61 protein-coding genes and 1 pseudogene (2 of these 62 only partly in view) are annotated in these 56506 nt (G+C 58.9%); 34 read left to right on the forward strand and 28 right to left on the reverse strand.

Annotation, left to right across the window (positions count from 1 at the left end; genetic code table 11):
* Positions 1-514: the final stretch of a metallophosphoesterase family protein gene (locus tag BM074_RS20935; RefSeq protein WP_091925034.1), read on the forward strand. The gene continues 1259 nt to the left of window position 1, outside the view; the window shows 514 of its 1773 coding nt (coding positions 1260-1773); the start codon falls outside the window, past its left edge; its stop codon occupies positions 512-514.
* Positions 515-529: 15 nt separating this feature from the next.
* Here BM074_RS20935 and BM074_RS20940 read toward each other — a convergent pair whose 3' ends face one another.
* From BM074_RS20940 to BM074_RS20980, 9 genes are all read right to left on the reverse strand, one after another.
* On the reverse strand, positions 530-994 hold the full coding sequence (locus BM074_RS20940) for a cyclic nucleotide-binding domain-containing protein (protein ID WP_091925037.1): 465 nt from the start codon (positions 992-994) through the stop codon (positions 530-532).
* A 57-nt stretch (positions 995-1051) separates the two neighbouring features.
* Positions 1052-3766, reverse strand: coding sequence for an ABC transporter transmembrane domain-containing protein (locus tag BM074_RS20945; protein ID WP_027233113.1), 2715 nt, complete (start codon positions 3764-3766; stop codon positions 1052-1054).
* 144 nt (positions 3767-3910) lie between these two features.
* A complete protein-coding gene (locus tag BM074_RS20950; protein ID WP_091925041.1) occupies positions 3911-5056 on the reverse strand; it encodes a glycosyltransferase family protein in 1146 nt (381 codons plus the stop codon).
* On the reverse strand, positions 5053-6306 hold the full coding sequence (locus tag BM074_RS20955) for a glycosyltransferase family 4 protein (protein ID WP_036815173.1): 1254 nt from the start codon (positions 6304-6306) through the stop codon (positions 5053-5055). The genes BM074_RS20950 and BM074_RS20955 overlap by 4 nt, the downstream gene beginning before the upstream one ends.
* A gap of 7 nt (positions 6307-6313) precedes the next feature.
* Positions 6314-7519: a glycosyltransferase family protein gene (locus BM074_RS20960; protein WP_091925044.1), complete on the reverse strand. Its 1206-nt coding sequence runs from the start codon at positions 7517-7519 to the stop codon at positions 6314-6316.
* 59 nt (positions 7520-7578) lie between these two features.
* The gene (locus tag BM074_RS20965) at positions 7579-8754 is read right to left on the reverse strand and encodes an ABC transporter permease (RefSeq protein ID WP_027233109.1); all 1176 of its coding nucleotides are present in this window, start codon (positions 8752-8754) and stop codon (positions 7579-7581) included.
* Positions 8751-9749 carry an ABC transporter permease gene (locus BM074_RS20970; RefSeq protein ID WP_027233108.1) on the reverse strand — a complete coding sequence of 333 codons (999 nt, stop codon included), beginning with the start codon at positions 9747-9749 and terminating at the stop codon, positions 8751-8753. Before BM074_RS20970 ends, BM074_RS20965 begins: the two co-directional genes overlap by 4 nt.
* A 4-nt stretch (positions 9750-9753) precedes the next feature.
* On the reverse strand, positions 9754-11670 hold the full coding sequence (locus BM074_RS20975; RefSeq protein ID WP_091925047.1) for an ABC transporter substrate-binding protein: 1917 nt from the start codon (positions 11668-11670) through the stop codon (positions 9754-9756).
* Positions 11664-13553, reverse strand: coding sequence for an ABC transporter ATP-binding protein (locus BM074_RS20980; protein ID WP_091925050.1), 1890 nt, complete (start codon positions 13551-13553; stop codon positions 11664-11666). Before BM074_RS20980 ends, BM074_RS20975 begins: the two co-directional genes overlap by 7 nt.
* Positions 13554-13741: 188 nt before the next feature.
* On the opposite strand from BM074_RS20980, the gene BM074_RS20985 reads away from it, so the two are divergent.
* On the forward strand, positions 13742-14026 hold the full coding sequence (locus BM074_RS20985; RefSeq protein WP_091925053.1) for an AbrB/MazE/SpoVT family DNA-binding domain-containing protein: 285 nt from the start codon (positions 13742-13744) through the stop codon (positions 14024-14026).
* Between the two features lie 179 nt (positions 14027-14205).
* Here BM074_RS20985 and BM074_RS20990 read toward each other — a convergent pair whose 3' ends face one another.
* Together BM074_RS20990 and BM074_RS20995 are read right to left on the reverse strand one after the other, a co-directional pair.
* Entirely contained in the window at positions 14206-15162 is a 957-nt protein-coding gene (locus BM074_RS20990) for a polysaccharide lyase (protein WP_244533029.1), read from the reverse strand.
* The gene (locus BM074_RS20995; RefSeq protein WP_027233103.1) at positions 15159-16496 is read right to left on the reverse strand and encodes an adenylate/guanylate cyclase domain-containing protein; all 1338 of its coding nucleotides are present in this window, start codon (positions 16494-16496) and stop codon (positions 15159-15161) included. Before BM074_RS20995 ends, BM074_RS20990 begins: the two co-directional genes overlap by 4 nt.
* A gap of 359 nt (positions 16497-16855) precedes the next feature.
* Between BM074_RS20995 and BM074_RS21000 the strand changes: the two genes are divergently transcribed.
* Positions 16856-18193 (forward strand): nucleotide sugar dehydrogenase, encoded by a 1338-nt coding sequence (locus BM074_RS21000; protein ID WP_091925055.1) that lies wholly within the window; start codon positions 16856-16858, stop codon positions 18191-18193.
* Between the two features lie 5 nt (positions 18194-18198).
* On the opposite strand, the gene BM074_RS21005 is transcribed toward BM074_RS21000, so the two are convergent.
* Complete coding sequence (locus BM074_RS21005; RefSeq protein ID WP_091925057.1) at positions 18199-19353, reverse strand: DUF3095 domain-containing protein; 1155 nt, start codon at positions 19351-19353, stop codon at positions 18199-18201.
* A 331-nt stretch (positions 19354-19684) separates the two neighbouring features.
* Between BM074_RS21005 and BM074_RS21010 the strand changes: the two genes are divergently transcribed.
* Entirely contained in the window at positions 19685-20476 is a 792-nt protein-coding gene (locus BM074_RS21010; RefSeq protein WP_091925058.1) for a helix-turn-helix transcriptional regulator, read from the forward strand.
* Here BM074_RS21010 and BM074_RS21015 read toward each other — a convergent pair.
* Genes BM074_RS21015 through motA form a run of 7 tightly spaced genes read right to left on the reverse strand, consistent with a single transcriptional unit; the run spans position 20473 to position 25678 of the window.
* Positions 20473-20913, reverse strand: coding sequence for a hypothetical protein (locus BM074_RS21015; RefSeq protein WP_091925061.1), 441 nt, complete (start codon positions 20911-20913; stop codon positions 20473-20475). The genes BM074_RS21010 and BM074_RS21015 overlap by 4 nt on opposite strands.
* A gap of 27 nt (positions 20914-20940) precedes the next feature.
* Positions 20941-22005 carry a flagellar biosynthesis protein FlhB gene (flhB, locus tag BM074_RS21020; RefSeq protein WP_027233098.1) on the reverse strand — a complete coding sequence of 355 codons (1065 nt, stop codon included), beginning with the start codon at positions 22003-22005 and terminating at the stop codon, positions 20941-20943.
* A gap of 14 nt (positions 22006-22019) precedes the next feature.
* Positions 22020-23048 carry a flagellar motor switch protein FliG gene (locus BM074_RS21025; protein ID WP_091925064.1) on the reverse strand — a complete coding sequence of 343 codons (1029 nt, stop codon included), beginning with the start codon at positions 23046-23048 and terminating at the stop codon, positions 22020-22022.
* A gap of 5 nt (positions 23049-23053) precedes the next feature.
* The gene (gene fliN, locus BM074_RS21030) at positions 23054-23404 is read right to left on the reverse strand and encodes a flagellar motor switch protein FliN (protein WP_036815168.1); all 351 of its coding nucleotides are present in this window, start codon (positions 23402-23404) and stop codon (positions 23054-23056) included.
* Positions 23405-23426: 22 nt separating this feature from the next.
* Positions 23427-23879: a BAB2_0123 family type IV secretion system effector gene (locus BM074_RS21035; RefSeq protein WP_091925067.1), complete on the reverse strand. Its 453-nt coding sequence runs from the start codon at positions 23877-23879 to the stop codon at positions 23427-23429.
* Positions 23860-24798 (reverse strand): FliM/FliN family flagellar motor switch protein, encoded by a 939-nt coding sequence (locus BM074_RS21040; RefSeq protein WP_175499089.1) that lies wholly within the window; start codon positions 24796-24798, stop codon positions 23860-23862. Before BM074_RS21040 ends, BM074_RS21035 begins: the two co-directional genes overlap by 20 nt.
* 7 nt (positions 24799-24805) lie before the next feature.
* Positions 24806-25678 carry a flagellar motor stator protein MotA gene (gene motA, locus BM074_RS21045; protein ID WP_027233093.1) on the reverse strand — a complete coding sequence of 291 codons (873 nt, stop codon included), beginning with the start codon at positions 25676-25678 and terminating at the stop codon, positions 24806-24808.
* Positions 25679-25814: 136 nt separating this feature from the next.
* Here motA and BM074_RS21050 point away from each other — a divergent pair, with 136 nt between their 5' ends.
* The 15 genes from BM074_RS21050 (at position 25815) to BM074_RS21120 (ending at position 36551) form a co-directional block, all read left to right on the forward strand.
* Positions 25815-26597: a DUF1217 domain-containing protein gene (locus BM074_RS21050; RefSeq protein WP_091925293.1), complete on the forward strand. Its 783-nt coding sequence runs from the start codon at positions 25815-25817 to the stop codon at positions 26595-26597.
* Entirely contained in the window at positions 26594-27319 is a 726-nt protein-coding gene (gene flgF, locus BM074_RS21055; protein ID WP_091925073.1) for a flagellar basal-body rod protein FlgF, read from the forward strand. The genes BM074_RS21050 and flgF overlap by 4 nt, the downstream gene beginning before the upstream one ends.
* 30 nt (positions 27320-27349) lie before the next feature.
* Positions 27350-28723 carry a flagellar protein export ATPase FliI gene (gene fliI / locus BM074_RS21060; RefSeq protein WP_091925076.1) on the forward strand — a complete coding sequence of 458 codons (1374 nt, stop codon included), beginning with the start codon at positions 27350-27352 and terminating at the stop codon, positions 28721-28723.
* The gene (locus BM074_RS21065; RefSeq protein ID WP_244533031.1) at positions 28720-29295 is read left to right on the forward strand and encodes a hypothetical protein; all 576 of its coding nucleotides are present in this window, start codon (positions 28720-28722) and stop codon (positions 29293-29295) included. The genes fliI and BM074_RS21065 overlap by 4 nt, the downstream gene beginning before the upstream one ends.
* Positions 29296-29403: 108 nt before the next feature.
* Positions 29404-29784 (forward strand): flagellar basal body rod protein FlgB, encoded by a 381-nt coding sequence (gene flgB / locus BM074_RS21070; protein ID WP_091925079.1) that lies wholly within the window; start codon positions 29404-29406, stop codon positions 29782-29784.
* A 4-nt stretch (positions 29785-29788) separates the two neighbouring features.
* Positions 29789-30208, forward strand: a complete 420-nt coding sequence (gene flgC / locus BM074_RS21075; RefSeq protein ID WP_027233087.1) for a flagellar basal body rod protein FlgC — start codon at positions 29789-29791, stop codon at positions 30206-30208.
* Positions 30208-30540 carry a flagellar hook-basal body complex protein FliE gene (locus BM074_RS21080; protein WP_027233086.1) on the forward strand — a complete coding sequence of 111 codons (333 nt, stop codon included), beginning with the start codon at positions 30208-30210 and terminating at the stop codon, positions 30538-30540. Before flgC ends, BM074_RS21080 begins: the two co-directional genes overlap by 1 nt.
* A gap of 50 nt (positions 30541-30590) precedes the next feature.
* Entirely contained in the window at positions 30591-31382 is a 792-nt protein-coding gene (gene flgG, locus BM074_RS21085) for a flagellar basal-body rod protein FlgG (protein ID WP_091925082.1), read from the forward strand.
* Between the two features lie 71 nt (positions 31383-31453).
* Positions 31454-31873 (forward strand): flagellar basal body P-ring formation chaperone FlgA, encoded by a 420-nt coding sequence (gene flgA / locus BM074_RS21090; RefSeq protein WP_244533046.1) that lies wholly within the window; start codon positions 31454-31456, stop codon positions 31871-31873.
* Positions 31873-33087 carry a flagellar basal body P-ring protein FlgI gene (locus BM074_RS21095; protein ID WP_027233083.1) on the forward strand — a complete coding sequence of 405 codons (1215 nt, stop codon included), beginning with the start codon at positions 31873-31875 and terminating at the stop codon, positions 33085-33087. Before flgA ends, BM074_RS21095 begins: the two co-directional genes overlap by 1 nt.
* Positions 33084-33611: a MotE family protein gene (locus BM074_RS21100; protein ID WP_343051287.1), complete on the forward strand. Its 528-nt coding sequence runs from the start codon at positions 33084-33086 to the stop codon at positions 33609-33611. Before BM074_RS21095 ends, BM074_RS21100 begins: the two co-directional genes overlap by 4 nt.
* Entirely contained in the window at positions 33608-34321 is a 714-nt protein-coding gene (gene flgH / locus BM074_RS21105) for a flagellar basal body L-ring protein FlgH (RefSeq protein ID WP_027233082.1), read from the forward strand. Before BM074_RS21100 ends, flgH begins: the two co-directional genes overlap by 4 nt.
* 12 nt (positions 34322-34333) lie before the next feature.
* Positions 34334-34822 carry a flagellar basal body-associated FliL family protein gene (locus BM074_RS21110; RefSeq protein ID WP_091925088.1) on the forward strand — a complete coding sequence of 163 codons (489 nt, stop codon included), beginning with the start codon at positions 34334-34336 and terminating at the stop codon, positions 34820-34822.
* The gene (gene fliP, locus BM074_RS21115; RefSeq protein WP_091925092.1) at positions 34819-35556 is read left to right on the forward strand and encodes a flagellar type III secretion system pore protein FliP; all 738 of its coding nucleotides are present in this window, start codon (positions 34819-34821) and stop codon (positions 35554-35556) included. The genes BM074_RS21110 and fliP overlap by 4 nt, the downstream gene beginning before the upstream one ends.
* Positions 35557-35768: 212 nt before the next feature.
* A complete protein-coding gene (locus tag BM074_RS21120) occupies positions 35769-36551 on the forward strand; it encodes a flagellin N-terminal helical domain-containing protein (RefSeq protein WP_027233079.1) in 783 nt (260 codons plus the stop codon).
* A 71-nt stretch (positions 36552-36622) separates the two neighbouring features.
* Here the strand turns inward: BM074_RS21120 and BM074_RS21125 are convergent, their stop codons facing one another.
* Positions 36623-36973: a ribbon-helix-helix domain-containing protein gene (locus BM074_RS21125; protein WP_027233078.1), complete on the reverse strand. Its 351-nt coding sequence runs from the start codon at positions 36971-36973 to the stop codon at positions 36623-36625.
* A 43-nt stretch (positions 36974-37016) separates the two neighbouring features.
* Positions 37017-37586: a DJ-1/PfpI family protein gene (locus BM074_RS21130; RefSeq protein WP_091925094.1), complete on the reverse strand. Its 570-nt coding sequence runs from the start codon at positions 37584-37586 to the stop codon at positions 37017-37019.
* Between the two features lie 169 nt (positions 37587-37755).
* Between BM074_RS21130 and fliF the strand changes: the two genes are divergently transcribed.
* From fliF to BM074_RS21200, 14 genes are all read left to right on the forward strand, one after another.
* The gene (fliF, locus tag BM074_RS21135; RefSeq protein WP_091925097.1) at positions 37756-39402 is read left to right on the forward strand and encodes a flagellar basal-body MS-ring/collar protein FliF; all 1647 of its coding nucleotides are present in this window, start codon (positions 37756-37758) and stop codon (positions 39400-39402) included.
* 1 nt (position 39403) lies between these two features.
* Positions 39404-40060: a hypothetical protein gene (locus BM074_RS21140; protein WP_091925100.1), complete on the forward strand. Its 657-nt coding sequence runs from the start codon at positions 39404-39406 to the stop codon at positions 40058-40060.
* The gene (locus BM074_RS21145; RefSeq protein WP_091925103.1) at positions 40057-41298 is read left to right on the forward strand and encodes a MotB family protein; all 1242 of its coding nucleotides are present in this window, start codon (positions 40057-40059) and stop codon (positions 41296-41298) included. Before BM074_RS21140 ends, BM074_RS21145 begins: the two co-directional genes overlap by 4 nt.
* Entirely contained in the window at positions 41295-42518 is a 1224-nt protein-coding gene (locus BM074_RS21150; protein ID WP_228020285.1) for a chemotaxis protein MotC, read from the forward strand. Before BM074_RS21145 ends, BM074_RS21150 begins: the two co-directional genes overlap by 4 nt.
* Positions 42515-43735 (forward strand): flagellar hook-length control protein FliK, encoded by a 1221-nt coding sequence (locus tag BM074_RS21155; protein ID WP_091925105.1) that lies wholly within the window; start codon positions 42515-42517, stop codon positions 43733-43735. The genes BM074_RS21150 and BM074_RS21155 overlap by 4 nt, the downstream gene beginning before the upstream one ends.
* The gene (locus BM074_RS21160; RefSeq protein ID WP_091925108.1) at positions 43668-44267 is read left to right on the forward strand and encodes a transglycosylase SLT domain-containing protein; all 600 of its coding nucleotides are present in this window, start codon (positions 43668-43670) and stop codon (positions 44265-44267) included. Before BM074_RS21155 ends, BM074_RS21160 begins: the two co-directional genes overlap by 68 nt.
* A gap of 231 nt (positions 44268-44498) precedes the next feature.
* Positions 44499-45170 (forward strand): flagellar transcriptional regulator FtcR, encoded by a 672-nt coding sequence (locus BM074_RS21165; RefSeq protein ID WP_027233072.1) that lies wholly within the window; start codon positions 44499-44501, stop codon positions 45168-45170.
* 125 nt (positions 45171-45295) lie between these two features.
* On the forward strand, positions 45296-46558 hold the full coding sequence (locus BM074_RS21170; RefSeq protein WP_027233071.1) for a flagellar hook protein FlgE: 1263 nt from the start codon (positions 45296-45298) through the stop codon (positions 46556-46558).
* Between the two features lie 31 nt (positions 46559-46589).
* Complete coding sequence (flgK, locus tag BM074_RS21175; protein ID WP_091925111.1) at positions 46590-48062, forward strand: flagellar hook-associated protein FlgK; 1473 nt, start codon at positions 46590-46592, stop codon at positions 48060-48062.
* 2 nt (positions 48063-48064) lie between these two features.
* Positions 48065-49114, forward strand: a complete 1050-nt coding sequence (locus BM074_RS21180) for a flagellar hook-associated family protein (RefSeq protein ID WP_091925113.1) — start codon at positions 48065-48067, stop codon at positions 49112-49114.
* Between the two features lie 43 nt (positions 49115-49157).
* Complete coding sequence (flaF, locus tag BM074_RS21185; protein WP_027233068.1) at positions 49158-49502, forward strand: flagellar biosynthesis regulator FlaF; 345 nt, start codon at positions 49158-49160, stop codon at positions 49500-49502.
* Between the two features lie 2 nt (positions 49503-49504).
* Positions 49505-49945, forward strand: a complete 441-nt coding sequence (gene flbT, locus BM074_RS21190; RefSeq protein WP_091925116.1) for a flagellar biosynthesis repressor FlbT — start codon at positions 49505-49507, stop codon at positions 49943-49945.
* The gene (flgD, locus tag BM074_RS21195; RefSeq protein ID WP_091925119.1) at positions 49942-50343 is read left to right on the forward strand and encodes a flagellar hook assembly protein FlgD; all 402 of its coding nucleotides are present in this window, start codon (positions 49942-49944) and stop codon (positions 50341-50343) included. The genes flbT and flgD overlap by 4 nt, the downstream gene beginning before the upstream one ends.
* Positions 50344-50345: 2 nt before the next feature.
* The gene (locus tag BM074_RS21200) at positions 50346-50615 is read left to right on the forward strand and encodes a flagellar biosynthetic protein FliQ (RefSeq protein ID WP_027233065.1); all 270 of its coding nucleotides are present in this window, start codon (positions 50346-50348) and stop codon (positions 50613-50615) included.
* 28 nt (positions 50616-50643) lie between these two features.
* On the opposite strand, the gene BM074_RS21205 is transcribed toward BM074_RS21200, so the two are convergent.
* Entirely contained in the window at positions 50644-51954 is a 1311-nt protein-coding gene (locus tag BM074_RS21205) for a hypothetical protein (RefSeq protein ID WP_091925121.1), read from the reverse strand.
* 32 nt (positions 51955-51986) lie between these two features.
* On the opposite strand from BM074_RS21205, the pseudogene BM074_RS23455 reads away from it, so the two are divergent.
* Positions 51987-52106 (forward strand): annotated as a pseudogene (locus BM074_RS23455) (ABC transporter ATP-binding protein); the annotation flags it as partial.
* A 658-nt stretch (positions 52107-52764) separates the two neighbouring features.
* On the opposite strand, the gene BM074_RS21210 reads toward BM074_RS23455, so the two are convergent.
* From BM074_RS21210 to BM074_RS21235, 6 genes are all read right to left on the reverse strand, one after another.
* Positions 52765-53175 (reverse strand): MarR family winged helix-turn-helix transcriptional regulator, encoded by a 411-nt coding sequence (locus tag BM074_RS21210; protein ID WP_210186491.1) that lies wholly within the window; start codon positions 53173-53175, stop codon positions 52765-52767.
* A gap of 524 nt (positions 53176-53699) precedes the next feature.
* Positions 53700-54038, reverse strand: a complete 339-nt coding sequence (locus BM074_RS22850) for a hypothetical protein (RefSeq protein ID WP_139217696.1) — start codon at positions 54036-54038, stop codon at positions 53700-53702.
* 153 nt (positions 54039-54191) lie between these two features.
* Positions 54192-54425, reverse strand: coding sequence for a hypothetical protein (locus BM074_RS21220; protein WP_091925129.1), 234 nt, complete (start codon positions 54423-54425; stop codon positions 54192-54194).
* Positions 54426-54501: 76 nt separating this feature from the next.
* Complete coding sequence (locus BM074_RS21225; RefSeq protein WP_091925132.1) at positions 54502-55119, reverse strand: flavodoxin family protein; 618 nt, start codon at positions 55117-55119, stop codon at positions 54502-54504.
* Positions 55120-55428: 309 nt separating this feature from the next.
* Complete coding sequence (locus BM074_RS21230; protein ID WP_091925135.1) at positions 55429-56487, reverse strand: response regulator; 1059 nt, start codon at positions 56485-56487, stop codon at positions 55429-55431.
* A gap of 7 nt (positions 56488-56494) precedes the next feature.
* Positions 56495-56506 carry the end of a chemotaxis protein CheB gene (locus tag BM074_RS21235; protein WP_091925138.1) on the reverse strand. The gene runs 552 nt beyond the window's last position, so the window shows 12 of its 564 coding nt (coding positions 553-564); the start codon falls outside the window, past its right edge; it ends in the stop codon at positions 56495-56497.

Here is a 56506-nt window from a genome sequence, read left to right on the forward strand (position 1 = left end):
TACCTTCATTGCGGAACACGTCGATCAACTCGTCGTCCACCGCTACCTGCGGAGGGAATGGCCGAAGGATCTAGCTAGGGTCCTTGCGCAGATTAATCTGGGGGACCTGGCCGTACTCGGCCATCACCATCAGGCGGTCGCACTTGCCGACGCCACCGTTCTGCTTCACGCCGAACGCGGCCGCGACGAGTCCATGGAGCGGATACGAAGCGCATTGCGAGCCGCGGGGCTTACTCTCGATGAACTCGACGCCATAACGTGCCTGAAACTACTCGGGGACTGGTACAAACTGCGGCTTGGCAGCGAATTGGGGCTGGATCGCATTCCAAGCGATAGGATGAGGATGTACCGCTACCTCATGGAGCTTTTTTCCGACCAAAGTTCGGTGAAATCGGGCGAGGCACAGGACACGTTTATGCGGTTGTTTCGCATGATGGGCCGATATCTATCTGGCCATCCATCACGCAATTTCACGATCGATCTCGCAACCGGAAAAATCTGCGAAATCGAATAAGCCTAAGGCCGTGGACTACTTTGCCGTTTGCTTTTGCCTGCTGCGTGCTTCGCTAAGCTCGGTCGTCGTATGGCTGAGACGGTCGGCAAGGACGCGCATGATTTCAATGGTCATTTCCGGATAGTCGCTCAGAAGCTTGAAAAAATGATCCTTGCTGATGCGCAGCGCTTCCAGCGCCGAGTTGGCGCGCACGGTCGCAGTTCGCGATACGTCGCACAGAATGGCGATTTCACCGACGATGGAATCATGTTCGATCTCGGCGACCTTGATCTCGCCGCTCGGGGTCTCCGACAGAATATCGGCGCCGCCGGTCAGGATGACATAGGCGGCGTCGGCTGGATCCCCTTGGCGAAAAAGGGTCTGCCCGGCCTTGTAGCTCACGCGGTCGGAGGTGAAGGCCAGCAGCTTGAGTTTGGCAGGGGCAACACCCGAAAACAGCGGCACCCGCCGTAGCATTTCGACTTCGTCTTTCAGCAACATGAACGTACACTGCCCCCTTTTTAGGTCTTCCACTTCGCCCCTTGGTTCCGTGGTATTCTACGATACCAGCTCCTTGAATATACCGTTTTTCTCAAGAAGAGTCGCGTGCGTTCCCTCTTCGACCAGCGTGCCCTTGTCGAACACGATGACACGGTCAAAGAGGTTTGCAAGCGCCGAATTCGACAGCACCCAGACGATGGCTGGCGGGCGTCCTTCCTTGTGAAGGTCCTCCATGATCTTGTGGGTTATCTGATCCTGAACGCGCTGGTCGAGTGCCGGAAGCGGGCGATTGAAGATCACATAGTCCGCGCGCTTCAACAGGGCACGGGCGACGTTGAGCTTCTGCCGCTGCACATTTGTGATGCGTTTGCCGCCCGAACCCACATCGAAATCCATGCCGATGGAGAGCACGCTTTCGAAAAGGCTGAGCTTGTCGAACAAATCGCGAAGGATGGCGCGGATGCGGTCCGTCCCATCTGCTTGCGTAACCCCAACCCTGCCAAACAAAACGTTGTCCATGAGTGTCGCCGAGGCGATGAATTTCTCCGGGTCGTAGCGCTCGATGACGGCTTTGAGATCCTCCGGCATATCGCGATGGAACCGACCGCGCGCTTCGACGATCTTGGCCATCAATTCATCATTCAAGAGACCGAAACGGTGCCGCGGCTCGATATAGGAGAAGCTCAAGCGGATAATGCTGGTGCGTTCATCCGAGGAGGCGGCATCGATGTCGCGGCCCTTCAGTTTTTGCAGGAGCTGCTGATAGCCTGGAATATCGTCGGCGGTCATGAAAGTGAGCTGCTGGAAGAACGGATGGTCGGGGGGCAGATCCTGGAAGAGTTCGACTGCGTTCTCGGCAATCTCGAGACCCATTGCGTAAAGGTCATCGAGCAGGCCGGTCTCGCGCATAACCGAACGGAAATAGGGATTCGCCGCAAGCTTTCGATTGGTCATCATCGGCCGCTTCATCGACCCGAACAGGAAGTTCTCGCCGACTGTCGCCTGTGGATTGTAGGCATCGAGCTTGAACGGCACGACCAGGTCGTCGAGATCCTCTTTTTTCAGGCGCTCGCGCAGCGCTTCGCGCAACTCGACGATACGGCTCGTCAAATCGCCATGGGCGGCGGTATTGACGCGCGAATTCAGCGCCATGTCGAGGATGTCCTGCGAAATCAGCACGGCATCGAGCACCGGCCGCAAGACGTCAAAGAGATCCTGGGGCCCTGTCACCCCGGCCGAAGCATAATCGACCCAGTCGCTGTTTACGTCGAGCTCGGGATTACCGGCCTTGCGGGCCTCGATGATGTTCCATTTGTACTGATCCGCAAGCTTGCCCTCATACTCCACCGGGACCATCGGCGCATGCTTCAGGCCATAGAGAAGATTGTCGCGCAAGCTTCCCTGGAAGAAATATGTGTCGGACGAAGCATAGGCGATGCGTCGCCCGGTAATCGCTTCGGGCAGTTCCAGAATATCGCGCCCGTCAATGGTGATGCGGCCCTGATCCGGCCAGACCTGACGGCTGAATGCCTCGGCAAGTGCCTCCGCGCCGCTGCTGCTGTTGCCGACGATGGCAACGGTCTCGCCAGGCATGATTTCCAGCGAGACATGCCGCAGGAGCGGCGCGCCTGCATCGTCTGACACGGTTAGATTCACTGCATGGAGCGAATGTTCGAGGGGACTGATGGGATCGGTCGACAGGGCCTGGATCTTGGGATCGACCAGGCGCTCGACGTTGAACTGTTCGACCACTTGCGCATACTTGACCTGAACGTCCTGCCGCGCCTGATCCCAGTCGATGAGCTCCTTGAGCGGCCCCGGCAGATCCTTGTAGGCGTTGATCACCGCGACGAGCTGACCGATGTCGAGCCGTCCCTGCAGCGCCAGAAAGCCGCCGATGGAATAAAACAGGAAGGGCGTAACCTGCGCGAGGAAGTTGTTGATGAACTTCACCAGGAACTTCCATTGGTAAAGGTCATAGCGGATCGAAAAGATAAGACCGAGACGGGCCGCAATGTCGGCACGCTCGAAATTAGACGTATCGTTGCCGTGAATCGTGCCGATGCCATCGACGATTTCGCCGACGCGCCCCGAAAGCTCGCGCGCGGTCAGCTGGCGTTGGCGGCCAAGTTCGAGCAAACGCTTGCGCATGCGCGGAATGACGACGCCCTGCACGGCGACAATGCCTGCCGCAATCATTCCCAGCCAGAAATTCTGCATGATGATGAAGACCAGCGCCGTGATTGCCTGGCCGCCCAGAAGCGCGGGCTGAACGAAGGCATCGCCGGTAAAGCCGCCCATCGGCTCGACCTCGTCCTTGATCATCGTCGCGATCTCGGCCGACTTCACCCGCTTGAAAGTTGCCGGCGGGAAACGCAGCACCCGGTCGACCAGTTCGAAGCGTATGCGCCGCAACATTCGCTCCCCCAGCCGGCCCTTATAGGTGTTGATGTAAAGCTTGAAGAGACCGTTGATGACGACCAGGAAGAGAAATACCAGGCTGAGGGCCATCAGCATCTGGAAGCGCGTCAGTTGCAGTCCCTCGAAGAACAGGATGTTGCCGATATAGGGAAAGTCATACTCAATGCGCATGAAGGTTTGCGTCGAACCTGGCGTGTCAAACCCCGTTCCCTGAATCGGACCGTTGACGATCTGTTTCGGCAGGTCGAACGACAGGAAGTACGGAATCATTGAAACCGCGACCACGAACAGAATCCACATCTGCTGGAGCCGGGTATGCGACCAGATATAACGGGTTAGGCTTTTTTCCATTGGTAACCGTACGCTGTGAATCCAGCAGGCATTTCAAGAACTGAAACGTTTGAAGTGCACATGGATGAACTCCATGGTTGAATCGTCCTAGCCTACAGCATCCGTTCCGCGAAGGCTATATGACAGGTCGCAAGCGCGATTTGTTTAAATCCCGCGCGCCTCGACGAGTTCCCGCAAGATCTCGGCGGTGCGTTGCGCGCCTTTCAGATCGAGCCCGCCCGCAAGCGGGCGCGGCTTTGCCAGAACCACGTCCAGCGCATTGCCGAGCGTCCCGGCATTCAGCCCCATTTCCGGCACGACGACCGCGCGATCCATGGCCGCGAGCCGCGTTGCACGCAAGCGTTGCTCCGTTTCGCCGCCGGCAGTGAAGGGAACCAGTATCGAGCGGCACCCCGCCTGAAGGATGTCGCAGACGGTGTTGTACCCGGCTTGCGAGATGGAAAGCTCTGCGCGCTTGAGCAAGGCGGGAAAATCCTTGCGAAAGCGAAAAAGGCGGACATGATCAGGCAAGTCCGCTGCAAGTCCGGCGAACTCGGTCTCTGACAGATTGGGGCCGGTGATAAGACACCAGGATCTGTTCGGGTTCGACCGTCGCGCTAAAGCAAGGGCGGCAAGAATAAGGTCAATTCCGACCGCGCCTCCACCGGCAGAAACAACGATGTCGAACACGTCATCCGGTTCCTCGGGGGCCGGTGCGGCGACGAGCCCCGTATAAATGATTTTCTCCTCGATCTCGCCCGCCAGCGGAAAGGTTTCCGGCAGGCTGACGAAGGAGCGATCGCCATGAACGAGTACGTGATCGAAATGCTCTTTAGCGAGTGCCACCGTCTCTTCATCCCGTCCAGGCTTCGCGCGTTCCTGCAAGATGTCGCGGATCGACGCCACGACAATCGGACGCGGGGCCATGGCTTCAATCGCGCCGAGTAGAGGCAGGAGTTCGAAGCGCATCTGGCGGCGGCCGAACGGAAAAGCCTCTGTAATCACGATATCAGGCTGCATCTCGTGGAAAGCTTCCAGCAGAAGGGCGCGGCGGCGGGCGAGAAATTCCTCACCCACCGTGTCACCATTGATGTCGGCAAGGCCCGAAAAACCGGCGCTGGCGGCGACAACGGCGGGAAGGGCGACAGATTTGATCCCTTCTGCGGGAAATCCTGGAACCTTTGTGCCTCCTGTGACGACCAGGACGTCAAAATGGGCGGCAGCGAGCGCCGAAGCTACTCGGCTCGCCCGCGCCAGATGACCGATACCCAGCAAATGCTGAACGTAAAAGAATATGCGTGGTGCAGTCATACCTTCTGCCATTCGCTTTCGAAGAGCCGCGTCAATTGCCGGATACTCGAATCGTGGTCGAAATGTTCGCGCACGCGGGCTTCTGCTGCTTCACCGAGCCGATGCCGCAGGTCTGGATCGCGGATGGCACGCTCGAGCGCGGCCGCCAGCGCTTGCGGATCTTCGGGCGCGACGACAAGACCATTCGCGTCATCCGTCAGCAATTCCGGAACGCCCGAAATATTCGTTGAAACACAGAGGAGATTTTGGCTGGACGCTTCTACCAGAACATTGGGCAGGCCGTCGCGATCGCCGTCTGCTGCTACCCGGCAGGCGAGAGCAAAAACATCAGCGCGGCGATAGTGGTCCAGCACATCCACCTGAGCGAGGGCGCCCTTCCAGTCGATTCGATCTGCGATGCCCAGCCTCGTGGCAAGCGGCTGCAGCCGCGATAGTTCATTGCCCCCACCGATATGCACAAACCGCCAATGAAGGTCGCGCGGCAGAAGCGCCAAGGCCTCCAAAAGCACATCATAACCCTTCTTGGGCACAGCACGGCCGACGCTCAAGATCTGTACCTGGTTGGACGCATCCGATCCGTCGCGTCTTGACCGCTCGGCATCGAAGCGTCCGAACCGCTCCAGATCGAGCCCATGATAGCTCAAATGCACCCGGTCCTTGGCCGGAGCAAGGTCGCGCATATGCTCGAACCCCGAGCGCGTGCACGTCACGCTCCACCGTGCGTCAGCGAGCTTTTCAGTCAGCTCCCAATCGGGCGACGTCCAGATATCCTTCGCATGTGCCGAACAGGACCAGGGCACGCCGGTCATGATGCTGGTATATGCCGTGACGGAGGCCGGCGTATGGATGAAATGGGCATGGAGCCATTCGCCTGCGTCCGGCCATTCATGGGCAAGGACAAGCGCCTGGCCAAGCCGGCGGAAGCGGTTGCGCGAGACATCGCGGCGCAAATCTTTCCAGAATCTTTTTAGGAGTTCGCTGAAGTTCGGCTTGCGCCATCCGGCAACTAGCGCTTGCAATACGCGCAAGGGTTCTTCGTGCAAATACTCAGGTAGGTAGACCACCCGCGCGCGTATTTCGTCATGAATGGGATGGCGCTTCTTGTCGGTCGGCCTTCGCATCGAGATGAGCGTGAGATCGAAGCCGGCGCGCTCCAGTCCAAGCAGTTCCTGAGCGATAAACGTTTCCGAAAGGCGCGGGTAGCCTTTAAGAACGACAAGCGTCTTTCGACGTATCAGAGGCGAATGCATGTAAAAGCTATTCCGCGACGGCCGGGAGCGGCTGCTCGCGCTCGTCGAGCCAGTCGCCGACGATCTCGGAAATATGGACGAGCCCTTCGAGGCGCATGCCCTTGCCGGTCTGCGACGGCGGCGCACGATGCGGCAGGCGCTTCAGCACTTCCGCCAGAAGCTGCGGATTGTCCGCCTGTTCGGGCAGCAGCATCTCGACAAGGCCGAGTTCGGAGGCCCGCCGCGCACGGATGAGCTGCTCGGCGCGCGGTGCTACGCGCGGAACGATAAGCGCCGGCTTGTCGAAGGAGAGGATCTCGCAATAGGTGTTGTAGCCGCCCATGGCGACCACGGCCTTCGCGCCCGCGATCAGTTCTTCCATGCGGTTATCGAACTCGATGACCTGGATCTGCGGTATCTTGCTGCCCTTCTGGACGAGCTTGGCCCTTTGCTTGGCAGGCATATAGGGTCCGAGCACGATGAACGCCTTGTGCTGCAGGGTCGGGTCCTGCTGGTAGGCGTGGATGACATTGTGCACGAGATCGGCGCCGTCACCGCCGCCGCCGGTCGTGACCAATATATAGTCGCCCTCCGGGACATGTGTGGGCGCACTGTCGTTCGAGAGGCTGCGCTGGAGGAAACCGACAAATTTCATCTTGTCGCGCACCGACGCCGGCACATCGAGTTCGACCAGCGGGTCATAAAAGTCCGGCGGACCATAGACCCACACCGTGTCGTAGAACTGGTCGATCTTGCGCATCACATTGTTGTTCTTCCACTCGGCCTCGAGCAGATGCGGTGCATCCATGACCTCGCGCAATCCGAGGACAAGGGTGGTCCCGCGCGATTTAAGGTAAGCGAGCGTTTCTTCGACTTCGCCCTTGAGCCCCATCGGCTCCTTGTCGACGATGAAGATATCCGGCTGGAACGTCTCCGCGGTGTGCCTGATGATCGATTGGCGCATCTTCAAGGTTTCATGCAGATCGATATGCCGCGCAAGCGAGGTATATTCACCGTTGCGCAACTTGATGACGCTCGGCACCTTCACAAAATCGACGCGGGCGCGGTAGTCGAACGCCCCCGCAATAGTGGCGCCAGAGATGATGAGGATGTTAAGCCCGCGATAATCCTCGACAAGCGAATGCGCAATGGTCCTGCAACGGCGCAAGTGGCCGAGTCCGAACGTGTCGTGACTGTACATCAGGATCCGAGCATCTTCGAAACGCCGCATCATGGTCAAAACCCTTTGTTTTGCGGGTTGACCCGCACAGTGCACCCGAACCTGTTGGGCCCTTATCTGTATGGATCGGCGGCATCGCGCAACCCATCTCCCAAGAAATTGAATGCGAGAATGACAAGAATAACCGGAATCATCGGAAACAGCAGCCAGGGATAGAATGCGATCACATTGACACTGCGCGCCTCAGTCAGCAGCACGCCCCAGCTCGTTATGGGCGGCCGCAAGCCAAGTCCGAGAAAACTCAGCGCGGTCTCGCCGAGGATCATCCCGGGAATGGAAATCGTAGCCGTTGCAATTAGATGCGACATGAAACCGGGCACCAGGTGACGCCCGATTATGCGGGCGCTGCTGGCGCCCATCAACTGTGCGGCGAGAACGTAATCCTCCTCGCGCAGCGAAAGCAGCTTGGAGCGTACGGATCGCGCCAGCCCCGTCCAGTCCAGCATGCCGAGAATGAGCGTGATACCGAAATAGATCAGGATCGGACTCCAGCTTACCGGCATGATAGCCGCCAATGCCATCCAAAGCGGCAAGCTAGGCAAAGATTGCAACACTTCGATGACGCGCTGCACCAGGAGATCGAAGACCCCGCCGTGATAGCCGGCAAGCCCGCCGATAACGATGCCGAGGACGAAGCTGATCGTTATGCCGATAAGGCCGATCGTGAGCGATATGCGGGCGCCGTAGATAATGCGCGACAGGACATCGCGGCCAAGACGGTCCGTGCCGAGAAGGAACATCTGCCCGCCCACCGCCGGGCAAACAAGATGGATGTTGCTCTCGATAGCTCCCCAGAACTTATAGCTGTCACCCCGACAAAAGAAGCGGATTGGTTGGACGTCATTGCGGTTATCGGAATAGTTGCGCTTCAGCGTATCCATGTCGAGCGACATCTGGCGCCCGTAAACGAAAGGCCCGACGAAATTGCCGTCGTGGAACAGGCGAACTCGCTGCGGCGGCGAATAAATGAAGTCGACATTACGCGTATGCAGGTTGTACGGCGCCAGGAACTCAGCAATGACGATCATGCCGTAGAGCAGGAGCAGGAATATACCCGAAGCAAGCGCGAGTCTGTGACGCTTGAACTTCCACCACATGAGCTTCCGCTGCGAAGCCAGATGAAGCTTCGCCTGCTCCTCCGTCATCACCTCGATCGACATGGGATCGAACGGCGCCGTCGAAACATAGTGCTGCAGCGGCGCACCGGGAGAGGGGAGCTGTGCCGTCATTTGGTGCTCCTGCCGGCAAGCCGAATTCGCGGGTCGAGAAAGGCAAGAGCGATATCCGATATCAGGACGCCGATGACCGTCAGGAAAGCGAGGAACATCAGGAAGGAGCCGGCAAGGTACATATCCTGGCTTTGCAACGCCTTGATGAGCATGGGACCGGTGGTCTCGAGCGAAAGCACGATGGCCGTGATCTCCGCACCCGAGATGATCGCCGGCAGAATGGATCCGATATCGGAAACGAAGAAGTTGAGCGCCATCCGCAAGGGATATTTGACCAATGTCTTGAACGGGTGAAGCCCCTTGGCGCGCGCCGTCATGACATATTGCTTTTGCAACTCGTCGAGCAGGTTGGCGCGCAGCCGCCGGATCATGCCTGCAGTGCCGGCCGTTCCGACGATGATGACCGGGATCCAAAGATGCGAAAGTATGGACCGGGCCTTCTCCCAGCTCATCGGCTCGTTCAGGAATTTCTGGTCCATCAAATGCCCGATGGACGTGCCGAACCAGATATTGGCGAAATACATCAGGATCAACGCCAGCATGAAATTCGGAATGGCAATGCCAAGGAGGCCAAAAAGGGTCAGTCCGTAGTCGCCCCAGCTATACTGGTGCGTCGCGGAATACATGCCGATCGGAAATGCAATCAGCCACGTAAAAATGATCGTCACGAACGACACGAGTATCGTCAGCCACATACGCTCGCCGACGACTTCGCTGACCGGCAGTTGATACTCGAAGGAGTAACCGAAATCGCCATGGAGCATGCCGCCGAGCCAGTGGAAATAGCGCAGCACAGGCGGCTGGTCGAAACCGTATTGATGGCGCAGTTCCTCGATATCCTGGAGGTTCACCGTTTCGCCCTGTGCCTGCATCTCCGCGATCTGACTGTCGAGGAAGTTGCCGGGCGGCAATTCGATGATGGTGAACACGAGAGCGGATATGATGAGCAGGGTCGGGATCATCGCGGCGATGCGCCACAAGATGTACTTCAACAACATTCTAAACCTGCTCCTCGTTCAGCCAGAACGTATCGGGCATGTAAATTCCGAGATAGCAGGTGGGATCGAAGCCGTAGAGCGCCTGTTTCGGAACATTCTGCAAGCGCGCTGTGCGCAAGATGGGCTGCAGCGTGCCGTTCACGATACCGATCGAGAAAACCTGGCTCGTATAGATTGACAGCATCTTGTGCCAGATTTCCGTACGCTCGGCCATGCTGGAGGATGCGCGCCAGCTGTTCTGCAGATTGACGAGTTCCACGGCCTCCGGCAGATCGGGGGCCTTGCCGTTTTGGCCGAGCGAGAGATAGTACATCCCCCAGAGCGGCCATTGCAGCTGGTCGTCGGCAGTCGGGGCGAGCTGCTGCGGGTTCATGTCGGCGGTTGCCACGCCATTTTCGATGCCATACCAGATCGACATCATGATGTGGCCGCCTTGCGCGCGGCTACGGAAGATGTCGCGTTGGGATGTTCGGGTGAACAAGGCCAGGCCCACCTTGCGCCAGTGATCGGTGATGAGTTCGAGAACGTCGGTATCAAGGGTGCTTTCGCCCGGAGTCTCGACCGTAATCTCCGCAGGCCGGCCATCCGGCAGAAGCCGAATGCCATCGTCATTGCGATTCTGAAGACCGGCTTCATCGAGCAATGCGTTGGCCTGCTCAGGATCATGGTCGATCCACGCCTTGGCATATTCCGGCTTGAACAGGGGGCTTTCCGGCAAAACAGTGTCGGCGCTGGGCTTTCCGAGGCCGTAGAAAGCCGCCATGTTGATCTCATGCCTGTCTATGGCAAGCGACAGCGCACGCCGCACCCTGACATCGCGGAAAAGGTTTCGCCATACATCGTCACCGCAATTCAGATTCGGCAGGATGGCGAGCCGCGAGCCCCGCGTCAGTTTCCACAGATCGACCTTCACCGGATAGCGATCTTCGGCGTCTTTCAGGAACGTGTAGTCGTTAAAATCGATACCCGTCGCCTGCAGGTCGCTTTCACCCGCCCCCGTTTTGGCCGGGATAATGGACGATGAGCTGACATTGAGGATGAACTTGTCGACATAGGGCAATTGCTTGCCGTTCTCGTCGACCCGGTGGAAATAGGGGTTCCGCTCGAAGATGAACTGCTCCGCCGGCGGTGCGGTGGTGTTCCTCCAGGGATAGAGCGTCGGCAGTTCAGGGTTCTCGGGGCGGTACTCGCGCGCCATCTTGATGTGAAGATCAGCCCATTTCTTGACGCGGTTTTCCTTCATCAGTGCCGAAAGCCGAAATTCGTCCTGATACTTCTTGTGGAACTGCTTCATATAGGCCGACGGGCCAACAATGATGAGGGGCTGCGGTCCGGCGAGGGCAGGGAGAAAATTAGGATTGGGCCGCTCCCAGGTATAGCGGACCGTCAGATCATCCACGACCTCGAAACGCGGCAGATTGCCATCGACGCGCAGCTCAAGCGCACCGCCCCCCGGTGTCAGGTCCTTGTTCAAAAGGACGTCTTCCCACCAATAGCGGAAATCAGCGGTGGTGAATGGCGATCCGTCCGACCACTTGTGTCCTTCCCGCAACTTGAAGGTGAAGACCGTATCCTTGTCCGATTGGAATGCTTCGAGAACGTCCGGCTGGAAGACCAGACGCTCGTCGTACCCGACAAGTCGCGCATAGCCGTAGATCGTCATCAGCCGGATATCCTTGGCGCTGCCGATGATGGTACGGATCGTCCCGCCATATTTTCCCGGCATCCGTCCCATGCTCTTCAGCGGTACGATGCGCGGTTGCTTGGGCAGCCGCTCGGAAATCGGAGGAAGACTGCGGGCAAGCAGCCGATCGGCAAGAAAATCCGGCTCGTGCTCCATCTCGCGGTCTGCCGCACGCGCGACCCCGGGCAGGACGGCGCAGCCGAGTGCGCCGAGAACTGTGCGACGCGTTACCAAGGGCGAAGCTCCCGAACGTCAACGTTTTTTCGTGCAAGGACAAAATGGCCGTCGCCGAGATCGGCGGGTATCAACGGGTCTCCCGCTTCATCGGGCCTGAATTGCGGCGCCCACTCGCCCTGTTCGGAGGCGCCGCTCGCCTGCAGCGTCGTAAAATCGAGCGGGCGATCAAGGTCGGGGAAGGGGACGGCGGCGAGAAGACCGCGCGTATAGGGGTGGACCGGGTTGCGCAGGATGACCTCCCTCGGTGCGAGTTCGACAATGCGCCCGCCCCACATGACCGCGATACGGTCCGCCATGTAATCAACGACGGCGAGGTTGTGCGAAATGAAGAGATAGGTCAAGCCGAGCTGCTTCTGCAAGTCCTTGAGGAGGTTGAGGATTTGGGCCTGCACCGACACATCGAGCGCTGATACTGGCTCGTCGCAAATCAGCAGTTGCGGGCCAAGGGCAAGCGCACGGGCGATCCCGATACGCTGGCGCTGACCGCCGGAAAAGCTGTGCGGATAGCGATTAAGGAAGCGCTGGTCGAGACCTATGGCCTGCATCAGGCCGCGCACCTTTTCGAGCCTGTAGGCCCGGTCGCCACGTCCATGGATCTCAAGTGGCTCGCTCAGGATATTCTGGACGGTCATGCGCGGCGAAAGTGACGACACCGGGTCCTGGAAAACCATCTGGATATGGGTGCGCAGATCCATGAGATCGTCGCCCTGGGCCGTGAGTACATTAATCTTGCCAGAGCCGTCATCGAACGTCACCGACCCGCTGTCTGGCGTGACGGCCCGCATGAGGATCTTGCTGACTGTGGTCTTGCCCGAGCCGCTTTCACCAACGAGGCCAAGGCATTCGCCGCGCCTGATATCGAAACTGACGCCATCGACAGCGCGCACTTCCGTTGTATGCTTGCGACCAAAAAGACCGGATTTTCGGGTTTTATACGATTTCGTCAGATCGCGGACCGAAAGCAGGATCTCAGGGGCGTTCGCAACTTCCTTTTTCTTGGCCCACAGCGTGTCGGTCTTCACCGGGACTTCGCGCAGAGCCTTCAGACGCTCGCCCGGCTTCATATCGAAATGCGGGACCGCGGCCATGAGTCCCTTGAGATAGGCGTGCTGCGGATTGCGGAAAATCGCTTCGACGGGTCCGGCTTCCATGATCTCGCCGTGATAGATCACCACGACTTCATCGGCCATGTTGGCGACAACGCCGAGATCATGGGTGATCAGAAGCATCGCCATGTTCAGCTTGTGCTGGAGTTCCCGAAGCAACTCCAGTATCTGCGCCTGGATCGTCACATCGAGCGCCGTCGTCGGCTCATCGGCAATCAGGAGCGCGGGCCGGCAGATCAGCGCCATGGCGATCATTGCACGCTGGCGCATACCGCCCGAAAGCTCGAAAGGGTACATATCATAGGTGCGGCTTGGATTGGAAAATCCGACGTTATCCAGCATCTCCTCGGTTCGCGCGCGGCGCTCTTCCTTGGAAGACTCAGTGTGGATCGCCAGGACCTCGCTGATCTGGTTGCCGACAGTATGAAGCGGCGACAGGGAGGTCATGGGCTCTTGAAAAATCTTGGCCATGCGGCTGCCGCGCAGCGCCCTGATCTGCTCGCCGTCAGTCGGCAATTGCAGAATGTCGGTGGTCCTGCCATCGAGAGGATCGGTAAAAAGAATCTTGCCGGTAGCCTTTGCCGTGTTCGGCAGTATACCCATGACCGACTGGCTTATAACGGATTTACCGGATCCGGACTCGCCGACGAGCGCTGTGACTTTCCCGGGGAGCACGCGCAGATTGGCGCCCTTGACGACGTGCAAACGGCCACCGAGCATCGAAAAGGAGATACCGAGGTTTTCGATACGCAGAAGATCAGACCCGGATTTCATGAGAGCCAACTGTTCCCCGCAGCACATCATTTATCGTTTATTGTGCCGAGACTATCGTACGGTCTTGGGGGAGTCTAGCGTGATAGGCTCAGGCGTGATCGTGCGCCTGCCAATTAGAGTGAAGGCTCTTGGCAATTGCGCTGGGAGCCACGAACTTACTATCGTCTTGCTAACGGGGTGGTTTTTCAATGACCAAGCATGATGAGAGGCTGACAACAGTCGTATCCACAAAGGGTCAGGTCGTCCTTCCGGCGGCAGTGCGCAAGGAGCGGCACTGGCATGCCGGCACCCGCCTTCTTATCGAAGAAACGCCTGACGGCATCTTATTGAAGAACGCTCCCCTGTTTGCACCGACCAGAATCGAAGACGTGGCCGGCATGTTGAAACACGACGGCCGACCGCGATCACTGCAGGACATGGACAACGCGGTAACAGAGGCCGTCAGGGAAAAGAATGATCGCGGTCGATTCTGATATTATTGTGTCTGCTTTCTGGCCGCGAGGCGCTGACATTGGCGAGAGAACGCATGGACTTTGCAGATGCCTTTCACCTCGCCTCAAGCGCCAATTGCGAAGCTATGATGTCGTTCGATACGGACTCTATCAAGATCGCCAAACGTGAAGCTACGTTGGAGGTGTGGCGGCCGGTCTAGCTACGGCGCCGGACAGGCATCCGCGCCAAGCACGTCCTCGCAGCGCGATGAGCGGCGAAAATTGTCATAATAGAGCGTCCAATTGGTATCGTCCGCGGCGCGGTAGGGACCGAACTTGAAGTACTGGTTCTTGCCGAGGCCCTCGTCACCATGGCCAATGCGGCCCTTGACCGTGACAATCCACTTCTTGTTGGCGAAAATCTCGACATGGCCTGAGCCATCCGGGCCGGGCTTGCTGTAAATGGCAAAGTCGATCCAGCCTGAATCCGGTGTCGGCAGTTTATTGCCGCGATCGGTCACAACGATCTCGTTGGTGCAGGCGCTGAACTGGCTGCCGTCCTCAGGTGTCCAGGTCGGGTCAGTGGCAATCAGTGCGCGCATTTGGTTGACGTCCGGCCTATACCAAATGGGTGTCTTGGCTTCGCCGCACGACTTCACGCTGTCGGTGGTCTGGGCGCCAGGCGCCACATAATTCGTTTCGATCGTCGCAAAGAGCTTGCCTTGATTGAGGCGCAGCGCCAGGAAAGGACTGAAATCGCCCACGGCGTCCGGTCCGATTTCACGCTTCCATTGGGCAATCAGGTAGCGGTGGTCGCCCATCGGTATTGGATCGGCGAACTTGACCGCGAAGCCATACCAGACGCCCTGATCATAGGGGACGCGACGATCGGTCTTTTCCCAGATTTCAGCCCGCTCGCTGCAGTTCTTTCGCGAAGCCGGGCAGAATGGCCGCACGCTCAGTTTCAGGGCCCCGGAACCAGTGAGCTTCACCTCCGACTGAAATTCGGCCGTTCCCGCACGCTGCTCAAAATTCTTGCGATAGTAGAGCCCGCCGCTTGGCGCGAAGTCGGCGCCGTCAAACCCGTCATGGAGAAAGTCGCTTGCCGGATCGGCTGCCGCGGGGCTGAGGCTCAGAGTTCCGGCGAAGAAAGCCATGGCAAGCGTCTTTCCGATCATTGCATGAATTTTTCCAATAGAGGGCGACGGGTTTTGGCATCACGGTGCAGAAGCATGACTTGTTCGGCTTCCGAGAGGCCATCATAAGCAACATCGTCGTAGGCGTCATCAATCTTAATCGGATCGCCTGAAGCGTTCGGCAGCAGCACCGTCACCTTGTGGCCGACACCGCGCAATTGTTCTTCGCCGAGCGTGGTCCAGTCGCCCCCGCAATAGGAGGCAAAGGCCTGGCTGGCGATGACTTCATGCGAATATTTTTTGGTCAGCACCTGCAACCGCTGCACTTCATTGACGGCCGAGCCGAATGCCGAAAACGTCAGGCGATCTTTGAGCCCGACATTGCCGAACATCACATTGCCGACGTGGAGGCCGATGCCGTAGCGAACATCGCTGAGCCCGTTGCTGCGGCGATCCTTGTTGAGTTCGGCAACACGCGCCTGCGCCTTGAAAACGGCAGCAAGCGCTGCGTCGCAGGCAATCTTCGACGGATCCTTGTGGCGACCGCACGGATAGACCGCAAGGAAGCCGTCACCCATGAAACTCATGATCTCACCGCCGCTGCGGTTGAATGGGGCGGCAATCGCGTCGAAGAAATGATTGAGCGTGTCGATATAGGCTTGCCGGCCTTCCTTTTCAGCAAGCATGGTCGATTCCCGCATATCGCCCATGACGAGGGCTGCGCGAATGGTCTCGCCGTCCCCGCGCCTAATCTGGCCGTCGAGGACACGCTTGCCGGCATTGCCGCCGAGATAAGTCGTCAGCATATTGTCCGCGAGCTTGCCGAGAACTGCCATCTTGGCCGCAACGGCGAGATGGTTCTGCAGCCGCAACAGCGCGGCAATCATCGCATCGCTGAACCCCCCGGTGCTGTCAGTCGACCACGAACCCATCATGCCTTGCGTGGATTGACCGCCGAAAGGCTGCAGGAAGGCGAGGTAATCGGTCATTCCCTCCTGGCGCAGTTCTTCGAGGACCGGGAATTCCACCGGACCGTCCCTGTCGAGCCGGCGGCGCAAATGTTCGAGATTATTGTTGAGAAGATAAAAATACGGGCTTTGCAGGAAACGCTCCGGCTTGCCGGCCGGATCGTGGCGATATCCCTCGACGCTCATGCCCGTGGCGCGCATCCATGTAAAACCCAAAGCGTCGTAGAGCGGGTGCAGCATGGAAAAGGACAGGTTGACGCGCGCGATGGGGAGGCCAGCCGCGGCTATGCGTTCGCAAAAACCCCTGACGATGGTTTCAAGATTGTCGCCGGCAAGAGAGGCGTGCGTAAGCCAGTCGGCTACCTTGTCGAGGAGAATGGTGGAGACATCAGATTGGGTCGCGCTCATCGCTTGTCCTTACAAAAATACGAGCCACGTCCGTTCCCCACAATTCGGATCGGCACAACCAATCCGTGTAGATCGAAAATGAGTGAATCGGGCTTTGGAGTCAACGTCGCCCGTGGGGCACGTCAGCATTGGCAAGACCAGTCCGATGCAACCGGGGATACTTCGTCGGGCAGTCCTTTATCGATCATTGTTCTATTCCCTCACATGGGTGTCACGACCGGCCGAAGCAATAGGTCGCAACGTCCGGTCTTCAAAAAGCTGACATGCGCCGGAGGAGCTGCACTTGCTTGACACTCCTGTTCATTGCCGCCATCTAAAGCACCCAGATTTGCGCACGCTTTGGCACGAAAGAGATTACCTTGTCCGCTTCACCCTATCTTGCTCTTTCCGGCAAAATCGAAACACGCCAGGCGCAAGCGGGAGTGATCGGTCTCGGCTACGTCGGCCTTCCATTGGCGATAACGCTGGCGCGGAGCGGGTTTGCCGTAACCGGTTTCGATATCGACCCGGAGAAGATCATCGCGCTCGACGCCGGCCAGTCCTATATCGAAGCCGTTTCCAACGAAGCGCTCTCCGACGAGATGAAGACAAAGCGCTTCAAATCCACGACTGACTTTAGCCTGCTCGCAACCTGCGACGTTATCGTCATTTGCGTGCCGACCCCACTAACCAAGCACCGCGATCCCGATCTATCCTATGTCGAGGCGACGAGCCGCTCGATCGCCCGTACGCTGCGCCGGGGGCAGTTGATCGTGCTGGAGTCCACAACATACCCCGGCACCACCGACGATATCGTCAAAACCATCCTCGAAGAGACCGGGCTTAAATCCGGGTCCGACTTCTTTCTCGGCTTTTCGCCGGAACGTGAGGATCCGGGCAACCGCGATTTCGATACCGCCACCATTCCGAAGATCGTCGCCGGAGACGGGGACGAGGCACGCGCCCTGATGCTGGCTTTTTATGGCGCCGCCGTGAAGACCGTCGTCCCGGTTTCCTCGAACGCGACAGCCGAAGCAGTCAAGCTTACCGAGAACATCTTCAGGGCGGTCAACATTGCGCTCGTCAACGAGCTTAAGACACTCTATGCGGCAATGGGGATCGACATATGGGAAGTCATCGAGGCCGCGAAGACAAAACCGTTCGGCTACATGCCTTTTTACCCCGGCCCCGGGCTTGGCGGCCATTGCATCCCAATCGATCCGTTCTATCTGACCTGGAAATCGCGCGAGTACGAACTGCCGACACGGTTCATCGAACTTGCCGGCGAGATCAACGCAGCGATGCCGCGCTATGTCGTTGCCAACCTCGCGGAAGCGCTCGACAGGCGCGCGGGCAAGGCGCTCAGCCGCTCGCGTATCCTCATCGTCGGTCTTGCCTACAAGAAGAATGTTCCGGACATCCGCGAAAGCCCCTCCCTGCGCCTGATCGAAATCATCGAGGAACGCGGCGGCACTACCGACTATCATGATCCTTTCGTTGCGACCGTGCCGACCACACGTGAACATATGAGTCTGAAAGGACGCAAATCCATCGCTCTGACCGAGGAGATCGTTCGCTCCTATGACGCCGTGCTCATTGCGACAGATCACGATGATGTCAATTATGCTGACCTCGCACGTTGGTCGCCCTTGATCATCGATACGCGCAACGTCTTTGCGAAGCTCGGACTTTCGGTCGAACACATCGTGAAGTCCTGACCGGGCTAAGAAAGCTTGGCCTTCAGATTGCTCGCTGCCATCGCATAGCCGCCCGATGCGCCGTCGATGAAATGAATGTGATCGTGCGCCATTGGGGTCGGCACGAAACACGTGATCAGCGCGGAATCCTGCTTGTGCAGGCCATAGCGCGCGATACCGGCGGCCGAAGCTTGGTCGAGCAGCATTTCGATACGGCGCAGGCGTTCAGGCTCGATATCAATGGTCAGCTTCAGCCCGTCATCGAACTTGCGAAAGTCGGAATTCTGGGCCAGCTCGCGCTTGTATATTTTCGGGTCCCATCCCCCGGCCGTCAGTCCGAACTTGTCGAGCACGTATATCAGGATAATCTGTGCAATGATGGCGAGCTTGCGGGTAAATCGCTTGCCCGGCGGCGCTGCTGCGCGCGCTTCGGCGTCGACGCCCGCCGTCGTAAACTTGACGGTGGGACCTTCCGCGGGCAGCGGGTGCGCGCCGCGTCCCTGGCCAGCGGCAACAGCCAGGACATCCGAGACGAGTTTTCGGAACTGCACGTTGGCACCGGTGGTGCCAGGAACCGCAATGATCGAGACGATTGCGCCGTTGCGCGCTTCAATCGGATTCCACCGGCAGGACAGGCCGGTGAGGTCGGGCCGTGTCCCTGTGGGTGCGCGATCCACCGCATATTCACCGGCCTTCATTTGCGCTTCGGCCCAACTCGTGCCACCACCCGCAAACATGGCATAGGAAACGTCAGGGCTCACCGCAAAACGGGCAACACGGACGTCGAGCCCGATCGCCCGTATATCCGCTATGGGCACAAGGGCGGCGCGAAGATTGAGCCCAAGTTCCTCGGCGACCCAGGACTGAACGGCGGCGAGTGCTTCGCGTGCCTTTTCCGAGAGCGATACAGGAAGCGCTACCAGTGCACCGTCACCGCCAAAAACAAAGGGATAGTCCTTCTTGCCGACGGCGTTGAGCAATGCGGAGATCACGCTTGCCCCGGCGGTATTGACCGCTTTGTATCTGCCTTCCGCAATGGCCTCGGTCGAACTTACAATATCTGCTGTCGCAAGCACCCAGTCATCGGGTAGCGGCTGGTAGTTCGCCGTATCGACTACGCCTTCGAATTCCACAAAGACGGGGATCCTATCAAAGAAATTTTCGCTCGATTGTGTGGACATTGTTTGCCATTAGCACAATCGCCGGTAGCAGGCGATCCGGTTTGATCTTCAAGCTGCACGGCGGCAATACAACTGGGTCTTTATTTAATACACCATAAGAGACAGTGGCGGGATGTGAAATCTTCAACTACCAATTGCACAAAACATGAATTGTTCGATTGCTGCAAAAGTGTGTAGAACCAAAAATAGAGTTGTGCGCGTCTTGTGCACTGCGTCAAGCTAGTGCAACCATCCACACGTGATTGATTCTGAACGTCAAACTACGCTTGATTTTCTAGAGTTATTTGGTGATGCCAGCATATTATGCTGAAAATAATGGTTTGCGCTGTACATGCATTTTGATCTGGCCCATTTCCCGGATTTCCAGGAAGGCTTTTCCAGTGGCAGCCTAAAACTAGATACACTGGAAATGCTGAGGGATGTTCGCCAGCAATTAGGCTGTCGCTATATCACTCATATCGGCTATTCAGATCTGACGAAGCCGCAGCGCGGCAGCGATCCTGAAATCTCGGTGTTGACGACCTTGCCGGTCCATTGGGTCGTGCGCTATTCGGCTAAGAACTATTATCGCGTCGATCCGCTGGTGCAGGGCATCATGCAGGCGCGCCGGCATTTCGATGCGATCGGCACGATTCGCAATCTTGCGGAAGACAAAAGCTTGCCGCCGGAATCAAGGAAGTTCCTGCGTGACAGCCAGTTGCGCGGCCTCGGCAACCTCTTTCTCGTCGTGCCTACATCGAACTCGCACGGTTTTCGCGGCGTTACCGAATTCACCTTCGACGTGCAATCAGCCGAACAGATGGCCTCGATCGGCGCCATCGGCAAGCGACTGGCCGGCGTGTCGGCAAAGCTTCACAACAGCCTCCACAGCAACCGCAATCCCGCGCTGGCGGCATCCGTCGCCAGTCTCCTGACCAAACGGGAAATCGACTGCCTCTACTGGGCGGCGAACGGCAAGACAGATGGGGAAATCGGCGAGATTCTCAATATTGCGCGCTGGACGGTCGTCACCTATCTGACCAACGCCAAGAACAAGCTCGGCTGCTCCAACCGAACCTCTACCGTCGCGACGGCACTGGCGCTCGGCGTGATCGAGATGCCTGCGATCAGCAACAAATTCTAGCCGAGGTTCTCGGATGCGGTCAGTTGTGGCAGGCGCGCATTCTCGAAGGCCGCAGCGAGAAGGGCGGTATTGTCGGCCGGGGTCCGGCCCGTCTCCGCAAACCTGACGTGGTGGAGATCGATCTCGGTTGAATCAGCGCCAAGTGTCAGCCGGAAATAGGCGTTGACGCCCATGTTCTTGAACTCGAGATCGAGCATCACCTTCGGTGCCGCATTCCAGTCGAGCGTGTACTCGCCGCCTAGACCGAATGTGAGCGTGTCGGGATAGAATGTCAGCTCCGTCGCTGAATTGACGATGTCGGCGATATTGCCAAAGAGCTCGCAGCGGATGAAGGCGATATAGTCCGCAACGTCCACGAGCCGAAGATCATCCACAACCTCCGTCAAATGTCCGGAGATAATGTCGACGCGGGTTGCGGAATACTGCGTTTTCTTCATGCATTGATCCGATGACGGTCTGGGCAATTATTTTCGACGTGCATTAACGAACTGAATGAGCTCGGCAACTGCTTTGTAAAATTCCGGAGCAATTACACTGTTGACCTGGACCTGTTTATACAACGCCCGTGCCAACTGGACATTCTCAAAGATCGGTACCCCATTTGCTTCGGCGATCTCCCGGATCTTCAGCGCAATAATGTCCTGACCCTTGGCCACGACCACCGGCGCTGAATCCTTTGCCGGAACATAGCGCAATGCAACTGAGAAGTGTGTCGGATTTGCGACGATCAGCGTTGCACCCGGGACCGAAGCGATCATGCGCTGGCGCGCCCGGTCACGACCCAGCGAGCGGAGCCGGGACTTGACGAGGGGGTCACCCTCCGCCTGCTTGTGCTCGTCCTTCACTTCTTGTCGCGTCATCCGCAGTTCGCTGCGCCAATGGATACGGGTCCATGCCAGATCGAAGGCCGCCAGAACGGTCACAGCGATGGCGACAGACGACAGCAGGCGAACAATGTGAGTGCGGATAAGTTCCGGCAGGGCATTGGGCTCGGTAATGATGGCATCGACAAAAAAATGGCTGTCTTCAAAGAAGATCATGAAGACGATCACACTGGCCGCTACGAACTTCACCGTCGATTTCAGGAACTCGACTTGTCCGGCAGTGCCGAAGACCCGCGACCAGCCCTTGGCAAGCGATATTCGCGACAATTGCGGCTCGATTCGATCGAATACGATGCGCGGCGCGTTCTGCAGGACCGACGCAAGGATGCCGGCGCCGGGCACGATGATAAGGACCGGCAGCAGTGCCAACGCCACTGCAGCGCCGACAATTCCGAACAGCTGCCGCGCATCGTCGGCGCTCGTAAGCCGCCAGTCATCCGATTTGTCGAGCAGTTCGGATAGAACCGCGGTCAGTTTCATGCCACCTGGAACCGCGACAAAAACCGTGAGGATGAGAAAGGCAACGATCGATGCAAAGATCGGCACTTCGCGCGAAAAGGGAAGATTTCCTTTTTCGACGGCATCGCTGATCTTCTTTTCAGTCGCTTCCTCGGTTTTGCTGTCTTTATCGGCGCCGTCCGACATGGGCTATCCACGTCTCACGATGCCGGCTCTTCCACGTCGAGCTTGAGGTTGCCCCGCTCCGCGAGACTGATCGCGGTGCGGGCAATAACCCGGCGCGCTTCGGTGACGGCACTTGTGTTGACGTTCGATTGGTTCGAAAGCTCCGTCTCGACCATGCGGCGGCCGCGGGTCGAGAGCGACTGCAGGATGAGTTCCTGCAGATGCGGGTCGCATCCGTGCAGCGCCGTGGTAACGACATCGGTCTGGATCTCGTCGAAGAGCACAAGCCGGGCCCGCTGCGACAGCCGCGCAATATCCTCGAAAGTGAAGAGCTTCGCCTTGATCTTGGCAAGGTCGTCCGCGCCAAGATCCGAAAGACCGGCAAGGATTTCCTCGACATCCGACTTGTCAAGCTGATTGATGATATTGGCAATGGCGCCGTGATGGCTTTTTTCCGAGCTGGTATTCTCCTTGCCGGTCACCTCCTGCTGCAGGACACCTTCGAGCATGGTCGAGATAGCAGGCGTGACCTTCCGAATGTGCAAGGTCCGCTGAATAATGGCGCTGCGTTCTGCCGCAGCAAACCGGATGAGCAACTTTGCCGCAACGTCCGAGGGCAGGCGTGAAATGACGTAGGCGGAGACCTGCGGATGCTGCGCCATAAGATAGCTTTGGAGCACATCCGCCGGAACGCGCGGAAGCTGGTCCCAGACCGATTCCTGCGTGAGGAGTTCCGGACGCCGATTTTCAATGACCGCGCTCGCATCCTCGGCGGATAGCGTATCGCGCAAGAGACCCTCGAAGCGCATGCCGGCTTCCGAAACCGGCGCGCCGTCAGCGAAAGCATTCTCGAATTCCTTTACGAGTTCCTCAAAGTCGCCGGGTGTGATCGGCTCCAGCTTGCGGGCATGGCCGGCGAGCGACCTGAGGTCATCGGCAGTAAAGTGCTTCAAAAGCCGCGACGCGGACGGCCGTCCGATCGCCACCAGCAATGCAGCAACCTTCTCCGGACCGCTGAGGTCATGGATGGCGCTTGCCGCTTCGGATGATTCCTGATCGCTCATTCGGCTCAGGCACCGCTGCCGATGACTTCGGTGAGGCTGACGCCAAAGCGGGACGAATCGTCTTCAAGGACGATGACCTCACCCCGCGCGATGACGCGGCCGTTGACGACGATGTCGACTGGATCGCCGATCTGCTTGTCGAGCGTCACCACTGCGCCGCGACCGAGCTTCATAAGATTTGCAACTGGCATGGAGGTGCTGCCGAGCACGACCTGAACGTCGACAGGTATACCCATGATGAGATCGATATTGGGTTTTGCGCCCGCCTGTTTGCGAGGCTGCGAGTCATCGCGCTTCAATTCCTCGATCGCTTCGTTGAGCTCGTCTTCGATCGAATTCCTGTCGTGGGGGGCCATGATCTATTTATCCCGATGAAGGTTAGAGGACGACGCTTGCGACATCTGCGCTGCGAACGATGCGGTTGACAAAGACCGGAAGGATTTTTGCCGGAGTTTCGGGCTGCGCCGGGGCTGATGCCGCCTTTGCAGCAGTAAAGGAAGGCTGTACCGAGACCGCCGGGGTGCGGACGCCATCCTTCAGATCCGACTTGGCGCGCTCGACGAGATCGATGGCCCGGGTAATTTCGGAACGGACGCGATCGGAATCGCGCAGGCGCGCTTCGAGACGCACGCTTTCGTCGCGGCAGGTCTCGCGTTCCGCCTGGAGGATCGCCAAGGCCTGTTGCAGGTTGGCGGCCGAACTGGCTACCTGGTGGGCCACGATCCGGCTCATCGCGTTGAGGCGATTTGCCTTGCGCAGGGCCGCCAGGAAAACCACAAGCGAGACGGCGGTCAGCACGATCGAGACCAGATTAACCAGCGGCAAGCTCATCAAGGAGATCCTCTTCTTCATTGATGGGGTCGGTGATCCGGACCGTGAATGCGCTGCCAGCCTTGCCAAGACGGCACTTGTAGAGTGCCTGGTGGCCGCTGCGCAGCCGCACCTGGTCGATCGCATCCTTGGGCAGTTGAAGTATCTGGCCCGGCTTCAGGAGCGCAAGTTGCTCGAGCGTCATCGACCCTTGCTGGAGATAGGCCTCCACATCGATGTGGGCGCGACTGACCTCGAGCCGCAGCTTCTTCGCCCATGCCGGATCGGAATGATGGGCCGGTTGGCGGAGCATGCGGGCGATTGCGTCCTGCATGGGCTTGAAGCTCGATCGCGGCAGGAGGATCAGTATTTGCCCGGAGCGTCCGGCCGACTTCAACGTGACAGCGCAGCAAATCATGCGGGTTTCGGAAATTGTGTTGGGCGCGAGATGAGCCGGCTCGACCAGATCGCCAACCTGGAACAGCCCCTCGGCACCTGCGGCAAACATATGGTCGAGCGATGCCGTTACATCCGCAAAGACCTGTCGGGCGATGATGAGGTCCACTGATGTGAGCGGACGTGCGGCGCTGCCCGTTCCGGCACTCGTTCCCGAGCCGAAAAGCGCTTCGATCCCACAATCGACAAAGCTGCGGTCCGCAGCGAGGACGACGCGGGAGCCCCATTTCGATACCGGCACCATCCCGACAAGACCGGATTGCGCGAGCGTGTTCGTGATCGCGTCTTTCTCCAGGGTCCTGACGCCAGCGAGCTCAGCGGTAACAGGCACCTCGGTCTGTGCGGCAAACCGCGCGCCGAACGATGCCGCGAGTTCTCGGAAGACGGTCTCCAGCGATTTGAGGTCATCGACCGACATTCCGGCGGCGCGAAGAATGCTCTCGGCGAGGACGTCAGGTCGTTTGGTTTCCGCTTCGGCTTCCATGATCACCCTATGCTGCCTGCTGCATCGGCGCCGGGGACAACGTCTCCTGCTCGACCACATCGATCGACGGACGGTCATAGGCCGAGATCGTCTTGCGTCCGTATTCGAGCGCGATCTGGGGCAGGGCGCCGTTCATGTAGGCAAGCAGCGTCTGCTTCACGATCATGTAGAGGCGGTTCTGCTTCTCGCGCGTCGTCTTGATCTTCGTAGCGATCGGACCGACGACACCGTAGGAAAGGAAAATGCCGGCAAAGGTGCCGACCAACGCGGCGCCGATCAAATGGCCGAGAATTTCCGGCGATTCATTGAGCGCGCCCATCGCCTTGATGACCCCGAGCACGGCGGCAACGATGCCGAGCGCCGGCAGGCCTTCCGATACGGCGACCATGGCGTTGTATGGCTTCAGCTTGTCGCGGGCGATCGTGTGGAGTTCTTCATCCATGAGCGCTTCGATCTCATGCGACCGGGCATTGCCGATGATGATGAGGCGACAGTAGTCGCAGATGAAGTTCGTCAGGTCGTGATTCTTCAGCACACTCGGAAACGCCTGAAAGATCGGCGATTCCGTTGGATTGTCGATGTGAACTTCGACTTCGTTGCGCGATTTCGCGCGCAGCTCGCGCATCAATGCGTAGAGCACGCCGAGGACGTCCAGATAATCGCGTTGTTTGGGGATCTTGTTGGTGAACGCTTCCATGCAGGCGCGGCCCGTATCCTTGACCGCTGAAAACGGATTGGCAACGAGGAAGGTGCCGAAGGCGGAGCCGCCGATGATGACGAATTCCCATGGCTGCATAAGAACGGCGACATGTCCGCCCATGGCGATAAATCCGCCAAGCAGACACCCCATCGTCACGACCAGTCCAATAAGAATACCCAAGTCACTCTCCCGCAGGTTCGAAGCCAAGAGCTAGCAGTTGCGGCTTGTGTGAACCTTGCAGGATTGGAGGGACGGCGCGGACAGCTTCAGGCAAGCTTGGTCTGCGACACATGCGCAAACCCTTCGGGAAAGGCGCATCATGAACACTTTGACGAGCTACACCCTGATCGCTAAGGATTTGCCGCGGTCACTTGCCCGTGTATCTGCAGAACCCGCGGTCAAGCGCGACAGCGAGTACTACCTGAAGAACATCCAGAACGTGAAATCCGTCGACGATTTCATGAAGGACACGCGGCTCTACAATTTTGCATTGAAGTCATTCGGCCTTGGTGACATGGCCTATGCCAAGGCGTTCATCCGCAAGGTGTTGACCGAGGGCATCGACAGCAACGAGGCTTTCGCCAACAAACTCAATGACGGGCGCTACAAGGAGCTTGCGACCGCGTTCAACTTCGTGAAGTACGGCGACAAGGCCACGAGCCAGCCAGGAACGCTGCAGCCGATCGTCGACAAATATGTCCGCCAGACACTCGAGGTGGAGACTGGCCAACAGAATGAGGGGGTTCGTCTGGCGCTCTATTTCGCCCGCAAGGCGCCCGCGATTACCAACGCCTACGAGATTCTTGGCGACAAAGCGCTGCTTGAGGTCTTTCAGACCACTTTCTCGATCCCTGCGCAGACATCCGGCATGGACATCGACCGCCAGGCCAAGATGGTCGAGGACAAGCTGAACCTGGCGGACCTCAAGGACCCCGCCAAGCTCGCCAAGCTGATCACGCGCTTCACCGCGATGTATGAGATGAAAAACCCTTCGACCTCGACCAGCATACCGTCGCTGCTCGTCGGCGGTTCCACGCAGATCGGCATCGCCGACAGCATCCTGACAACGCTGCAGTCGTTCAAGCTTGGTGGCCGCTGATGGAAAATTCGATCTATGTTGGCCTGTCTTCGCAAATCTCGCTTGAACGGCGCATGGACGCGCTGGCGCACAATGTCGCGAACATGTCGACGCCAGGCTTTCGCGCCACCGGCATGAAATTCGACGTCATGGTTTCGAAGGCGGCCGAGAATTCGAGCTTCGTCAGCGCCGGCGAAAGCTTCATCAAGACCGAGGCAGGGCCGATTACCCAGACCGGCAATCCGCTCGACGTCGCTGCCAAAGGCAATGTGTGGTTTTCCCTGCAATCCCCCGCCGGACAGGTTTTCACCCGCGACGGGCGCATGCAGATGTCGACAACCGGCGAACTCCTGTCGGTCAAGGGCTACCCAATTCTCGATGCCGGCGGCCAACCGCTTACGATTGATCCCAATGGTGGCCCGCCGCAGATTTCGCCTTCCGGAACAGTTACCCAAAACGGCCGCCAGCTTGGCGTGATCGGACTGTTCACGATCGATCCGAATGCGAAGCTCACTTACTTCGACAATTCAGCTGTCATTCCAAGTGTTGCGGCGCAGCCGGCGATCGACAATCCGGATGCTGGTGTAATCCAGGGCGCTATCGAGGGGTCGAACGTCGACGCCATCAGCGAAATGACACGCCTGATGAATGTCTCCCGCGCCTTCGAACGCGTCGATGCGCTGCTGCGCGGTAGCGAGAACACGTTCAAGGATGCCGTCAGGACCCTCGGGTCCAGCACATGAGCCATCCCTTAGGCCCCCGATAGCTAGCTCATGCGCGCATTCGAAGACGCACTTCAGACCATAGCTGAGCGAAAGGGCAATCTCGACGCGCTGGCCCGCCTGATTTCAAAGGCGACAGGCGAACGCGCCGTGGCGACCGGCGGCTATGTCGAGGATGTCTCCCGCTCGGCGATCGGCGTGCGCGGCATTTCCGACTGCACGCAGCTCGGCGACATGGTGATGATCCGGACCACCGAAGGTTTGCGCCCGGCGGAAGTCGTCCGCCTCGAACAGAAGCGCGTGCTGATCAAGCCATTCGATGACCGCATCGTGCCTTCACTCGGAACGCCGGTCTTTCCGGAGGGACAACTGCGCCTGTCGCCAGCGGCAAGCTGGAAGGGCAGGGTCATCAACGCGCTTGGGGAACCGCTTGACGGCAAGGGGCTACTCGCAGCGGGAAGCGAGGCCGTGCCTGTGGATCGCGCTGCGCCGATGGCCATGGAGCGCGGCCGCGTCGAAAAGGGACTGCGCTGCGGCGTTAACGTCGTCGACGTCTTCGTCCCGATGTGCTTCGGGCAGCGCATGGGTATCTTTGCGGGCTCCGGCGTCGGCAAATCGACATTGCTCGCCATGATGACGCGGGCCGCCGACTTCGACACCGTCGTCCTTGCGCTTACCGGCGAACGTGGCCGCGAAGTACGCGACATGCTCGAAGACACGATGGCGGGCAAGCTCGACAAGACGATTGCGGTTGTCTCGACGGGCGACGAAAGCCCGATGATGCGGCGGCTTGCGCCAAACACCGCGACGGCCATCGCCGAGTATTTCCGCGATCACGGTGACAATGTTCTGCTTATCGTCGATTCGATTACCCGCTTCGCCCATGCCGCACGCGAGATCGCGATTGCGGCCGGCGAACCCTCGGTTTCGCGTGGTTATCCGCCGAGCGTGTTCAGCCAGTTGCCGCGCCTGCTCGAGCGGGCCGGACCGGGGCTCGATGGCGAAGGCACGATCACAGGCATCTATGCGGTCCTTGTTGACGGCGACGACCATAATGATCCTGTTGCCGATGCAATCCGCGGCACGCTCGACGGGCATATCGTACTCGACCGGGCCATTGCCGCGCAGGGCCGTTTTCCCGCAGTCGATATCCTGAGTTCGATTTCGCGCCTCGCGCAGCACAACTGGACACCCGAACAGGCAAAGCTTGCGACCAGCCTGCGGGGTCTGATCGCGCGGTTCGAGGAAACGCGCGACCTGCGCATGATCGGTGCCTATCAGGCAGGCAACGATCCGCATATCGACCAGGCGGTCACACTCGTTCCGCTCATATACCATGCCATGCAGCAAACGCCGGCATCGCCCCTGTCGAACGATCCCTACAGCGATCTCGCCGCCGCGCTGAGACCAAAGGAGCCATCATGAAGCCCAGCGACACGAAGCGTCAGGCGTCAGGCAAGGCAGACGCGATTGACCCGCCACCAGTGCGCGTCCGTGACAAGCGATTCGACGGCTATCTGAAGGGCGCCGGCATCGTGCTCGCCACGATCTGCGCCGTGCTCCCCTTCGTCATGTATTACGACATTCTCGATGCGCGGCCAAAGCCGCTTGCTTCCGGAATAACGGTGCGTGACCCCCTCAATCGGACCAATCAAAAGGTTGTAAGGGAAACGCACGGCAATCGCGGCTCGGCACAGGCGCAAACCGGAGAAGGCGTCGATGCGATGACCACGGCCACGACTGCGGAACTCACCGGTGAGAGGCTCAAGCAGATCGAGGAGGCGAGCAAGCAGCCTTTCCCCGGCAAACCGGTATTCCTGCTGCGCGAGGTTGTAGGCGGCCTGGTGATGATCGAGGACGAAAGCGGCTACTGGTTCGTCGAAAAAGGCTCGCCTTTGCCGGATGGAAGCACGCTTGTCGCCATCGAGCGCGGCGCCGATCCGGGCAGCTTCTCGATCAAGACCTCCGATGGCGACGTCATCACCCGAACCAACTGACTCGAGCCAACGACAGAAGTTCCGAAGCTGGCTCGGGCCGCAAGTCTCACGCAAGTTTGGCAGCGTAGGTTAAGCAAAGATTAAGCGCTTCTGACGTGCGAGGAAGACATGCAGGGAATCCATCTGTTCGAACTGGCATCGCGTCAGGCCGAATGGCTGTCGGTGCGGCAAGCGGCCGTTGCCGGCAACGTTGCCAACGCCAATACGCCCGGCTTCAAGGCGCGGGACGTCGAACCGTTCAAGGACGTGCTGCAGCAGACGCAGTTGACGATGACTGCGACCAATCCGAAACACCTCGAAATCGACGCGTCCGGAATTGCAGCAACCACCATGCGCAAGGATGCGGTTGCCGAGCAGAACCACTCGAAAAACACCGTCAGCCTCGAAAGCGAGATGGTAAAATCCGGTGAGGTCAACCGACAGTTTGCGCTCAACACCAGCATCGTGAAGGCGTTTCACCGAATGATGCTGTCTTCGGTAAAGAGCTAAGCCGATGTCCGATCCGCTACAGGCCGCCCTCAAAGTTGCCGCTTCCGGTCTCAACGCCCAATCGACGCGGCTGCGCATCGTTTCGGAAAACCTTGCCAATGCCCAGTCGACGGCCAAGACAGCCGGCGGCGACCCTTACCGCCGCAAGACCGTATCGTTCGCCACCGAACTCGATCGAAGCACCGGCGTCGAAACCGTACGTATTGCCGAGGTCGGCAAGGACACCTCCGAGTTCGTCGAAGAGTACGATCCCAGCCACCCGGCCGCAGATTCGCGCGGCTACGTCAAATATCCGAACGTCAGCATGGTCGTCGAAATGGCGGACATGCGCGAGGCGAACCGTTCCTATGAAGCCAATCTCCAGGTGGTCAAGCAAGCACGCGAACTCATTGCCATGACCGTCGACCTCTTGAGGAATTCCTGATGATCGATCAACTTCTCAGTGTTTCCACCCGCAACGCTCTTTCGAAACTGACCGAGACGGTGAGCCAGGGAACCGGCGGGGCTTCTCAGGTCCAGCCCGCAGCCACCACCGGCGGGCCTTCCTTCGACAACGTTCTCTCGCAGCTCGCCGGATCGGTCAGCGGCAAGCTCGAAAATGCCGAGGCGATGTCAATGAAGAGCATGACCGGCGACGTGCCGACGCGTGATGTAGTCAATGCCGTCATGGATGCCGAGCAGTCGCTCCAGACGGCGATCGCCATCCGCGACAAGATCGTCCAGGCCTATCTCGAAATCAGCCGCATGCCGATCTAGGCACATCAACGGAACTTGGCCGACATGGCCGGAAGGGCATTAGAAATTCCATGAAAGCGCTCACGATCGCTGCGACCGGCATGAATGCCCAACAGCTGAACCTGGAAGTGATTGCCAACAACATCGCCAATATCAACACGACCGGTTACAAGCGCGCCAAGGCAGAGTTCTCGGACCTGCTCTATCAGGCCGAACGCAGCGCCGGCGTGCCCAATGCCTCGAACCAGAGCGTCGTTCCGGAAGGCGCCATGGTCGGCCTCGGCGTGCAGACATCGGCCGTCCGCAACCTGCATATCCAGGGCGCGCTGAATCAGACCGGCAATCCCTTCGACGTCGCCATGGTCGGGCGCGGCTGGTTTCAAATCCAGAACGCCGCCGGCGAAACGCTCTACAGCCGCGCCGGCGCTTTCAACACGAATGATACGGGACAGCTCGTGACACTCGACGGCAACCTCGTCGAACCTAATATCGTCGTTCCGACGGATGCGGTCGAGGTGAAGATCACGGAAACCGGGCAGGTCTTTGCCAAGATGGCCGACCAGACGCAGCTCGTGAACCTCGGCCAGCTGCAGATCGCCAATTTCGCCAACGAAGCCGGCCTCGAACCGCTCGGGGACAATCTCTTCCGCCAGACCGATGCTTCCGGCGACGCCGTGGTTGGCGTTCCGGGCGATCCCGGCTTCGGTACGCTCAAGCAGGGTTATCTCGAGAGCTCGAATGTCGATCCGGTCAAGGAGATCACGGATCTCATTACCGCACAGCGCGCCTACGAGATGAACTCCAAGGTCATCCAGGCCGCCGATGAAATGGCATCGGTCGTCTCGAAGAATCTTGGCGGCTGAGGATAATCATGACGGCAGCAGGACGCACATTCGCAAACATCGCAGTCGGCATCGCGCTCGCGCTATGGGCCATGGTCCATGCCACCGGCGCGATGGCCGAGCGTATTGCGTTCATCGTGCCGTCGCAAATTATCTACCCCGGCCAGACCATCGGCAATGAGGGTCTGTCCGAAAAGATCTTCACCATCAAGGCCAGCGCTGCCGGCAATTACGTGCTCCACGTCAATCAGCTCGTCGGCAAGGTTGCGCGACGGACGCTGCTGCCGGGGCAGCCTATCCTGGTGACCGCCGTCAACGAGCCCGACCTTATCCAGCGCGGCGTTGCGGTTCCTCTGGTCTACAACACCGGCTCTCTCGTCATCAGCGCAAAGGGCGTGGCGATGGAGCCGGGCCACGCCGGCGATTTCGTCAAGGTACGCAACGTCGACAGTGGCATCATCGTGACCGGCACGGTACTAGCCGACGGCTCGATTCAGGTCGGGATGCAATAATGCGGCTTCTCGCCTTACTCCTTGCCTTCATTCTTACCGGGACGATTGCGGCCAATGCTGGCGAGTCCAACGACAAAGGCTATAAAACCCCTGCCGAAGCCAACGCTGCCTGGCGCCGCGCCGAGAACGAAGCCGAGCGCTGGGGCAGTGCCGCGTCGCCGCTGGGCGAGGGCGGTGCGATCGCACGCCTCAAGGACATCGCCAATATCCAGGGCGTCCGCGAGAACCAGCTCGTCGGCTATGGTCTTGTCATCGGCCTCAATGGTACTGGCGACAGCCTGCGCAATGCGCCGTTCACCGAACAGTCGATGCGCGCCATGCTCGACAATCTTGGCATCAGTCCGCCTCCCGGAGCCTCGCGCGTCAAGAATATTGCAGCCGTCATCGTCACAGCAAACCTCCCGCCCTTCGCCGGGCGCGGTTCGCGTATCGACGTCACGGTGTCGTCGCTCGGCGATGCCACTTCGCTCGCCGGGGGCACACTGGTCATGACGGCCCTTGCCGCCGCGGACGGGCAGAACTATGCCGTTGCGCAAGGCAATCTCGTCGTTTCCGGCTTTTCCGCATCGGGCGATGCGGCGAGCCTGACACAGGGCGTTCCGACCAGCAGCCGCATCCCAAACGGCGCCCTTGTTGAAAAGGAAGTCACCGGCAACTTCGGCCAGGACGAATTGGTGGTTGAGCTGCGTGAGGCAGACTTTACGACCGCCGTCCGCATCACCGACACGATCAATGCCTTCGCCAAGCGCCGCTACAAACAGCCGGTCGCCAAGGAGCGGGATTCGAAATCGATCCGCCTGCGCAAGCCGAAAGACATCTCGGCCACCCGCTTCGTTGCCGAGATCGAAGGTCTCCCCGTCCCGACGGACGAGGTTGCACGCGTAGTCGTCGACGAGCGCACCGGCACCGTCGTGATCGGCGAAAAGGTGCGCATCTCGCGTGTCGCCATCAGCCACGGCAGCCTTTCGGTGCGCGTTACGGAAACGCCGATGGTCGTCCAGCCTGAGCCCTTCAGCGATGGCGTGACCGCGGTCGAGCCCAATACCGATATCCAGGCAACGCAAACGTCCAATATCGGCGTTCTCGGTGGAACTGATCTCGAAAGTCTCGTCAAGGGGTTGAACCAGATCGGCGTGAAGCCTCAGGGCATCATCGCCATCCTGCAGGGTATCAAGACGGCGGGCGCCCTGCATGCGGAACTGGTGGTGCAATGAGTTACGCCTGGACGGCTTCGGGTAGAGCCTATCGAGCCCTCTTCGGGATGATTCTAGGCGCGGCATTGAGCTTTGCCGGGGTGGCAGGCGCCCAGGATGCAGGGCACGAGGATGCCACGCAGGAGATCGACCGCTATTGCACCAACATCAACGACAAGGCCGCCGATGCGCGCTACGCCATGCAAACGCGCGAACTTCAGCAACTGCGCGCCGATGTCGATAGCCGCATCCAGGAACTCGAAGCCAAGCGTCAGGAATATGAAGTTTGGCTGAAGCGCCGCGATGAATTCGTCGACAAGGCCGAAGATTCGCTCGTCGGCATCATTTCAAAGATGCGCCCAGATGCCGCCGCTGCGCAAATGGCGCTGCTCGGCGATGAAGCGGCAGCGGCGCTGTTGCTCAAGCTCAATCCGCGCGTATCGAGCGTCATACTCAACGAGATGCCGCCCGATAAGGCCTCCAAGCTCGCGCGTGTCATTGTCGGATCGCGCGTCGTTTCACAAAAAGAAAGAACCGCCCAATGAAAAAAGCGGCCTCCTTCATCTTGGTCGCCAGCCTTATGGGCCTTGCCGGCTGCGCCAATAATTTCCGCGATCTCAACCGGGCGCCAGCCATGTCGCCGGTGGGCGCAGGCGTCGGCCAGACTTTCAGCGTCACCGATCCCGCCTATTATCCGACGCAGCCGAAGCCGCAGCAATATTCGCTCTGGCAAGACCGCCAGGCGGGATTCTTCCGCGATCCGCGCGCGGCCAATCCCGGCGACGTGCTCACGGTCATCATCAGGCTCGACGAGGAAGCGAAGTTCGACAACAAGTCGAATCGTTCGCGCGCCTCCTCGCAAGTCTACGGCGCAACGGCCGATATCAGCGGCAGCGGGATTTCGGGCGGCGACATCAGCGGCAATCTCGACCTGAACTCGGATACAAAATCGAAGGGCGAGGGCAAGATCGAGCGTTCTGAGAAGATCGACCTGCGCGTCGCCGCGATTGTCACCAACATCCTGCCGAACGGCAATATGGTGATCCAGGGATCGCAGGAAGTCCGCGTGAACTACGAGTTGCGTATCCTCAACGTCGCCGGCGTCGTGCGGCCGCGAGACATCTCGGGTTCCAATACGATCTCTTACGACAAGATTGCGGAGGCGCGCATCTCCTACGGAGGCCGCGGACGGCAAAGCGAAGTGCAGCAGCCGCCATGGGGACAGCAAGTCCTTGACACCGTTGCACCATTCTAAAGGTCGAAACCGATGAGCGCCGTCGCCGAAGAAACCACACCACCACCAAAGGGTCCATCATTGGTGGCCCTGATCGGCGTTGTCGTCATCCTGACCCTCATAGCTGCCGGCGGCGGATGGTTCCTTGGCGGCAAGCTTGGCCTCGCGAAAGACGAGGCGGCGGAGTCGGCGACCGAAACCATTCGCAGGCCTGCAGCTGAGGACATGCCGCTTGGAACGGTCGTGCCACTGAAGCCTATCCTCACCAATGTGAAAATTCCGCAGAATGTCTGGTTGCGGCTTGAAGCCGGCATTGTGGCGCGGCCGGGCGAGAAAATTCCGGACGAGCTTGCCGCGACGATCACCGGCGATTTCATGGCATTTCTGCGCACGGTCAACCTTATGCAGCTTCGTGGCCCGGCCGGGCTCGAATATCTGCGAACGGACCTCGAAGAGCGAGCGAAAATGCGCTCTGAGAGCAAGATCGAAAAAGTCTATATCTGGGCGCTGGTGATGGAATGAAAATACGTCTGCTGACGCCTCTGCTGGTCCTCGCACTCGGCGGGACCGCCATGGCCCAAACGCCATCGATCCTCGAAGGGCTCCTGCCGCCCGGCAGCGCCTCGACAAGTGGCCAGATCATCCAGATGCTCGCGGTGCTCACGGTCTTGTCGATCGCGCCTGGCCTCCTGATCATGGTGACCAGCTTCACCCGCTTTGCCATTGCATTTTCCCTGCTTCGTGCAGGCCTTGGTCTGCAGACCACACCGGCAAATCTGGTCATGATCAGCCTTGCGCTGTTCATGACCTTTTACGTCATGGCTCCCGTGTTCGATCGCGCGTGGCAGAACGGTGTCCAGCCGCTCGTCAACAACCAGATCACCCAGGACGTCGCGATGAATGAAATCACGACGCCCTTTCGTGAATTCATGCTGCGGCAGGTACGCGATAAGGATCTCCGCCTGTTCGAAGACCTTGCCGACGAATCCTTTCGCACCAAGGCGGACGGTGTCGTCGATTTGCGCATTCTCATCCCGGCATTCATGATTTCCGAATTGCGTCGCGGGTTTGAAATCGGGTTTCTGATCGTTTTGCCGTTTCTTGTCATCGACCTCATCGTCGCAACTTTGACCATGTCGATGGGCATGATGATGCTGCCGCCAACGGTACTTTCCCTGCCGTTCAAGATCCTGTTTTTCGTGCTGATAGACGGATGGAACATCCTCGTCGGGAGCCTGATCCGCTCCTATACGTGAAACGTCCGTTAGCCGGCGAAAATTCCATTCGCCGGCGGAATTTTCATATTAGATAAAATCCATAGGACCTTGTTATTAAAACGGTAATACATTAGACGTACTGATCACAATATGACGGGTTGCCTTCAGGGCAATAGGCATCAGGCCGCTCCGTCACACCGGTGAAAACCCGGTATGTCCCCTTCTTTGTATCTCATCAGGGACCTACTTCCATGACCAGCATTCTTACCAATGCGTCGGCAATGACCGCGCTGCAGACGCTTAACACAACGAACAAGAACCTTGCTACGACGCAGGACCGTATCGCTACGGGCCAGCGCGTTGCCCAGGCTTCTGACAATGCCGCCTATTGGTCGATTGCGACCGGCATGCGCACTCAGAACACGGCTTTGTCCGCAGTCAAGGACGGCCTCGGTCTAGGTGCTTCGATCGTTGACACGGCTTACACGTCTCTCAACAGCGCCATCGACCTCGCTCAGAAGATCCAGGCAAAGTATGTTGCCAAGGAAACTCCGGGCACCGACGGCACCGTTATTGATGCCGACATTGCCCAGTTCAAGGCTCAGATCGTCGAAATGGCCAAGGGCGCAACCTTCCAGGGCGTCAATCTGCTTGCTACCGGTGGCACCGCACAAAGCATCGTGACGGGCTATACGTCCGGTACCGGCGTCACCACCATGTCAGTTGCCGCTTTCGACCTCGAAGCTGCCCTGACTTCTGCAACGACCTCGTCGGCCGTTGAAACTGCAATCGGCACCATGAAGGACGCGGCTGCCGCTTTGGGTTCCGCCAAGACCCGCATCGACACGCAGCAGGCTTTCACTGACAACCTGATGGACGCCATCGATCGCGGCGTCGGCCAGCTCGTCGATGCCGACATGAACAAGGAATCGGCTCGTCTGTCAGCTCTCCAGGTTCAGCAGCAGCTCGGCGTACAGGCTCTCTCGATTGCAAACTCGAGCAACCAGAGCATCCTGTCCCTCTTCCGCGGCTAATCGGATAAATAATATCGTTACAAGAAATTTGCCCCGGACTTCAAATCCGGGGCTTTTTCGTTTTGCTAACCTCAGTGATATTTTTCGCGTTCACGGCCAAGAATCGCTCGGGCATTGAGACCCGCAATCGGCTGGGCCAGATCTCTCGGTATATCCCCCGAGAGCTGCAGATCGAGATAGCGCGCGCAGCAGACGCGAAGGAACGACGTGAAGTTGCCGAGATCATGACCGGCGTCAATCGACTCATGATGCAGCCGCGTAATGAGTTGCACGACGTTCATTCCGTCACGCCGTGCAATTTCCTCCAGTTTAGACCAGAAGAAATTCTCGAGCCGCACGCTGGTGACCATGCCGTCGATGCGCAGCGAGCGCGTGGTGCTTTCCCATAGACGCGCATCCGCCTTGATGAATAATTCACACATGCTGCCTCCCAAACCCGCAAACGCCCATTGAGCTTAGCAGCGCTTACGCATTGAGCACAGCCATGAACTGCTGGAGCCAGGCGGGGTGGGCCGGCCAAGCAGGCGCCGTGACGAGCTTGCCATCGGTAACGGCATCGTTGATGGCGATCTCCGCAAACTTTCCGCCCGCAAGTTCGACTTCGGGACGGCATGCGGGATAGGCCGAGCATTTGCGCCCCTCGATTACCCCGGCTGCGGCAAGAAGCTGGGCGCCATGGCAGATCGCGGCAACCGGCTTGTCGGCGTCGAAGAAGTGGCGGACGGCCTTGATCACGTTCGGATCGAGCCGAAGATATTCCGGCGCCCGTCCGCCGGGAATGACAAGCGCATCGTAATCCTCGGGACGGATCTCGGCGAACGTCGCGTTGAGTGCGAAGTTGTGGCCGCGTTTTTCGGAGTAGGTCTGGTCGCCTTCGAAATCGTGAATGGCCGTTGCGACCGTGTCGCCGGCCTTTTTCCCCGGACAGACCGCATGCACCGTATGGCCGCAGGCAAGCAGTGTCTGGAACGGCACCATCGTCTCGTAATCTTCTGTATAGTCACCGGTAATCATAAGGATCTTGGCGCTTGGCATGTTTTTCCTCCCAAGGTTTCAACGAAGGAAAGCCTAGCAAATGCAGATCGCCTATCGGTACTAGCCGGATACTACGGGAGAATTTTCATCGGTACATCGTCTCGCGCGGCTCTAACTTCGCGCAAGCTTCGACCTCTATGGTTCCGTTACGGGATCGTGGTGGGAATCGATGGAAAAGAATATCAGGCACACATTCGAGCAGCTGTTTGGAGCGCTGAAGAAGCTCGGGGCGCGGCGGCTCATTGCCCTTGGCATCGTTGGCGTGACGCTGTTCAGCGTAATTCTGGTGTCGAGTTTCTACCTCAATCGTCCCCAGTACGAGACGCTTTATGTCGGCCTCAGCCGCGATGATGTGAACCGCATGGGCATGGCGCTCGGCGAAGCCGGCATCCCCTTCGACGTGAAATCCGACGGTACGTCGATTCTCGTTCCCTTCGGCAAGGCCGACCAGGCCCGCATGTACCTGGCGGAGAAGGGTCTGCCCACCAGCAACAATGCCGGCTATGAGCTCTTCGACAATATGGGCTCGCTCGGCCTTACCTCGTTCATGCAGGAAATCACGCGGGTACGGGCGCTTGAAGGCGAGATTTCCCGCACGATCCAGGCTATCCGCGGCATCAAGGCGGCGCGCGTTCATATCGTTCTTCCAGAGAAAGGAAGTTTCCGCCGCGGTGATCAGGCGCCATCCGCCTCGGTCGTCATCCGTACCGAGGGCGACTTTGCGATCGAATCTGCCCAATCGATCCGCCAGCTTGTGGCCGCCGCGGTGCCGCAACTGACCGCCGCCGAAGTGACCATACTTGATACCAATGGCCGCCTCCTTGCTTCCAAGGACGACGGAACGAGCGCCGGTGCGGTCATGTCGGCGACCCTTGAACAGAATGTCTCCGCCTCCGTCGATGAAAACATTCGCAAGGCGCTTGCCCCCTATCTCGGCGTCGGACACTTCCAGACGAGCGTTCAGGTGGCGCTCGATACCGACAAGCGACAGACCAATGAGACGGTATTCGATCCGGAGTCCCGAGTTGAGCGCTCGGTTCGCGTCGTCCGTGAGAGCGGCGATTCGCAGAACTCGACCAGCGATAATGCGACCGGTGTCGAACAGAACATCCCGCAAGAACAGATCGCCAGCAAGAACGGAGACAGTTCGTCGGAGAAGACCGACAAGCGCGAGGAATTGACGAATTACGAGCTGAACTCGAAAACCGTATCGACCACCAGCGACAGCTACCAGATCAAGCGGCTGTCGATCGCCGTCGTCATCGATCAGGCGCGCCTTCTGCAAACGGCTGGCGCGACGCCGCCGCCGGCCAATTTCGTCGACCAGCAGATCGCCAAGATCACCGAGCTTGTAGCAACGGCGGCGGGCCTCGATCAGAAGCGCGGCGACGTCATCAACGTCACCGCCGTCAACTTCATGGAAACGACCGACGAGCAATTGCAGCCGACCTCGGCGCCTATATCGGAAATGGTCTTCCGCCAGGCCGGCAGCTTCGTCAACGCGGCTGCGCTCATCGCCGCCGTTGCCCTCATTCTATGGCTTGGCGTCCGGCCCTTGATGCGCGAAATGGGCAAGGCGGCGGAGGTCCCGCAAGTTGCCGGCGTGTCAGAGCTTGCTGTCCCGAATGTTGGAATGGCAGCAAATCTTCCTGCCGTCGCGCCCGCTCGCTCCGAGCAAAGCATGCCCTATGACGATCTTAGCGAACTCAGGCGCCGCATGCGCGTTCCTGCCCAGAATCGTCTCGAACAGATGATCGACATGGACGAGGAAAGGGTCGCGGCGATCCTGAAGCAATGGGTCCACGAGGCCGCCTGAGATGAGCGCACGATCCCTAGCCAGCGTTCTTACCGATTTTACCCCGAAACGGGTGCCGCCAGATCGCGTTACGGTTTTCACCAGTGTTCGCGAGCGAGCGGCTGCGCTTGACGAGGTCATCGAGCCGGCCGAGGAAATCGTCGACATCATCGACTACGAACTCAAGGTGAAGGAAGCCTTCGCAGCCGGGCGGGAGTCGGGTCAGGCGGAAGCGGCGGTACTTTTCGAAGCCGAGAAAGTCCGGCTGGAGCGCGAGTTCCAGGAACAACTCGCCGCTGCGGATGCCGCCTTTCTTGCCGATACGGGCGCGCGCCTTGCCGCGCAACTTGCCGATGGCTTGTCAGGTATTGCTGCAGATCTTTCCGGTTCCCTTGCAGCTGCGCTCACTCCTCTCGTCGAGGCGAGCCTGCGTGAACGGGCGATAAGTGGTTTTGTCGGTGAACTCGAGCGCCTTACAAAAGGGCTCGAAGGCATTCTTATCGACGTAACCGGGCCTCGCTACCTGCTTGACGCGCTGCGAACTCGACCGGAGATCGATGCGATCCGATTTACGTTCCGCGAGGCAAACCAATCCGAGCTAACGATGAAACTCGATGATGTCGTGATCGAAACACGCCTCGGCCACCTGATCGACGCGTTGAAGGACCAAACCCGATGAACATCGACCCTGAAACGCATCGCGAAATCGTCATCGTCCGGCGCGGTCGCGGCGACGGTGAGGAAGGCCACCATGGCGGCGTCTGGAAGATCGCCTATGCCGACTTCATGACGGCGATGATGGCGTTCTTCCTCGTCATGTGGCTGATCAATGCCGCCAATGAGGAGACGAAGGCCGCCGTTGCCAGCTACTTCAATCCTGTAAAGCTGATGGACCGGCAGGCGCAGCCGAAGGGCATCGAGGAGATCGACAACGAGGAGGGCAAGGTTCGCTTCGAGCGGCCCGAATCCGTCGATCCCATTACCAAGAGCGCCCGCAACGAAAAACAGGTCGAGCCCGTCCCCGAACGTGAGGAGCGGCAGATTTTCAAAGATCCTTATGCGGTTCTCGCCGAGATCGCCACCGACTCCGGCGTTCTCCAGAACCGCTCTGCCAAGGGCGAAGGCGGCTCGAGCCAGGCCGGCCCTTCGACGGGCGCCAAGGGTGGCGACGCCTACCGCGATCCGTTCAATCCAAATTACTGGTCGACCCATGTCGAGGACGACATTTTCCCGCTGACCGATAGCCCCGCCGTCCCGCCGCCTTCGCAGGAGCAAAGGATATCGGCGTCGAATGCCAAGGCCGATGCCGATGCCCAGCAGGCGGCGCTCGAGAAACGCATCGCCGCGGGCGAGGCAAAATCGGCGCCCGATCAGCCGGAGGCCAAGCCTCCCGTCACCGCCGAAACACCGGCTGCTCCTTCAAAGGATGAAAAAGCACCGGATGCCGCACAGGTTGAATCGGCGCGGGAGCTTGCCACCGAAATCGCCAAGAAAACCGGTGCAGCCAGCGATGCCAAGGCGCCAGACATCACCGTCGTCGCCAGGAATGACGGCTTGCTTATCCAGCTGACCGACAAGGTCGATTACGGCATGTTCGCCATCGGATCGGCCAAGCCCGACAAACGCGTCATCCAGGTAATCGACGAAATCGCCAAGATCATCGGGAAACGCGACGGCGAGGTCGTCATCAGCGGACATACGGACAGCCGGCCATTCAAGAGCGATACCTACGACAACTGGCGGCTCTCATCCGCCCGGGCGCAGATGGCCTATTACATGCTGACCCGCAAGGGCCTCGACGCCAAGCGCGTTCTACGCGTCGAGGGTTACGCTGACCGCGATCCGAAGATCGCGTCCGACCCATATGCGGCTCAGAACCGGCGTATCGACATCTTCCTGAAGACGGGGTCCAGATGAGGGCAGGGCGCGCGATCCATTGGCTGGTCTTCGGCTTTTTCAGCTTGCCGCTTGCCGGCGCGGCCGCGCAGGTCAATCTGCCGACGCCCGAACCCTATCTCCTCGTGCGCTCCATGCGGATGTTGCAGGATCAGGTCGCGTCCGGCAAGCCGGAAGCCTTGCCGATGCTCAATCGGGTGCTCGGCCATATCGCCGAACAGCTGCGGGCGGCAAAGCCCGAAGTCTGGCAGAAGCCGGCAAATGCCTATGCGATCTTCGTTTACCTCTTGAACGGCGGTAACCCGGAGGTGGTGCGCGCGATCCTGGCATCGGCGAAGCTTGACCAGGTCGACCCCAAGCTGGTCGCCGGCTCACTGGCCTATGCTGACGGCGACACGCTGCACTTTGTCGAGAACTTCCAGGAAATTCCGCCAAATGTTCCAAGCGAACTCGTCGCTTCGATCTATCTCGTGACCGCCACCCAGCTTGCCGCCATCGATGCTGGAACAGCGCTGAAGCGTCTGGATTATATCCGGCTCAATGCGCCGGGCACGCTCCTTGAGGAAGCGGCGCTGCGCCGCGGACTGACGATCGCCGCTCGCCTCGGCGACAAGGACAAGGTCAGGCTTCTCGCCCGCAACTACCTGCAGCGTTTTTCCTATTCGCCCTATTCGGAAGATTTCTTCCGCCAGCTCGTCGACGCGTTGATGGAGTTGAAAGATCGCGTCAGCAACGACGAAATCGAAGAGATCGCAGCACTGGCCTGGCCGCGCGCGCGGCTGCCCCTCTACCTGCGGATAGCGCGGGGAGCACTGGTCGCAGGCGATCTTGCACGCGCTCGTTTTGTTTCGGAGCGAGCCGATAAATTGGCGGCCGAACTCAAGACCGACGATACACAGGCCAAGCTCTATCTTGCAGTCAGCAATGTCGGCTCCGACAAGACCGGCGATGCGAAGTTCATGCTGTCGAAGCTGCCGCGCGACCGCCTGCACGAACGCGATGCCAAGCTTCTGGACGCAGCGCTTGCCATGTCGAGCCGGATCCTGGCGCAACCGATTCCCGAATTGGCGGCACCGCCAAAGTCGGCAGCCCGCAGCGCGCCGGTACAGGCCAGTGTGCAGTCCAGCGCGCCAACGGCGGCCAGCGCAGCGCCGACCACGGATGAGCCAGATCCACTCGTACTCGAGACCCGAAAGAAGCTAGACGCTATCGACGCGCTCCTCGGAAGGACAGGTAAATGACCATTGGAGCCGACATGCCGTTGAAATCGCTGATCGGAGCCCGCATCAAGGACAGCAGCAACGGCGAATCCCCCGTCGATCTGATGTTGCCGGCGGACGGCAAGGCGGCTCTCGACTTCGAGACCATGGTTAAGACGACGGCGCCGAAACTTCATCGCGGGAAGAGCGAGGTGAAGGACGGCGTGCTCGATACGCCGGACAAAGACGCCGAAGCCAAAAACGACGACGCGACTGGCCCCGCCGCCGGGCAGGGGGTGTTCGGCCAGACCATGTTGGCTCTTGAAAAATTGCTCCAGAATCAGCAGCAGGCGCAAGACCAGTCCCTCGCTACAGCCGACCCGCACTTTGCGGCCAGCAGCGTCGACGACGCAGCAGCGCTGATTAACGATACGACTCCGGTGAAACCCGTCGGCGACGCGTCCTCCGAAACCGCATTGCCTGACAAAGCGTCTGAGACAAGCGCGGTAGCATCGCCGATGAAGACCGAGGCCGCGCAGCTCCGCAACGGAGAGGCTACGCCTGCGGCCACACCGCCTTCCGCGCGTCCGCAAGCGAGCGAAACGAACGCGCAGCCGCCTTCGACGGAACGAAGCGTTCCCCGCCTGGCGGAGCCTTCTCCTGCGCCATCGACAAACGCTGCGATGGCGAACGCGAGCGCTGGAGGCCAATCTGATCTCAGGACCGCAACGCCGTTTACGCCGGCCGCTGCCGCACCGGTTGCCGGGCGTCCCGGTATCAGCGATGTCCAGGTCATTTCCGATCGCAGCACCAGCGCCACGCGGACGCTCGTGATCCAGCTTCAACCCATAGAACTCGGCACTGTGACAGCACGGCTGCGGCTGACGTCCGAAGGCATGCACATTCAGCTGAACGCCGAGAACAATGTGGCGGCCGAACATCTCGCCCGTGATCATGAGGCCCTCGGCAAGGCTCTGAAACTGGCAGGTGTTGGCGACGACACCTCGTCGATTACGATCGCCGTAATCGACCGGTCGAGCCCGACTTCGAATGCTCAGGGTGGCCAGCTCAATTCCGGCGGGCAGGACCCACAAGCGGATGCGCGGGCCTATGGGCAGGGACAGGCGGCATCCGGAGGCGCCAAGCAGGGCGGATCGACTGGCCAGCAATATCCGGGAGACACGAGAGCAGATGAGCGCGAGGAAAAAGCAGGTAAGCTTGGTATTGAAAGCCACGTTTCACGCGGTCTGGTTGTCTAGCCTTCTTGCCATCGCGAACCCCGCATCATCCGAAAACCTCTGCGAGCGCGAAATGCACCGGGCGTCGGGAAAGTATGGCATTCCGCTCGGCATTCTCTATGCCGTCGGCCTCACCGAGACCGGGCATAAGGAGTCGCTCCAGCCTTACGCCATGAATATCGACGGCACGCCATACTTCATGCCGTCTGCCGCCGCCGCAGCGGCCAAATTCGCCCAAGCACAGATGCAGGGCGCCAAACTCATCGACCTCGGCTGCATGCAGATCAACCAGCATTATCATGCGGACGCATTTCCCTCCGTCGCCGCACTGCTCGATCCCAAGGCCAATGTCGACTATGCAGCGCGGTTTCTAAAGGGGCTCCGTTCGCGCGAGGGAAGCTGGACTATGGCGGTCGCCCGCTATCACGCCGGGCCCAACAATGATCCCGCCCAGCAATATTATGTCTGCCGCGTGATCGAAAACATGGTGGCCAGTGGCTTCGGTAACTGGACCTCGAAAGCACGCCAGTTCTGCGGCAAGAATCAACCATGACCCGTAACACTTGGTAAGAAAACGTGAATTCCCTTCAAGGGATTCTTGCGAAGCTTGTTCTGACCCAAAAACGAATCAGAAAACAGGACACAGTCAAGGAAAAATCGTACGCTCGGAATGGCCAGCGCTTCCCTATAAATTGGGGTCTATTTCTTGGGAATTGTCCACGAGTCACCACCACCGCTAGTTGTGTGTTGCTTGGGGCAACTTATTGATTCGAAAGGTGGGGTTGTGATCGTAGTCGTCGACGAACGAAGTTTGGTGACGAGTGGGTATTCTGCGTGGTTCGCCCGCGAGGGCATTACGACAACCGGCTTTGCTCCTGACGATTTTGGCGACTGGGTCGCCACTGTTCAGGAGAACGACATTATGGCCGTCGAAGCATTTCTGCTAGGGGAATGCGCCGATCGGAACAAGTTTCCACACAAAATTCGTGAACGCTGTGCGGCACCGGTTATCGCCGTCAACGAGACACAGTCTCTCGAGCATACACTGGAGCTTTTTCAGGCAGGCGTCGACGACGTCGTCCGCAAGCCGATGCACGTGCGGGAAATCCTGGCGCGCATCAACGCGATCCGCCGCCGTTACGGCAACGGTGACGCCGGTACGCAGATCGGCCCAATCCGGGTCTTTTCGGACGGGCGCGATCCGCAGGTCAACGGCATCGATTTCTCCTTGCCGCGACGCGAGCGCCGTATCCTTGAATACCTGATCGCCAACCGTGGCCGCCGGCTCAACAAGGCGCAGATATTCAGCGCCATCTACGGCATTTTCGACAGCGATGTCGAAGAGAGCGTGGTCGAGAGCCATATCAGCAAATTGCGCAAGAAATTGCGCGAGCAGCTCGGCTACGACCCGATCGATTCGAAACGCTTCCTCGGATACAGCATCAATCTCGACTAGGCGCTGTATTCGCCAGTAGCGGAAGCGCCGAACCCCTTAATCCCAAAGGACTACAAGGCGTCAGCTTCGCGCAAGAATCGCAGGATAACGATCTTGTACGCAAGGTGTGACGCAAGGAGACGGATATGAGCCTCTATGGAATGATGCGAACCGGCATTTCGGGCATGAACGGCCAGGCCAACCGCCTGTCGGCCGTATCGGACAACATCGCCAATTCCAGTACGACCGGCTACAAGCGGGCAAGCACCGAGTTTTCCTCGCTCGTGCTGCCAAGCTCGGGCGGCGAGTATAATTCGGGTGGCATCGAAACCACGGTCCGCCACCACATTTCCGAAGATGGGTCCCTGCGTTACACGACCTCTTCGACCGACCTCGCCCTGCAGGGGAAGGGTTTTCTCATCGTCAGCAATTCGAGCGGCACGCCGTACCTAACGCGTGCAGGTTCATTCGTCCCGGACCCGCAGGGCAACCTGGTGAATACGGCGGGCTATTACCTGATGGGCTATCCAATCACCAACGGCAACGTAAATCCTGTCGCCAACGGCTACCAGGGTCTCGAAAAAATCAGCATTGCCCAGAACGACCTCATCGCGGATCCCAGTCGGACCGGTATCTTCACCGCCAATCTTCCGGCAGGCGCGGACATCGTGGCAGCAGCTGACCGTCCGCCGGCGAACGCCACCGCCTCGGCCAAGTACACGGCGAAAACGTCGATCCAGACATTCGATAATCTCGGCAATGTCGTGGTCGTCGACCTCTATTTCACCAAGACCGCAGATAATGCCTGGGAAGTCGCGGCCTATGACCATGCCAATGCGGCGGCCTCGGGCGGCTTCCCCTATACGCCGGCAACGCCGCTGACGACCGAGAACTATACGTTCGACGCGGTGACCGGAAAGCTGAACTCCACCGACCAGTCCATCTCGATCAATGTCCCAAATGGCCAGGCGCTCGAGATCGATTTCTCCGCGACGAAACAGCTTGCAGGCGATTATACCCCTATCCAGGTCAAGGTTGACGGCAACTCTCCGAGCCCGATCGACAATGTCGACATCGGTGCTGATGGCACCGTTATGGCGATCTACAAGAACGGCGCCAAGCGGGCGATCTACAAGATCGCGCTCGCCGACGTCCCAAGTCCCGACAACCTGCTCGTCATGTCCGGCAACGTGTTCTCGCCGAGTGCTGACTCCGGCGACATCCAGGTTGGATTCCCCGGCACGGGCAGCTTCGGCAATCTGAATTCGGGTGCGCTCGAACAGTCGACGGCCGACATCGCGCAGGATCTGACCGACATGATCGAGGCCCAGCGCAACTATACGGCGAATTCCAAGGTCTTCCAGACGGGTGCGGACCTGATGGACGTGCTGGTCAATCTAAAAAGGTAGTTGAACAACTCATGGCGATTGGACAAAGGGTATGTCACTAACTTCGGCGCTCAACACCGCTCAAGGTGCGATAACGACCGTTTCGAAGCAGACTGCTTTGGTGTCGCGCAATATTGCCGGCGCCAACGATCCCAATTTCACCCGGCGCATCGGCTCGGTGGTCAGCGGTCCAGGCGGCTTGACATATCTATCGGTCACCCGTTCCGCCGATGATGCGCTCCTGTCCAAGTATATCGAGAGCAACAGCCAGCTCGGCGCCTCAGACACGCTTCAAGGCGGTCTCGACCGCCTTTCTGGTATTTATTCCGCCAATGACGCATCGGGGTCGCCAAGTGCCCTGCTTGGCGATCTGCGCGATGCCCTGCAGCTCTATGCGAACAAGCCAAGCGATACGACGGTAGGACAGGCCGCGGTCACGAAAGCCGCCGACCTTGCCAATGCCCTGAACCGGGGCAACGACGAAATCCAGAAACTGCGGCAGGACGCCGATACCGACATCGCGGACTCCGTCAAGAACCTGAATACGCTGCTTGCCAAGTTCGAAACGGTAAACACCAAGGTGATCAACGGCACGCGCTCCGGCGCTGACGTGTCGGACGCGCTCGACGAACGCGACGGCCTGCTCAAGCAGATTTCCGGCGAGATTGGCATTACGACGCTCGTTCGCGGCGACAACGATATGGTGATCTTTGCCCAGAACGGCGTCTCGTTGTTCGAAGGCAAGCCGCGCGCCGTCAGCTTCACGCCAACCAGCGCCTTCAGCGCCGGCACTTCGGGCGACCAGGTCTATATCGATGGCGTGCCGCTGACGCACGACACGTTCCAGCAGCCCTATGGCACGGGACGCCTTTCCGGATTGCTGCAGCTACGCGATCAGGTCGCGCCCGATTATCAGAAGCAACTCGACGAGATTGCGCGCAGCCTCGTCAGCATGTTCGCCGAGTCCGATCAGAAGACGCCGCCGACGCTGCCGACAGTGCCGGGCCTGTTCACCTATCCCGGCGCACCGGCAATGCCAGCGGATGGCACGATCCTTCCGGGTCTCGCCGGCACCATCAAGGTTTCATCGGCCTATGTCCTGAGCGAAGGCGGCAATCCCGCGCTTTTGCGCGACGGCGGCACAGTGCCGGCCAATCCGGACTACGTCCAGAACCCCGATGGCTCCGCCGGGTTCTCGGTACGTCTCCAGAATTTGATCGGCGCGATCACCTCACCGCGCATTTACGATCCAACGGCGAATGGCGGCAACAACAAGAGCCTGCTCGACTTCTCCTCTGCCTCCATAAGTTCGCTTGAGGCAAAGCGGCAGTCTGCAACGCAGACCAACGAATACAATGGCATTCTGGCTTCCAGGGCAAGCGATGCCATCTCCAATGCGACCGGCGTCAACATCGACACCGAAATGCAGTCGCTCCTGGATCTCGAGCATTCCTATAGTGCGTCGGCGCGGATCATCTCCACGATCGATTCCATGTTGAAAGAACTCCTTCAGGCGGCGTCATAGATATGAAAACCCAATCCGTTTCCTCCTATATGCTGGCAAATGCGACCCGCAACATTCTGGCAAAAGCCCAATCCGAGCTGATCAAGGCACAGCAGGAGGGAACGACCGGCTTCGTTTTCGACAAGGGACTGACCCTTGGCAGCCGCACCGGTCAGTCCATCTCACTGCGCAAGGAATATGACCGACTGTCCGTCCTGACCGACACGAACGGCGTCATCAAGGAGCGAATGACCACGTCGCAGAATGCGCTCACCAGCATCATCAAGGGAACGCAAGACCTTCTGAGCACGGTGACGGCAATGTCAGGTGGTGCAGCGGGCAGGGCTGTCGCTGTCGACAAGGCCAAAAACCTGATGCAATCGACGACGGAGCTGCTCAATTCGAGCTTCAATGGCGAGTATATTTTTGCGGGTGTCAACACCGACGTGAAGCCGCTTGCCGATTATGACGCTGCGGGAGGTCCGGCTCGAGCCGCCGTCCTGCAGTCGTTCCAGGACTATTTCGGTTTTCCGACCACGGATCCGCAGACAGCCAATATTACGCCCGCCGCCATGAAGGATTATCTCGATACCGCCTTTGCCGGCGAATTCGACGCCGCCTCATGGTCGGCAAACTGGTCGTCGGCCTCCGATACGCTGGTCAAGAGCCGCATTGCACCCACTGAAATCGCCGAAACCTCGGTCAGCGCCAACAGCGCCGGTTTCCGGCAGATGGCGATGGCAATGACCATGGTTGCGGAGCTGGGCAATATCGGTCTCAGCCAGTCCGCCCTTGATGAAGTCGTCGGCAAGGCATCGAAGACGACGACGGACGCCATTACCGCACTCGCCGACACGCAGGCGTTCCTCGGCAATGCGCAGGCCCGCACCAAGGATGCGACTGACCGGCTGGCCGTGCAGCTCAATGTCTTCAACAGCTCCGTGCTCGACCTTGAAGCCGTCGATCCGAATGAGGCCGCCACCCGCGTGAATGCGCTTACAACACAGATCCAGGCGTCTTATGCACTGACCGTCAAGATTCAAAGCCTGAGCTTGCTCAACTATCTGAAATAGTGACCAGCGCAATCACTGCGCTGGCTGGTGAACGGAAACAAACATGTACCAGGCCCGATACGATGACATCATGAGCGACGGCGCCGACAACGCCAGGGAAACCGAGCGTTCGCTGTTTGATCAGTCGATCATGATGCTGGAGGAAGCGCGCGACGAGGGCGGGTATTCGTTCAAGGGCATCGAGGCCGTTCAGTTCACCTCGCGACTGTGGATGCTCGTTCTCGAAGATCTCGGCAGCCCCGCCAACGGATTGCCGCCAGAGCTGCGTGCCTCGCTTATCTCGATCGGCATCTTCATCCTCAAGGAACTCGAGGCGATCCGCCAGGAAACGTCGACCGACTACGACAGCATCATCGAAATCACCCGAACGATACGGGACGGACTCTGATCATGAAGATCTCGCTTCGTGCCGGTGAAAAGATCTATGTCAACGGCGCCGTGCTGCGCGCCGACCGCAAGGTCTCGCTCGAGTTCATGAACGACGTGAGTTTCTTGCTCGAAACCCACGTCATGCAGGTCGATGAGACCACGACGCCGCTGCGCCAGCTCTATTTTGCGGCGCAGATCATGCTGATCAACCCTGCAATCAAGGATGAGGCTCATCGCACGTTCAAACGCATGCTGGCCTCCTTGCTGACGACCTTCGAAAATCAGCGGATGCTCAAGGAGCTCAAGCTCATCGACGAGCTAGTCTTCAACGACCGTGTCTTCGAGGCTTTAAAATCGATCCGGCTGCTATACACCCTGGAAGCCCAGATTCTCGCAGGCGAAGTCCCGCCCGTCATTCCATCTCAAACGGACCAGGCCGTGAGGCCGGAGGCACACGCATGACCACTGTTCCACCCGTCGGCACACAACAGACGAATACGAACAACGACACCAGCAAGACAAACGGTCCGGGTGTCGACTACCAGACCTTCCTGAAGCTGCTGGTCGCGCAGATGAAGAACCAGGATCCGACCCAGCCGATGGATGCAACCCAGCAGGTCACGCAGCTTGCCCAGTTCTCCAGTGTCGAACAGGCGGTGCAGACCAACACGAAACTCGACCAGCTTCTGGCCAGTTCCTCTCTGCAGCAGGCCGACGGCATCATCGGCCGGACTGTCACCAGCGCCGACGGCAAGATCAGCGGTGTCGTCGAATCCGTGCGCATCTACAATGACGGCATGATCGCAACACTGAAGGGCGGCGCGACGCTGCCGATCACCGCCGGCATCGTGGTCAGCTGACGATGAACGAAGCCGACGCCCTCGATATCGTCAATCAGGCCATCTGGACCGTGATTGTCGCCTCCGGACCGGCCGTCGGCGCCGCGATGTTTGCTGGCGTGTGCATCGCGCTGTTTCAGGCGCTGACGCAGATCCAGGAGATCACGCTGACTTTCGTGCCGAAGATCCTTGCAATTCTCGCCGTGCTCGCGCTGACGGCGCCCTTCGTCGGCTCGCAGATCAACACGCTCACTTTGCTCGTCTACTCACGCATCGAGCACGGATTCTCGTGAAGGGCGCACGTCATGCTTGGAGGTCTTTCTATCTGGCAAATTTGCGACGTAAGCGTCTCCATCCGATCAAAACGCCTGTTACGCTAAAAGCGAACCCGCCAGTGAGAAGCGTCAGCATTAGCGGTTTCCAAATCGCGTTGTTGGAGAGGAACGGAAAATCGAGGGTGTGCAGACCGTAGAATAGCCAGCGATAGGTTCGTCGGCTGGCGTCAATGACCTCAATGACGCGGCCGGTCACCGGATTGACATATACGGCTGTATTGGCGGCGTCGTTTAGAATGATGCGCAGACCGTCTCCGCCCACACCATCGCTCGATCGAAGGTTCGCATAGACATCGTCGGCTGGGATCGGGGTTGGTCGCTCCGCTGTTTGTCCAGGGTACGCCATGGAAGCGGCCTGCCAGATGACATCATTGGGAAAGGCGTTGGATTGGGCAGCCACCTTACCATCACGAATTTCCGCGATCTTGGGAGCGGCCTCGGGGCCACGGGCAAGCAGGTATGGCTTACCCGCCACAGCAGATACTTCCACCTCGCTGGCAGGAAGAATGGCTCTGATTGTGTCAGGCGATACCGATTCTGCCGCTTGGGCTACCGTCAACCCGACATACGCCTCAGCTTGAGCGTCGGTCATTTCGCCGGTCGAGAAGATCCTTCCGTGATCCATTGAGAGCCAGCCGCTCAGTATCCACGTGAAGACAAAGGTGGCCATGACCAGCCCCCCGACGTGGTGCCACTTCATCCAACCCCTGTAGGGAGAAATTGCCCCTTGGTTGAATTTAGCGCTTTTGTGCGAGCGAACGATACCCAGCCAGATGCCCGCGATTGTCAGGCTGATGCCAACAAGTGACATCCACCAAACGGTACGGTCCCATGCTACCCAGTTTTGGCGCAGGACCGTTGGGTAGATCCAGTGAAGCACAGATCCCAGATAGTTCCAGGATCGCTCGAAGGTTGTCGTACGCTGCATTACCTCGCCAGAGCGTTGAGATACGTAGAGGTCTGTCCCCGCCTCATCGGCAAGCGAGATTTTGTAGAATGGGCGATACCTATCGTACTGATGGTGAACCATCCATTGATCATAGTTCAGCGGGTTCGACGCCGTTTTGACCGCAGTTCCGGAAAAAGACTGGGCAATCGACTTGGCAGCTTCGCTCGAAATGCCTGCTACGACCTCGCCAGTTTTAGCCGAAACGATCACTTGTGGACCTTTCGGTGGCTGGATGACGTACATCGCCTGACCATTTACTTCCAATATGCGGAGGCGAGCCGGCGACGTGATGCCAGATGCGATGATTGCAGATGAGGGAGACAACTCGACTTGACTGCCGTCGATCATGGAGCCCTTGTTGATACGTGCGCCATCTCCAAGGAAAACCGGGCGAGGTGGTTTCGGTCGCCATGCTGCGCGAGGTCTACAAGGTATATGCCCGGATCGAGAAGTGTTCGATGAACTACGATCACGTTATCGTGGATGGGGCAGCGCACTAGGTCAAATATACGATGGGCCTGCGCGCAATCAGCGACGACATCACCATCGCGGGCCAATCGTGCAATGTGGTTGAAGGACATTCTGACTTTGCCGCTACACACACTTGCATAAGGTAAATTATGGAACTACGCTATTGGGGCGGCCATGGGATACGCAAACAGCATGGCCCCCCCCACTTCGTACTCTCTCGCATGGCTCGGAGCTAACGGCCACGTCCTAATTTACCAGGTCCGAGTTGGTCTCTACTTCAATGCGATCGGCCACGCGGCGAATAAGCAGCGTAGACTGCGGCTTACCTAATTCTGCAGGGACTGAGATGGATTGGGACTGACCGGGCAACAGCACTGCGGAGAACCGGGCGACAGCGCGACTTTCGGTATAAGTGTTATCTGCACCGTTCGTGCCGACCGTGGTCACCACATGCCAGCCGTCTGGCTGCTTAACCCAATAGGTGACTGCGGACGCATCTGCGCCGAGCACCGTGGAAATGCCCTGCCCTTTGGTTCGGCGGCCTGAGCCTGCGAACTGGCAACTGTAATGCCGTACAGAAGACTGGCGGCAGTGGCGATTCTAAAATACCTAGTCATGTTTTCCTCATAAACTTTTTGTGTGCATACACACACTTTTCGAAGCGCAAACTTGTTATTCTGACTGATCCTAGGTGTTGCGCGTCAACTCTAGAAAATCATGCCGCCATTGCGCGGCTTTTTCGGGCCCTACCTGGGCCTCGAATTCCTGCTGGGCTTTTTGCCATAGGGGCAAAGCTGCCTGCACCTTGTTGTGTCCGGACTCGGTCAGCGACAGCACTAACTTTCGGCTCTCCTGTGCGGCCCGTTCAGTTTTCAACCAGCCGTCCCTTTCCATCGGCTTGATGGCGCGCACCAGCGAGGTTCGTTCCATCACCATCGCAAGTGCAAGTTCGCTCATCGTCATGCCCGGGGTTTCCCAGAGCAGCACCAGTATCCCGAACTGGGTGTTGGTCACTTGAGCAGCTGAAAGGTGACGGTCGTAAAGCCGGGTTATGTACCTGGAAGCCTGCCGGGTTGCGAAGCTGTTGCAGGCAGCCATTGATGATCTTTCACTCATACAGGAAACATATATGTGCATATGCACTTTGTCAACATTTGTGTATGTCAAAGTGCATTGTGAAACACGCGTGCCGTTAGCCAGTCAAAAACTTCCGACTTCGCGTTAAAACATAGCTCTTCCGGCTTCCCCCACGCGCTTTGGTTCGTGGGATCGTGGATTGATCGCCGTGCGCCGCCTGGCGCATGGCCACAGATTTGCTTAAGCCCGATGCATGCCTTGGAGATCACAATGATGAGCGTGTGGCGCCGTATCATACAGCGGAGGAGTTTTTGGTCGGATCAATACTACTCTTTCGGCAGGAGCGACCTTGATCACAATCTGCTTTTAACGCTTAAGCGACTGCGTGAACATACATTGCTGATCATAGTGCACGAATTCAAAGCTTTCTACGCTACCCCAACTGGCAGAACTGTCTTCTTGATCGAACCAGTAGGGATCCAGCCGATCACTGAATGAGCGAAACCCGCCGATGTTTTCAACGACGGGTGTCGTTGCTTTCTCGCCTATTTCGGGCAATCCTTCGGTGGCTGGCCGGTCGTGGATTGCGTTCCTGACGCAGTCCCGGAGGAGTCCGGGCAGTCGAGAGCTCCACTGCCGGCAGGCTTGTCACTCGACGAGCCGGAGCCTGTGTTCGGGGTTGCAGTGCCAGATGAGTCGGGCGTTCCTGTATTGCCCGAAGCCCCACCCGATTTATTGGAGTTGGAATTGGAGCCGCCAGAACTGTCCGACGATCCGGTGTTGCCGGATGCACCACCGGAAGTATTGCCACTGCCCGAATTTTGAGCGACAGCGGCGCTGGCCAAGGCCAGGCTGAAGAATGCAATTAAGATAGCTTTTGTCATGTCTCGGTCTCCTTTCGCAGATTGATACTCGGAGCTAACAAATGGTCTGAGCTAAAGTTCCGAGTCTGATCTTCCTCATGCGAAAGTATGGGGCCGACAAGTGGTCTTTGTTGTGCTGTCGAAGCTCGCGGAGAGAGCAGCGGCATCGCGCAACTATTTGGTGCCGCGCACATAGACGAATGGAATGTCGTTCAGTTCGGCCCAAGCCAGCGAGGCGGTGACAGCTTCATCGAGCGTATCAAATGGCTCCGGCTGGAAGTAGGCGGGCCCGTCGATCGCGGATAACGATCCATCCGCAACGAACTTCCCGTCAACCTTCTCGATCAGGACCCAATCTTCCTTCTCGGGCGGTTTCGACGCGCCATCAATATCCTTGAGCTGGGTCATGGCTTCCTCCGTCGATTGCTCAATTTTCAAACTCAGAATTCCGCTTCGGTATGCATGGATTGGGCGGGGCGATGTGTCACTCTTCCTCGCCGGGATACTGAGACTGTTTCATCACTCCGGCGAGATGAGCGGTGTTGCGGGCGAGCATGGCGATCATTGTCTCGACTTCTTCCGGGATTTCTTCGAGATCAATGAAGTTCGTTGAGCCCATCGCTTCCCCGACCCAATATGCCACTGCATTGGCAGGAATTGTGAAGCCGACATCGTTGACGGCCTGAAACACCTCGGCCGAGACATGGTGAGCGCCATCTTCGTTGCCAACAATGGCGACAGCCGCCACTTTGTCATACGACACCATCCTCCCCCGATCGTCGGTCTCCTCTAAAAAAGCATCCATCCGTTCCAGGGCCCGCTTGCAGATGCTCGAGGGCTGTCCCAGCCAGATCGGTGTACCGATCAGCAGGATATCGGCCTCAAGAACCTTCTCCCTGATTTTCGGCCATGCATCACCCTCGCCTTCATCCGATGTCACGCCCGGCTTGATGTCATGATCCGCCAGCCGGACGATTTCCATTTCAACCCCGTGTTTTTTGAACTCTTCCGCGATGAGTTGCAGCAGTCTGCCTGTCGAGGACGGCTCCGAAGAAGCGGAAGACTTCAGCGTGCTGTTAAAAGCGAAGGCCCTCAGGGTCATGAAAATTCCTTTCAATTGACTGTTTACAGAACGCTGTATTCGAAAAGTCGGTCCGAGAAGGCCTCGTAGGCAGCCGGGAATTCTCCCGGATAAGGTCTGAAAGGCCCGCGAGTTCCTCGACGACAAAAATTCTTCGGTCTTTATCAGAGCGCGCTGAACCGAGCAGTGATCGCCCAGCAAACTGGAGCATCGTGGGTATCGTCGGCGCCGCTGCAGAGAGCGTGGCTGAGCACGATTGGCGGCTCAAAAAATCGGCACGAAGTCCCGCCGCTCGTTCTTTAGCCGCCTTGTTCGGCGATCGACTCGGCTTCAGACAACCAGACTTGCCAGCGGCACGCTCAGCGACAAAGTGAGCCCGTCGGCCCGCCAGTCGCGCGTAATTGTGCCGCCGAGACCGCGTAGCGCCGCGGTTTCGAGCGTCGTGCCGAAGCCAGCCCGATCGGGGGCCGGAGAAAGGACGCTGCCACCGCGCTCATCCCACGTCAGATGAAGCTGTTCGTCGGCCGCAGAAACATCGACCGTCAGTTTGCCAGCCGGGGAAGATAGAGCGCCGTATTTCGCGGCATTCGTCGTCAGCTCATGCAGGAGCAGCGCGAAGGAGGTCAGTGCCTGCCCCGTCAAGGGAGCGTCCGAGCCGGTGATCGTAATGCGTGAATCGGCGTCATGATCGTGCGGCGCGACAATGGCCTTAAGCAACGCCGTTACGGTGGTGGCGGTCTGCGCGCCATCACTGTTGCGCGAGAAGTCAGGCAAGGTCAGTTCATGTGCCCGCGCCAACGCGTGCATGCGCGACCTGAGGTCCGTCTCGAGTTCGGCAACGCTTTTGGCGGGACGGGCGCTCAAGGAGATCAGCCCGGCCGCAAGGGTGAACAGATTTTTGATCCGGTGGTTGATCTCCTGCAGCAGGATGTCCTTGTGGCGCGCTGCCTCCTTTAGCGCGTCAGCTTGCATCGCCAGCTCGTCCCGCTGCGCTGCCAAATGCTGCCGCTGCCGATAGAGCTCAAAGAAGACGTCGACCTTGCTGCGCAGGATGTCCGGCTCGATCGGCTTCTGAATGAAATCGACCGCCCCCGCCTCGTAGCCGCGGAACCGGCGCTGATTATCTCCGGTGCCGGCCGTAACGAAAATAATCGGAATGCGACGTGTTCGTTCGTTGCCACGCATCAGCTCCGCGAGTTCGAAACCGTTGAGTCCAGGCATCTGAACATCGACAAGTGCCAGCGCGACGTCATGCTCCAACAGAAGCTCGAGAGCCTCGTCGCCCGACCGGGCCTTCAACAGGAGAATGTCTTCCCGCCGTAACAGCGCCTCCAGCGACAGCAGGTTTTCCTCAAGGTCGTCGACCAGCAGAAAAGGGACAGGTTCCATGCTTGCGTCAAACCTCTTT

Origin of the sequence: Phyllobacterium sp. CL33Tsu (genome assembly GCF_900113985.1) — a bacterium.
Taxonomy (GTDB): Bacteria; Pseudomonadota; Alphaproteobacteria; order Rhizobiales; family Rhizobiaceae; genus Phyllobacterium; species Phyllobacterium pellucidum.

Coding starts and splice junctions, on each gene's coding strand:
- BM074_RS21095 (WP_027233083.1), top strand. CDS start 31,873: ATGCGGCTTCTCGCCTTACTCCTTGCCTTCATTCTTACCGGGACGATT.
- BM074_RS20990 (WP_244533029.1), bottom strand. CDS start 15,162: ATGATCGGAAAGACGCTTGCCATGGCTTTCTTCGCCGGAACTCTGAGC.
- flaF (WP_027233068.1), top strand. CDS start 49,158: ATGTACCAGGCCCGATACGATGACATCATGAGCGACGGCGCCGACAAC.
- fliI (WP_091925076.1), top strand. CDS start 27,350: ATGCGCGCATTCGAAGACGCACTTCAGACCATAGCTGAGCGAAAGGGC.
- flgC (WP_027233087.1), top strand. CDS start 29,789: ATGTCCGATCCGCTACAGGCCGCCCTCAAAGTTGCCGCTTCCGGTCTC.
- BM074_RS21170 (WP_027233071.1), top strand. CDS start 45,296: ATGAGCCTCTATGGAATGATGCGAACCGGCATTTCGGGCATGAACGGC.
- fliN (WP_036815168.1), bottom strand. CDS start 23,404: ATGGCCCCCCACGACAGGAATTCGATCGAAGACGAGCTCAACGAAGCG.
- BM074_RS20985 (WP_091925053.1), top strand. CDS start 13,742: ATGACCAAGCATGATGAGAGGCTGACAACAGTCGTATCCACAAAGGGT.
- BM074_RS21005 (WP_091925057.1), bottom strand. CDS start 19,353: ATGTCCACACAATCGAGCGAAAATTTCTTTGATAGGATCCCCGTCTTT.
- flgB (WP_091925079.1), top strand. CDS start 29,404: ATGCAGGGAATCCATCTGTTCGAACTGGCATCGCGTCAGGCCGAATGG.
- flgG (WP_091925082.1), top strand. CDS start 30,591: ATGAAAGCGCTCACGATCGCTGCGACCGGCATGAATGCCCAACAGCTG.
- BM074_RS20960 (WP_091925044.1), bottom strand. CDS start 7,519: ATGATGCGGCGTTTCGAAGATGCTCGGATCCTGATGTACAGTCACGAC.
- BM074_RS21100 (WP_343051287.1), top strand. CDS start 33,084: ATGAGTTACGCCTGGACGGCTTCGGGTAGAGCCTATCGAGCCCTCTTC.
- BM074_RS21155 (WP_091925105.1), top strand. CDS start 42,515: ATGACCATTGGAGCCGACATGCCGTTGAAATCGCTGATCGGAGCCCGC.
- BM074_RS21200 (WP_027233065.1), top strand. CDS start 50,346: ATGAACGAAGCCGACGCCCTCGATATCGTCAATCAGGCCATCTGGACC.
- BM074_RS21220 (WP_091925129.1), bottom strand. CDS start 54,425: ATGACCCAGCTCAAGGATATTGATGGCGCGTCGAAACCGCCCGAGAAG.
- BM074_RS21145 (WP_091925103.1), top strand. CDS start 40,057: ATGAACATCGACCCTGAAACGCATCGCGAAATCGTCATCGTCCGGCGC.
- BM074_RS20980 (WP_091925050.1), bottom strand. CDS start 13,553: ATGAAATCCGGGTCTGATCTTCTGCGTATCGAAAACCTCGGTATCTCC.
- flgA (WP_244533046.1), top strand. CDS start 31,454: ATGGTCCATGCCACCGGCGCGATGGCCGAGCGTATTGCGTTCATCGTG.
- BM074_RS21230 (WP_091925135.1), bottom strand. CDS start 56,487: ATGGAACCTGTCCCTTTTCTGCTGGTCGACGACCTTGAGGAAAACCTG.
- fliF (WP_091925097.1), top strand. CDS start 37,756: ATGGAAAAGAATATCAGGCACACATTCGAGCAGCTGTTTGGAGCGCTG.
- BM074_RS21110 (WP_091925088.1), top strand. CDS start 34,334: ATGAGCGCCGTCGCCGAAGAAACCACACCACCACCAAAGGGTCCATCA.
- BM074_RS20955 (WP_036815173.1), bottom strand. CDS start 6,306: ATGCATTCGCCTCTGATACGTCGAAAGACGCTTGTCGTTCTTAAAGGC.
- BM074_RS21065 (WP_244533031.1), top strand. CDS start 28,720: ATGAAGCCCAGCGACACGAAGCGTCAGGCGTCAGGCAAGGCAGACGCG.
- BM074_RS21010 (WP_091925058.1), top strand. CDS start 19,685: ATGCATTTTGATCTGGCCCATTTCCCGGATTTCCAGGAAGGCTTTTCC.
- BM074_RS20965 (WP_027233109.1), bottom strand. CDS start 8,754: ATGACGGCACAGCTCCCCTCTCCCGGTGCGCCGCTGCAGCACTATGTT.
- BM074_RS21040 (WP_175499089.1), bottom strand. CDS start 24,798: ATGGAAGCCGAAGCGGAAACCAAACGACCTGACGTCCTCGCCGAGAGC.
- BM074_RS20950 (WP_091925041.1), bottom strand. CDS start 5,056: ATGACTGCACCACGCATATTCTTTTACGTTCAGCATTTGCTGGGTATC.
- BM074_RS21080 (WP_027233086.1), top strand. CDS start 30,208: ATGATCGATCAACTTCTCAGTGTTTCCACCCGCAACGCTCTTTCGAAA.
- flbT (WP_091925116.1), top strand. CDS start 49,505: ATGAAGATCTCGCTTCGTGCCGGTGAAAAGATCTATGTCAACGGCGCC.
- BM074_RS21120 (WP_027233079.1), top strand. CDS start 35,769: ATGACCAGCATTCTTACCAATGCGTCGGCAATGACCGCGCTGCAGACG.
- flgH (WP_027233082.1), top strand. CDS start 33,608: ATGAAAAAAGCGGCCTCCTTCATCTTGGTCGCCAGCCTTATGGGCCTT.
- BM074_RS21180 (WP_091925113.1), top strand. CDS start 48,065: ATGAAAACCCAATCCGTTTCCTCCTATATGCTGGCAAATGCGACCCGC.
- flhB (WP_027233098.1), bottom strand. CDS start 22,005: ATGTCGGACGGCGCCGATAAAGACAGCAAAACCGAGGAAGCGACTGAA.
- BM074_RS21035 (WP_091925067.1), bottom strand. CDS start 23,879: ATGAGCTTGCCGCTGGTTAATCTGGTCTCGATCGTGCTGACCGCCGTC.
- BM074_RS21150 (WP_228020285.1), top strand. CDS start 41,295: ATGAGGGCAGGGCGCGCGATCCATTGGCTGGTCTTCGGCTTTTTCAGC.
- BM074_RS21205 (WP_091925121.1), bottom strand. CDS start 51,954: ATGATCGACGGCAGTCAAGTCGAGTTGTCTCCCTCATCTGCAATCATC.
- BM074_RS21015 (WP_091925061.1), bottom strand. CDS start 20,913: ATGAAGAAAACGCAGTATTCCGCAACCCGCGTCGACATTATCTCCGGA.
- BM074_RS21130 (WP_091925094.1), bottom strand. CDS start 37,586: ATGCCAAGCGCCAAGATCCTTATGATTACCGGTGACTATACAGAAGAT.
- BM074_RS21025 (WP_091925064.1), bottom strand. CDS start 23,048: ATGAGCGATCAGGAATCATCCGAAGCGGCAAGCGCCATCCATGACCTC.
- BM074_RS21210 (WP_210186491.1), bottom strand. CDS start 53,175: ATGGCTGCCTGCAACAGCTTCGCAACCCGGCAGGCTTCCAGGTACATA.
- BM074_RS21225 (WP_091925132.1), bottom strand. CDS start 55,119: ATGACCCTGAGGGCCTTCGCTTTTAACAGCACGCTGAAGTCTTCCGCT.
- BM074_RS21140 (WP_091925100.1), top strand. CDS start 39,404: ATGAGCGCACGATCCCTAGCCAGCGTTCTTACCGATTTTACCCCGAAA.
- flgK (WP_091925111.1), top strand. CDS start 46,590: ATGTCACTAACTTCGGCGCTCAACACCGCTCAAGGTGCGATAACGACC.
- BM074_RS22850 (WP_139217696.1), bottom strand. CDS start 54,038: ATGACAAAAGCTATCTTAATTGCATTCTTCAGCCTGGCCTTGGCCAGC.
- BM074_RS20945 (WP_027233113.1), bottom strand. CDS start 3,766: ATGGAAAAAAGCCTAACCCGTTATATCTGGTCGCATACCCGGCTCCAG.
- fliP (WP_091925092.1), top strand. CDS start 34,819: ATGAAAATACGTCTGCTGACGCCTCTGCTGGTCCTCGCACTCGGCGGG.
- BM074_RS20940 (WP_091925037.1), bottom strand. CDS start 994: ATGTTGCTGAAAGACGAAGTCGAAATGCTACGGCGGGTGCCGCTGTTT.
- BM074_RS21125 (WP_027233078.1), bottom strand. CDS start 36,973: ATGTGTGAATTATTCATCAAGGCGGATGCGCGTCTATGGGAAAGCACC.
- BM074_RS21160 (WP_091925108.1), top strand. CDS start 43,668: ATGAGCGCGAGGAAAAAGCAGGTAAGCTTGGTATTGAAAGCCACGTTT.
- BM074_RS20995 (WP_027233103.1), bottom strand. CDS start 16,496: ATGAGCGCGACCCAATCTGATGTCTCCACCATTCTCCTCGACAAGGTA.
- flgD (WP_091925119.1), top strand. CDS start 49,942: ATGACCACTGTTCCACCCGTCGGCACACAACAGACGAATACGAACAAC.